This window comes from Natrialba swarupiae (assembly GCF_008245225.1).
Taxonomy (GTDB): Archaea; Halobacteriota; Halobacteria; order Halobacteriales; family Natrialbaceae; genus Natrarchaeobius; species Natrarchaeobius swarupiae.
The window spans coordinates 57,000-114,670 of the sequence record NZ_VTAW01000009.1 but is presented as its reverse complement, the minus strand read 5'-3'; the positions used below and the strand labels follow the sequence as shown (position 1 = coordinate 114,670).

Genomic DNA, 57,671 nt, shown 5'->3' with positions numbered 1-57,671 from the left:
TCTCCCCGGAGTCTTTCTTTCCTAACTCTTCGGCGAGCTTGATTCGCTGGGCCTCGCCACCGGAGAGCGTCGTCGAGGGCTGTCCGAGGGTCATGTAGTCCAGCCCGACGTCTTTCAGCAGTTTGAGCCGCCGTCGGATCTGGGAGTTCGACTCGAAGAAGTCGTAGGCTTCGCCGACTTCCATCTCGAGGACGTCCGAGATCGTTTTCCCCTTGTAGGTGACGTCGAGCGTTGCGTCGTTGTACCGTGCGCCGTCACACTCCTCGCAGGGGACGTAGACGTCCGAGAGGAAGTTCATCTCGATTTTCACCGTACCCTGCCCGCCACACTCCTCACAGCGCCCGCCCTTGACGTTGAACGAGAAGCGCCCCTTCTCGTAACCGCGCTGTTTCGAGAGCTTCGTCTGGGCGAACAGTTCCCGGACGTAATCGAAGACGTTGGTGTACGTCGCCGGGTTCGACCTGGGCGTGCGACCGATCGGCGACTGGTCGATCAGCCTGACCGTCTCGATCTCCTCTATGCTCTCGAGGGCATCGTGGTCGCCCGGAACGACGCTCGTGTTGTCGTTCATCTCGCGGGCCAGTCCCTTGTAGAGTACCTCGTGCATGAGCGTCGATTTTCCGGATCCCGAGACGCCCGTGATCGCGGTGAAACAGCCAAGCGGAATGTCGACGTCGACGTCGTCGAGGTTGTGCTGGCGAGCCCCGCGGATCGTCAGCGTGCCGTCGGACTCGATGCCCTCGTCCGACGTCGTCCCACTCGCTTCGCTCGCGGGACCGCCATCGGGGTCGCGTCGCTCGTCGGGGACCGGAATCTGTCGGCGTCCGGAGAGATAATCGCCCGTAATGGACTCCTCGCAGGCTTTGACCTCCTCGACGGGGCCGTTGACGACGACCTCGCCGCCACGCTTGCCGGGGCCGGGCCCCATGTCGATGACGTTGTCTGCACGGCGCATCGTCTCCTCGTCGTGTTCGACCACGAGGAGCGTGTTCCCGAGGTCGCGAAGCTCCTCCAAGGTGTCGAGCAGGCGATCGTTGTCCCGCTGGTGGAGCCCGATCGAGGGCTCGTCTAACACGTAGAGGACGCCGACGAGGCCGGAGCCGATCTGCGTCGCGAGCCGGATGCGCTGGCTCTCCCCACCCGAGAGGGTGGAGGCCTCGCGGTCGAGCGTGAGGTACTCGAGGCCGACCTCGACCATGAAGCTCAGGCGAGCGCGGATCTCTTTTAGGATCTCCTCGGCGATCACCTTCTCGCGTTCGGTGAAGTTCGCCTCGAGCGACTCGAAGTGTGCCAGCGCGTCGCCGATGCTCATCGCGTTGATCTCCGTAATGGAGGTGCCATCGACCAGCACCGCGCGGGAGGCGGGTTTGAGCCGAGTGCCGTCACAGGCGGGACACTCGGTCACGGACATGTAGTCCTCGATGTGTTCGCGCGTCGAGTCCGAGTCGGTCTCGAGGTAGCGCCGATCGAGATTCGGAACGATTCCCTCGAAGCGCTTGCGCTTGCGCCGGATTCCGTTCTTCGTGTTGCGCTTGAACAGCACCTGATCGCTGGTGCCATAGAGAAACGCCTCGCGGATCCCGTCGTCGACGTCCTCGAGTGGTGTCGACAGGGAGACGTCGAAGTGTTCGGCGACCGCATCGAGTCGCGTTTGGTAGTACGATCGGTTGTAGCTCCAGGGTTCGAAGACCTCCTTCAGCGGCTTGGATTCGTCCTGGACCACCAGGTTCTCGTCGACCTCTTTCGTCTCGCCTAACCCCTCACACTCGGGGCAGGCGCCGTGAGGCGAGTTGAACGAAAAGGAGCGTGTCTCGATCTCCGGGACGTCGATCCCACAGTGGGTACACGCCAGGTCCTTCGAGAACTCGACGACGAAGCGGTCGTCCGTCTCGACCTCGTCGCCCAGCGCACCCGTCCGGCGGGCCTCCTCGCCGAGATCTGTGACGGTTTCTTCCGGCGGATCCGGGAGGATGAGCTTCAGGACGCCGTCGGCCTCCTCGAGTGCGGTCTCGACGCTGTCGACGATCCGTGGGCGATCCTCAGTCGAGACGCGAATCCGGTCGACGACGACGTCGACGGTGTGATCGAAGTTCTCGTCTAAGTCGGGGTCATCGAGCGTGAGGTCGTACTCCTCGCCGTCGACCTCGACGCGGGAGTAGCCCTCGGAGACGAGTTCCTCGAAGAGGTCTTCGAAGGCTCCCTTCTGGTCGCGGACGACCGGGGCGGCGATTTTGGCACGTGTTCCCTCGGGTAACTCGAGGATGCGCTCGACCATGTTTTGGGCCGACTGCTCGCCGACCTCACGACCGCACTCTGGACAGTGGGGTGTGCCGACGCGGGCGTAGAGCAGTCGGAGGTAGTCGTGGAGTTCCGTGACGGTCCCGACCGTCGATCGGGGGTTGTTCGCGGCGTTTTTCTGGTCGATCGAGATCGCCGGGGAGAGACCCTCGACGGTCTCGACCTGCGGTTTGTCCATCTGGCCGAGGAAGTTCCGGGCGTACGCCGAGAGACTCTCGATGTACCGTCGCTGGCCCTCCGCGTACACCGTCTCGAACGCGAGCGAGGACTTGCCCGACCCCGAGAGTCCGGTGACGACGGTAAACGACTCGCGGGGGATAGTGACGTCGAGATCCTTCAGGTTGTGCTCTTGTGCACCCCGCACCTCGATGTACTCTTTCGTCATGGACTGGGTGTGACTGGAAACCGGCCTGTTTCGCGTCGCGGTACCCGATTCATCGTAATTGCGTCAGTGGCCGGAGGAACTTAACACGTCTGAAAGCGTAACAGTGTGTCGCGTGTTAGCGTGGCCGACAGGGCGGTCGACGACGAACGCGGGGCAATACGTCCAAAGTGACTTCGGTAAGGGACACCAACGCGAGGGTATGAGCGATGACGCCCCATCGCTGTCGGTCGACGAATTCGTCGACTACTGTCGGACGCAGGCGGGGCTTCTCTCCGGACAGGTACAGACGATGGGCGACGAGGCGGACGAGTTGCTCGACGAGATCGACGAGGAGATGGCCGAGATCCGGACCCGACTCGGGGAGCGCGGCGTCGGCCCGACGACGCCGTCCTCGACCGAGCGTCCAACCGGCGACGAAATCGACCTCGAGGCGATCGAGGAGTTACAGCGCGATTTAGAGGAGAAACAGCTCCTCGTCGAGGCGAAACAGGCGCGAATGCAGGCCTTCCAGGACCTCGCAGCGGGCTACACCGACCTCGCGACGGAGTTAGACGCCGTCGAGGACGGTCACGACGCGATGGAACGCGTGGTCCGCTTCGAGGCCGACCACGATGCGCCGGCGTACTTCGACGAGCGCCAGACGATGTACGAGGCGGCCGCGAAGTCAGACGACTCGAGCGGGCCGTCCCCGGACGTCGAGTGAGGAGTCAAACGGGTGGTAGAGCGTCTCATACGGGTTTCTGTGGCTGTTCACCGCCGATTGCCAGTAGTCGGGGTCGGCGGATTCCGATTCCCGTCGTGGTGACGGTCGACTGCGAACGGGCGAACCGCGGTGACCGGTAGCGTTTCTGCCACAAGAGCGATGAGGGACGTTCGAGAAGTGAGGATGTTGACCGGACATGCTCGAACAGTCACAGTCGCTGCCGGAGTTTGCCTATCTCCTCCTCTTCGGTATCTCCGCGCTGTGTTGTTTCGGAAGTCTACACCGGGTGAGGAGCATCGAACACGACGACACTCGACGCGGGCTCTACTGGCTGTTGCTCGCGAGTGGCGGATGGGCTGCGTCTCATGTCGGCTACCTCGCCGCTCCGACGACGGGGCTCCAGTACGCGTTTTTCGTGATAGGACTCTGCATCGGAATCGCGGCGGTCGGTCCCTGGTTGTACTTCTGTTCGGCGTACACCGGTCGGTCGCTACACCGAAACGGAACGGTGCGCCGAACCGCAGTCGCCGTCTTCCTCGTGATCGTCGCGCTGAAGGTAACGAATCCGGCTCACGGCTGGTACTTCACCGCCGAACCTGCCACGTTCCCGTTCCCCTACCTCGAGATCCACCACGAACCGTTACACTGGGTTGTGATGGCGTTCGCGTACGCACTCTCGTTCGTCGGGTTTTTCATGCTCCTGGAGCTGTTCGCTCGTGTCAGCTTCGATACGCGTATCCTCTTCGCCCTCGTCGCACTCACCGGATTGCCCGTCGTGTTCGACGTATTCGGTGCCGTCTCGACGGTCCTCGTCGACATCACGTACTCCCCGGTCGGAGTCGCCGCGTTCGCCGTCGGCGTCTGTTACGTCCATCTCGACCGGCTCCAACTCGTCAGGATGGCTGGTGAGACGGACGATCCAGTCATCATTCTCGACGATCGAGAGAGAATACGGGATTACAACGCGTCGGCGCTCGAGTCGTTCCCCTCACTCGCCGATAGCGTCGGGACGCCACTCGAGGAACAGCTCCCGACGGTCAGTTCGACGATCGAATCGTCGGACCCACTACTGGAGACAGCGGACGCCACGGAACCGAAGTTTTACCGAATTTCTGTAAACCCCTTCTCGGCGGATCGAACCCGGATCGGGCGGGCCATCTCGTTTACCGACGTCACGTCCCGAGAGCGCTACCGACGGAAACTGGAGGCAAAAAACGAGCGACTCGAGGAGTTCGCAGGCGTCGTCTCCCACGACCTGCGGAATCCGCTCACGGTCGCACAGGGTCGGACACAACTCGCCATCGCGGAAGCGGATACCGATCACCTCGAGGCCGTTGTCGACGCCCACGACCGAATGGAAGTCCTCATCGACGAGTTGCTCTCGCTCGCTCGAGAAGGGAACTCGATCGACGAACTGGAGCGACTCGATCTCTCGGCCGTCGCTCGCCGATCCTGGGAGATGATCGACGCGGAGAGGGCCGAGCTCGTTCTCGAAACCGATCGAGAGGTGGCGATCGAGGCCGACCCCGAGCGGCTCCAACAGCTGTTCGAGAACCTCTACCGGAACGCACTCGAGCACGGCGGACGGGATGTAACCGTCGTCGTCGGTGAGTTACCCGACGGCGCAGGATTCTTCGTCGAGGACGACGGTACCGGAATCGCGCCGGAGCGACGATCGGAGGTCTTCGACGCCGGCTACACGACCGCATCGAACGGAACGGGGTTCGGTCTCCCGATCGTCGAAGAGATCGCCACCGGCCACGGCTGGACCGTTCGAGCGACGGCGGGACGTGACGGCGGTGCCCGGTTCGAGGTGGCGGTTCCGCCCGATTCGAGACGTGTCGCCAGATCGACGTCGCCCCCGTCGGAGGGGACGTGATGCTGTCCGACCGGGAGAGACGTCCCGACGTAGAACAGACCCGATCGGTGTAGACGTCGATGAGTGGGGATCTGATCGGTGTAGTCGCGGGTCATCCGATCGATCGCCTGTCGGCTACCGACGCGGAACCTCGTGTCGACCGAAGCCGTACCGGAGTCGGCTGGCGAGTCGGCGCGAGAAGCGGCCGTCGTCGGCTCGTGAGCCGAACCGCTCCGCGAGCGAGGTGTAGATCAGTGGTAACGGCACCTCCTGTTCTAAGGCTTCCTGGACAGTCCAGGTACCGGTCGAGCCACCCTCGATGCGGTCGGCGACGTCGCCGAGGTCGGTGCCCTCCTCGCGGAACGCCTCCTCGCAGAGTTCGAGCAGCCACGAGCGGATGACGGCCCCGTTGTTCCAGACCGACGCGACCGACTCGAGGTCGAGATCGTATCGCCCCTCGTGGAGCAACTCGAACCCCTCGCCGTAGGCCTGCATCAGCGCGTACTCGACGCCGTTGTGAACCATCTTCACGTAGTGGCCCGACCCCGCCGGCCCCATCCGTTCGTGGCCGTCGGGGCCGGTGGCGACGGCGTCGAACGCCGGCTCGAGTTCCTCGTAGGCCCACTCGGGTCCGCCGACCATCAGGGAGAACCCGAGTTCCGCACCCGCCGGGCCGCCGGAGGTACCACAGTCGAGATACGCCGCAGAACAGGCCTCCGCCCGTCGAACCGAGTCCTCGAAGTAGGAGTTGCCGCCGTCGACGACCACGTCGTCACCGTCGAGGTGGGGCTCGAGTTCCTCGAGGGTCGCGTCGACCGCTTCGCCGGCGGGGACCATCAACCAGATTCGCTTCTCTTCGCCGAGTTCGTCGGCCAGATCGGGGACGGAGTCGGCCGGCTCCGCGCCGGCGTCGGCCGCCGTCGCGACGGCTTCCGGCTCCAGATCGAAGGCGACGACGTCGTGACCCGCCTCGAGAACGCGGTCGACGACGATCTGGCCCATCCGTCCGAGTCCGATTACGCCAAGATGCATGTCAGTAGCTCCGGGTCGGTGGGTGGTAGTAATTGTGATTCCCGTGTCTGTTCTGTCGTGGTACAAAAACGCCGACGGACGTGGCGAACGCTGTGTCTCACTGAACCGGGGTCGCTACCGAGGATTGTGATCAGTAGAGCGGATCCTCGAGACGGGCCCAGCCGATCGCGTCGAGGACGACGAACCGGTCGTCGTAGTGGACGTAGACGCCGTTGTACGAGCTGTTGTTCCCGTCGTAGTAGGGAAGCGAGCCGCGGATCGCGTCGACGACCGACCACGCGCCGTCGCGGTCGAGAGTGACGTGTTCCCACTCCTCGCGCGCGCTGTTTCGCACGGCTCGCTTGATCGCTCGCCGAGCGCCCGGGATCTCGTCGAGGCGTCGCGACGAGGCGTCGACGACGGTTGCGTCGACCGGAATCTCGTCGGGGCCGACGAGTCGAGCCCCGAGGTCCGCCTTCGAACGGGATCGTTCATCGCGGGATCGGCTCGAGCGCAGCGCGTAGCCGACGAGTGCGGCCGTCCCGACCGCGAGCAGCGGGACCGCCAGTCGTTTCCCCCTGTTTATCATGGGAGTACGTTACAGCAACCGACTAAGTATCTTTCGCAAGAATGTCCGGTTCTCGCCAGATTTCTGACGGAAACCGCTACGTTCGTCCCAAAACGCCGGATCGTCGCCGCTACCCGGTGAACCACCTCGAGTACGGTGGATCGGGGTTTTTCGGTCCTTCAATCGTGTGAAAACACTGTCACCCGCTCGGACTCCGCGGCTCGAACCTGAAGGCGAGAGCGACGTCTCGGATCGATCTGAACAGCGCTCCATCACAGGAACGGCCACGGACGCCACAGAGACTCTCTGTCAGATCGTGTCTCCAGCGATTGCGGCCGACCAACGGAACACGCTAACACGGGCCGTGCGGGAATGGACCACGACGTTGCCGCCAAACAGAACCACGACGATGTTTTGGCCCAGACGACGGGTAAACTGTCTCAGACGATGTCGAGCGCTTCCCGATCGACACCGGCGAGTTCGACCAGTGCATCGGCCTCGAGGAGGTGACACTCACCGGGGATCACGAGGAGGTGCAGCGGGTCGCCGAACGACCGCTCGGCGAGTTCGGTCATCGTGGCGGCGTCGACCAGGGGGTCGGGACTGCCGGCGCGTGCGACGACGACCCCCACGAGTTCGGGGTACTCCTCGGCGAGCAGGGCCGCTCCGACGTCGGCGGTCATGTACTGGTCGCCGTCGGCGCGGTCGTATCCGACCGTATCCTCAGGCCGGTTTGCGGTCTGACTGCTGGTTGGATCGTATCCAACCTTGATGTCGAGGTAGACGACCGTGTGCAGTCCGTCGGCGCGGTTGTCGTCGATCGTGTCGGTCACGCTCGCCGGCAGTCCGTCCGCGCCGTGGGCGTAGGGAAACGGGAGCGTTGTCGCCTTTCCGAACCGGTAGTTCTGGAGCCCGGTCAGGGAACTCGTCGCCGTCTGGGCGGTGACGCCGTGGATCACCCGCGTCTCGATCCCGCGTTCGTGGGCGCGAAGCCGCAGGTCGACGTGGGTCGTCGAGATCATCGTATCGCCGGCGGTCAGGAACGCGACGTCTTCGTTCTCGGCGGCCTCGAGTACGTCCTCGGGATGTTGCTCGACGCCGGCGCGGTCGCGTACCTCGATCTCGATGCCGTGGACGTCCTCGAGGTCCGGGACGGACGCTCCGATCAGCTTGCTGGTGTAAAACTCGGCGTACGCCCGATCCGCCTCTCGCAGGGCTCGCTGTCCCTCGACGGTAATCGATCGCTCGTCGTAGAGGCCGAGTCCGATGAACGTGAGCATACTCGCCGTAGTCGGTAGCGCGGTTATAACGTTACGTGTCGTCACGGACCGAGTCCATCGAGCGTGAGCGTGTTCGATCGTCGCTTGCGACCGACGGTGAGCGTCGATGGGGACACTGTCCGCCAGCAATCGCGACTAACCAAACATTAGCCAAAACAATATTAATAGTTAGCCCCATCTAACACCATGCCGAGTACCGTCATGGAGGATTATCTCAAGGCGATCTACGAGCTACAGACCGAGTACAACGGCGCTCGAGTACGAACGTCCCAGATTGCGGATTATCTCGGGGTGACCGCACCTACGGCGACGAGCATGTTTTCAACTCTCGAGTCGAACGATTACGTCGAATACGAGAAGTACAACGGTGCGGTGTTGACCGAGGCGGGTGAACAGGTCGCCCTCCGGCTCGTCCGGAACCACCGGTTGCTCGAGACGTATCTCACGGCCAAGTTTGGCTACCGGCTGAGCGACGTACACGACGAAGCGGATCGGCTCGAACACCACATTAGTGACAGACTCGTGGCGTGTCTCGCTGACGAACTGGACGACCCCACGACCGACCCTCACGGTGCACCGATCCCGACGGCGTCGCTCGACGTTCCCGACCGTCCGCGCGGTAACCAGCTGTCCGCGTTCGCGGAAGGCAAGACCGTCGTCGTCCTGGAGGTTGACGATCGCGACGACGGGGTTCTCGAGTACCTCTCGAACCGGCAGATCGTCCCGGAGACTGCACTCACCATCGAATCGGTCGCACCGTTTGGGATGGTCACGGTGTCCCCGGTCGGACGCGACGAGTCAGTACCGTTACCGGCCGACGTCGCCAATCTCGTCTGGGGAGCGTCGATAACGAACAGCGACCGAGAAGGTATTTAGACAAATCTAATTTATTTTGTTGTACCGTAAGGTACTTTATTTAGCTACTGCAAACTCCTCGTGATGATAGACGAAACGAGCGATACGAAGCGGTATGGGGTTACGAGACGGACGGCACTGGCCGGCGCAGGCGGACTCCTCGCTGGCATCGCCGGCTGTGTCGGCGACGACCCACAGGACGACTCGAACGGTACGGGCACCGGAACCGACGACGGGTCGGAGTCCGAGACGGACGACACCAGCGACCAGACGGAGTACACCGTTTCGACCGGATTTCTCGCCCTGTGGGATCTCACGCGCAACGTCACGGGAGACCAGATGGAGGTCGTCGATCTCGTCCCGATTGGTGAACACGGCCACGAGTTCGATCCCGGCCCAGGCGTCGTCTCGGACGTCGAGGAGTCGGACGTCTTCATCTACCTTCGCGATTTCGCCAGCTGGCAGGACGACGCCGCTTCGTCACTCGAGGAGGATGGTGACGTTCACGTGATCGAAGCCGCCGAGGGAATCGAGTTCTTCGATAGCCCCGCGGAGGACGACGACGAGCACGTCTGGATGGATCCCGTCGAGTGTCAGACCATGGTCGACAACATCGCGGACGAACTCGCGGCGTTCGACCCGGACAACGCCGACGAGTACGAGGCGAACGCGGACGCGTTCAACGACGAACTCCAGGCGGTCCACGAGGAGTTCGAAGCGATCGTCGACCGTGCGACCGTCGATCAGTTGATCGTCGGAACCCACGACTCGTTCCAGTGGTGGCACCGACGGTACGACCTCGATATCTTCTCGCCCGTTGGCACCTCCCCCGACGACGAGGCCTCGGCCCAGGACGTCGAGGAGATCGAGAGTGTCATGGACGAGTACGGTCTCGAGCACGTGCTCTACGACGTCGGCGAACCCAATAATCTGGCAGAGTCGATCGCCGCCGAAACCGACGCCGAAGTGCTCCCGATCTCGCCCGTCGAAACCCAGCTCCCGGAGTATCACGAACAGGACTGGGGGTACGTCGAGCACTATCGTGACGTAAACTTCCCGACGCTCGAGGAGGCACTCCAAACGGAGTGATTTAGCCGGATCGAATACAGGATATAGGCGATACAAAGATTGAATTACGTTCCGCTCATACTCATCACTATGACTACTGCAATCGCTCTCGAGAACGTGAGTTTCGGGTACGACCGCCAGCCGGTCGTGAGAGACGTCACGCTCTCGGTCGACGACGGGGAGTTTCTCGGGTTGATCGGGCCGAACGGCTCGGGAAAGACGACGCTGTTGAAGATCATGCTGGGTCTACGAACGCCCGATACCGGATCGGTCGAACTCTTCGGTACGCCGGCTTCGGCGTTTTCGGATGGTGCCCGTCTTGGCTACGTCTCACAGCAGTCTTCGGAATCCGACTCGATGATGCCCGTCACGGTTCGCGAAGTCGTCGAGATGGGCCGATACGCACACGCCGGGTTGCGACGGCTGAACGCCGACGACCACCGGATCGTCGACGACGCGCTCGCGCAAGTCGAGATGGATCACCTTGCGGGGCGACGGATCAGCCAACTCTCCGGCGGGCAGAAACAGCGTGCGTACATCGCGAGAGCGCTCGCCTCCGAGGCCGATCTGCTCGCACTCGACGAGCCGACGGTTGGCGTCGACGCCCACTCCGTCGATCGGTTCTACGACCTGCTGGACGACCTCAACGACGACGGCATCACGATCGTTCTGATCGAACACGACATCGGCGTCGTCGCCGAACACGCCGATACGATGGCCTGTCTCGACTGCGAACTGTACGAACACTCCGAGACAGAACAGTTCCTCGAGAGCGGCGTGCTCGAGGACGTGTACAGTTCCGCGCGGGTCGCCAGTTCGTGGGCACCAGCGGCGGGTGATTGACGATGGCCGCCGAGGGAGTCGCCCATCGTCTGGCCACCCGCGAGGAGTACGCCGTTCTGGGAAGCCTCGCGGTGATGATGGTCGTCTCCGCGGCGTTCATCCTCACGATATTCCCGGTCATATACGACGCCTTCTGGGGGAGTGCGTGTAACGCCGTCGACACGTGGCTCGTCTGTAGCGGCTTTCTCCAGCGGGGGTTCACCGCCGGTGTTCTCATCGGCATCACCGCTCCGGTCGTCGGTGCGTACCTCGTCAACCGCCAGATGGCGTTGATCGGCGAAGCGCTTGCACACACGGCGTTCGGCGGCGTCGCGATCGGGCTGTTCGTCGGCGCGGCGGCCCCCCGGTTCGACTACCCGCTGGCGTTCGCCCTGATCGTCGCGACGATCGCGGCGCTCGCGATACAGTACGTCGCAGTCAAAACCGACGGCTACGCCGACATCCCGATCGCCATCATGCTCACCGGCGGCTTCGCGCTCGGAATCGCCGTCATCTCCTACGGCGTGACCTTTCACGCCACGGTCGAGAGCTACCTGTTCGGCGACATCCTGTTTGTCCCGTTCGAGAACGTCCAGTTAATGGTCGCGCTGACGCTCGTCGTCGTCGGAACGATCGCGCTCACGCACAAGCAGTTACTGTTCATCACGTTCGATCGGGAGGCCGCACGCCTCGCACGGATCAACGTCGCGTTCTACGACACGCTGTTGATCGTCCTGACCGCGTTGGTCGTCGTCGCCGCGATGCAGATCCTCGGTGCGATTCTCGTCGCCGGGATGCTCGTTATTCCGGTCGCGGCCGCGATGGTGCTCACCAATAGCTTCGATCACGGCCTCCTCCTGTCGGTACTGCTCGGACAGACGGCCGTCTTCGGGGGTATCTTCCTCTCGTACTCGTGGGACATCGCGACCGGTGCGATGATTATCCTCGTCGCGATTGCCCTCTACGTACTGGCTCTTCTCTTCTCCGTTCTGTTATCGACCACGTAGAGCGTTCGACCACGTCGTCCGGTCGTTTCGATTCTCACGAACACGTGTTCGTTTGGCGATCGGGGCGTCGGTCGGACGACGCTCACTCGGAAGCACTCACTGTAACACCGCACCCACTAGTTGAGTTAGACTCATCTAAAATATATTCTAGGTTAGTCAATTTTAAGTATCGGTGTGTCGTAGCGTCGACTGCGCCCCGGGACGACCGGGGCGTGGAATCGTTCGTGTTCCCCCTCGGAACACTGAAAGCCCAGGTGAGTTCCTGCAAGACGGAACGAGAGCGTTCGTGGTCAGTTTCCGCTCTCGTGTCATGCCACCGACTGCGAGCACCGATCGTCCACACACCGTGTCGGCCGGCGGACGCCTCCTTTCCGAACGCGCGGACGTGACGACCGGACCACCACCGGTCGACGACACACGCAAGCGCCGACGTCCGAACCGGCCTCGAGCACTCACAGCCATCGAGACGAATCGGTGTGTGAGAAACGCAGTCCGCTGTCACCTTCTCGTGGCGCGAGTCGGTCGCGCCTCGTCTACTACCGTAAACGATATACTAACAACTGCAACGATTTGCACACTGACCGCCGATCTGTCTGGCGATCAGGTGCGCAATGACTTGCAGTGGCTACTATAGGTTGGTCAGCGACGACCGCAACGCCGTCGACTCGATTCGAGACGGCCGTTCGACGGACCTCGATGCGAGTGAATCGAGCACGTTCGTCACTCGCCGTTATCGTCGACGACCGCGACCGCCTCGAGTTCGACCAGATGATCGGGATCGATCAGGCGTTCGACCTCGACCATGCTCGCCGCCGGTCGTACCTCGCCGACGACCTCGCCGTGTGCTCGCCCGATCTCCTCCCAGTGGTCGATGTTCGTCACGTAGAGGCGAGTTCTGACGACGTCATCGACCGTGGCTCCGGCCGCTTCGAGCGCCTCGCGAACGATCTCGAGTGCCCGCTCGGTCTGGCGGTACGGATCGTCGACGCCGACGACGTCCCCGTTTTCGTCGGTCGCGGTCGTGCCGGCGACGTGGACCTGTGACCCGGCACGGACGGCCCGCGAGTAGCCGACTCTCGGTTCCCACTCGGTTCCACTCGAGACGGTTCGTCGTTCCATGTGGCGACCAGTCAGTGAAGGGCCATAAAGCCGCTCAAAACGAGAGGTGGGAGGTCGAGGCGGGGCCATCGTCCTCGTCCTCGTTCTCGTCGATGCCCCCGTCGTGGAGGTAGTTGACGTCGTCGTCGGTCAGGTAGACCGTCCCGTCGTCGACCGCCACGTCGACCGAGGGTAGCGTCGTCTCTGCGGCCTCGCCGTTGTCGCAGTAGCCGCTACAGGAGTCGAACATCGAGCCGTGTTTCGGGCAGATGATTTGCCCCTCTCGCATTGCCGCCCCGTTGCCGGTGTCGAAGCGCTGAGACTCGTGCGTACAGCGGTTGATCCACGCTTCGACGCCGTCCTCGCAGGGAACGAGGAGTATCTCTTCGAGTTCGCCGTGGCGGTCGCGAACCGTGAACAGCCACGATCCCTCGTCGTGGACCGTCTCGACGGCCGTCAGCCGCATTCGAACGCCCATACCGATCGCTCTCACCGGAACGCCGAAAGCGCTTCGACCCTCGATGAATGCGGTCGAGCCGTCGTACGTTCGTGCCTACCATCGCTGCGGGCCGACGAAAACGCCAGCGTTAGGACACCCCGTCGGCGAGTACGTGTATGGACGTCCCGTTCGTGCGCGTGTCCCGCGAGCAGGGTGAGACGACGCGTCGGGAACTCGCGGAGGCTGATCTGATCGACGACGCCTACGAGATCGACGTCGAGGGGGAAGATCTCTACATCCCCGTCGTCGACCCCGACGCCGTGAGTGGCGACCTCGAGGTGTGCACCCGGAGCGCCGTCGAGCGCGACACCCAGACGACGCCGGCCGACCTCCTGGGATTCGATCCGTCCTACGAGCGATTGGGGCGGGCGGTGTTGCTCGACGAAGACGACGAGGAACGCGCAGACGAGATCGCCGCGGCGGTCATCGAGTCCGATCTCCCCGTCGATACGGTGTTGAACAAGGCCTCCAAGGTCAAAGGCGAGACGCGAGTCCGCGACTGGGAGGTCCTCGCGGGCGAGAACACCGAGGTCGTCCACCGGGAGTACGGCTGCGAGTTCGCCCTCGACCTCGCCGCCGTCTATTTCTCCCCGCGACTCGCGACGGAGCGCCACCGCGTCGCCAGTCAGGTTGCAGACGGCGAGCACGCGTTCGACATGTTCGCGGGCGTCGGTCCGTTCGTGATCCCGTTCACGAAACGCGGTGGGACGTGCGTCGGTGTCGACGTCAACGGCGAGGCGATCGAGTATCTCCGCGAGAACGCGGATCGAAACGGCGTCGCCGACCGGGTGACCGCAGTCCACGACGACGTGCGAGCAGTCGCACCCGAGTACGAGGACTGGGCCGACCGCATCGTGATGAATCTCCCACACAGCGCCGACGAGTTCCTCGAGTCGGCCGTGACGATCGCGGGCGAGGACTGCGTCGTTCACTACTACGACATCCAACACGAAGACGACCCGTTCGGGCCGGGTGAACGCGCGATTCGTGAGGCCGCACAACCGGGCTACGACGTCACCGTCAAGACCCGCCGAACCGTCCGCTCATACGCCCCTCACGAACTCAACGTCTGTCTCGACGTCCGCCTCGAGCGGGCGTGACCGGACACCGGTTGTCTGGGGGGTCGAAGGAACTGTCTTTCCGAATCCGAACGAGCCGTCTGCGGAGACCGCACAACTCCTCTCACGATCGGAACGATTCGCAACCCTTATGCCCGGTATCGAGCGTATGAATGAGTACACTCGCTCCACATCCCAACCGGGGTGTGGGTGCGCGCCGGTGTAGCTCAGACTGGCAGAGCGAATCCTTCGTAAGGATTAGGTCGAGGGTTCAAATCCCTCCACCGGCTTGCCTTCTGCGACGAACGTCACGTGAGGAGCGAAGCAAGCCGTCGAGGGATTTGAACCAGAGAGCAGCTTCGCTGCGACCGTGGTTCACAATCCCTTCCACCGGCTTTTTGCTGCGAACAATACGTAAGCAGCAACAGCCGTCGAGGGATTTGAAATAGACGAGGCGTGCAGCGAAGTGAGCGTCTCGGCGTCGTTCCCAACCCTTCCATTGGCTCTTTCTACGACGGATATCCGTGAGTAGAACGAGTAATACCGCGCTGGTTGGCTCCCGAGGAGACCGAGACGAAACACGAGATCCGGACAATTATACGACAGGATCTCCGCTCTGCCAAGCGCTAAAGGCTTCACCCAGATCCTGAGAACTGATCTCTCCTGACTGCCAGTCGCTGAAGGCGTTACCGAGACCGCTGGAATCAACCTCTCCGTCGTCGTTGGCGTAGTCCGCGAGCGTCGACTCGTCACTACCGTTGCTCGTGTCCGCCCGTTCGTGGTGGTGGCCGAGTGTCCCCAACTTGACCCTCGAGTCGACGCTGTGCCCGTTCTCGGGATCGGCTACCACTGTCGGTGACGATCGAACGGTGTATCCGAGACCATCCGCAGACCACTGATCGTCCCCCGTTGCAGCGTCCAGTGCGTACAGAGATGCTCCCTGTAGACTCACGTAGACAGTTCCGTCGTACACGGTAGGGGACGACCAGATCGGGTTACTCTCCGGGTTCGTAAACGTCCACTCGAGATCTCCTGTCTCCGCGTCGACGGCGTACAGATCACCGTCTCTGCTGTGGTATCCTTCGCCGACGTAGACAATTCCATCGGCTACCGTCGGGGACGACGTGACTGGCGCGTTCGGTTCGGTGAACGACCACTCGAGATCGCCCGTGGCTGCGTCGACAGCATGCAGACTTCCGGAGTGTAACCCGGAGTTCCCCTCGCCGAAGTAGACCACACCGTCGACCACTGTGGGCGACGATGCAACACCCGAAATACCGGTGGTGACCGACCACTCGGGATCACCCGTGTCGGCGTCTACCGCGTGCAACCCTGCCCACTCCTCACCGACGTAGACGGTGCCATCGACGACAGTTGGTGAGGAGGTGATCCTTCCCCTATCGGGGTCGAACGACCACTCTTCGTCTCCCGTTTCGTCGTCGATCGCGTAGAGACTCCCATCGTGTGACCCAACGTACACGGTTCCATCGGAGACGTACGGTGAAGACTGTACTTGGTCGTCGACACCCTCGAACTCCCAGATCCCGTCCCCTGTCTCTGCGTCGACTGCAAACACCGAATAATCCCAGTCGTCGGTCGCAGTTCCACCGCCTTCACCGACGTAGACCGTCCCGTCGACGACAGTCGGGGAGGAGAATACCCAGTCACCGGGATCGGTAAAACGCCAGATTTCGTCTCCGGTTGTTGCGTCGACCGCATAGAGGGTCGCGTCGGATTCTTCGTCTCCGTTACACCCGAAATAGACGGTTCCATCGACGACAGTTGGTGAAGACCACGCACTGCCTTCGGTCGGGAACGTCCACTCGTGCTCCCCGGTCACCGCGTCGAACGCGTCGACGCTAAGTCCGCTTCCCACACACACGATCGGACCGCTCGCGCCGCCCGCCGCTTCGTCAGCAGCCATCGCCGTCCCCGACATCGTCACGATCCCTGCAAGGGCAGCAGCGCTCGTCCGTAATAGTGATCGTCGACCGAGGTGTGATCTGTATTCAGATACTCGATCGTTTCTGCTCTCCATTCCACATTGATCGGGATTTTGTCTCGTGGTCTCGTCGTCTCTGGTCTCCTCACGTTCAGTATCACACGGCAACATACCCCCACACGGACAGAGGGCCGCAATAATTGTTAGCTAACTTCACGATCATATGGTGGTTACTTCGGACTCACCTGCCGAGTTAAGTGATAACGATCTTTGAGGGAGACAGCGTTTTGGGGTGCGAACGAAAGACGATCGGATCGAAACCGTGAGCGATACGTTGTTGGAGCGCTGTGATCTCTGGCACCACGAGACTGGTTCGTCACAGATGGTCGGTTCATCCGTCAGCCAATCCCGTACAGTGTTCACTCGACCAAACTAACTCCAGAGAAAACCTCTATCCCAAACCATTATTAGCAATCACCATGAACTATCGAATGCCCATCCAGACGGTTCGTCTGGAGGCAGTTCCCCAGCCGTGTGCCATTCCCCTCCCCCCCAGAATCGCCCGCGGCCGGGGAAGCAGTCACCGAGGGATCTGTTCCCCCCTCTCGATCCCACTTTCTCCGCGGGTTCGTTCACAGAGCCGGCATAGGGGTGGCTTATTCGCCGTCGACCGCGCGTCAGTCTCGAGTACTCCGTCCCTGTAACCGGTCGGATTCGGCGAGTGTTCACCGCCAGTCGATGAGCTATATGTGGGGTGATGTCGACGGTGGAGTACAGTGACCCTCGCTACCGTCCTGGATCGTTCGCTTTCGATCCTCGGATACCCGCCCGTAGCGTGTGAACTCGTCGGTCGGATCTCGGGCCCGATGTCGTTCTCGATCGCGTCGACGGCTCGAATCTCCAAAGGGTGTTTGTTGCGGGGTACGGTGGATCTCGGACCACGAACGAGACTGAGCCGCGGCTGCGTGCTCAACGGTGACGTCACGATCGGCCGGCGAACGAACCTCGAGCCCAACTGCGATCTGGTCGGCGAGATCGAGATCGGAAACTACTGCGCGATCGCCAGGCGAGCGACGTTCCAGGAGACCAACCACGAGACTGGAAAGCCGGCGATGCAGATCCGCCTCTACGACGAGGTCCTCGAGAGCGACCTCCCGCCGACGTCGTCAGGCCCGATCACGATCGGGAACGACGTCTGGATCGGAACCCGAGCGACGATCCTCTCGGGGGTGACGATCGGCGACGGGGCAGTCGTCGGCGCGGGTGCCATCGTCACCGACGACGTCGAACCGTACTCGATCGTCGCAGGCGTTCCCGCCGAACACATCAAGTGGCGCTTCCCACGAGAGATACGGGAGAAACTCCTCGCACTCGAGTGGTGGGAGTGGGACGAGGAGACGATACGCGCCAACCGGGAGTTCTTCGAGCGAGAGATACGTGACGCCGCGGACGTGCCATCGGTCGTCGTCCGCGACGGGAGTGACAACGCTGGTCCCGACGCGCACCCGTCGGTCACGCTGTCGGCTTCGTCCCGCGACTAACGCCGTGGACGGTCGCCTCGGAACCTGTCCCGTCGCCCCTCGTTTCGAATCCGACGAACGGGTGTGGTCGCTACACGAACGCCGACAGGAGCAAGGCGACTGCGACGCCGAAGGCGGGGAGATCGGCTCTCGAGAACGAGAGTGGTGGGAGCGTCGGATTCCAGGCGAAACACCGCGCCTGGAGGGCGAGACTGAGGCGGTCGGCCCGGTCGAACGCCCGCGTCAGCGCCAGCACGCCGACGAGGTGGATGCGTTCGGCTGCGTTGCGCTCGGTTCCGAGTCGGGCCGCCATCGCCTCGCGAATGGTCTGGAGGTCTCCCCGGAGGACGGGGAGGAACCTGAAGACGAGTGCGACGCCGACGCCGAGTACCTGTCCCGGTTTTCCGGGGATCGTTCGCTGTATCGCGGCTCGCGAGTGACGAACGGGCGTCGATCTGACGTAGGCCGCGCTGACGAGCAAGATGAGGAGGACGCGGTAACTTGCGCGCGCGGAGGTAGTTCCGCGCTCGACGTCGATCCAGGGTGGGCCGAGCGTCGCCGCGGCGACCAGTGGCGCGATCGCCAGGATGACGAGCGCGAACCGGTAGGCGTAAAGCGTCTCGAGTGGCGGTACCCGCGTCGCGGCGAGGACGACGCCGGCGACGACGGTGAGTGCGATCAGCGCACGCGGACTCGTGTGTGCAAGCGCGGTGGCGGCGAAGCCGATCTGGACCGCCAGCTTCGACCGTGGATCGAGCCGGTGGGCGATCGTCTCGTCCGGTTCGTAGGTGAGCATCAGGGAACACGAACTGCGACGTTCTCGAGTCGGTCACGCGCCCGTTCTGGCGGATCGTCGGCGACGATTCGACCGTCGTCCATCGCGATCACGCGATCCGCAAGAGAGAGAACGTCCCGAAGGTCGTGTGTGGCGAGGACGACGCCGGTGCCGTCGGCCGACAGCGACTCGAGGCGGGAGAGCACCGACCGACGGGCGGGATCGTCGAGTCCGGTGAACGGCTCGTCGAGGACGAGGTGGGTCGGCTCCATCGCGAGCGCGCCGGCGATCGCGACGCGGGCCTGCTCGCCGCCCGAGAGCGCGTCGATCCGATCGTCGGCCCGTCCGGTCATGTTCACGGCCTCGAGTGCGGCGTCGACCCGGTGGTCGATCTCCTCTCGCGGGAGTCCGAGGTTCTCAGGACCGAAGGCGACGTCGGCCCCGACGGTGGCGGCGACGAACTGATCGCGGGGATGTTGAAAGACCATTCCGACGCTCGAGCGGGCGGCGATCAGGTCGTCACAGACCGGACGGTCGTCGACGAGAACCGTTCCCTCGTCGGGCGAGAGCAGCCCGTTGCAGTGGCGAATGAGGGTCGTCTTCCCGCTCCCGTTGGCACCGGCGAGGACGACGAACTCGCCGTCGCCGATCGACAGCGACAGCTCCTCGAGAACCGGAACGTCCTCGAAGGCGTACGAGACGGAACGAAACTCGATCATCGGCAGGACTATCGGATCTGTGTGATCCGTTTGCTCTTGACGATAGCGATCGCGGCGACGAGCTTGAACACTCCACCGGGAATGAACGGGAGGACGCCCACGGCGATGGCTTCTCCGAGTTCGAGTTCGAGCAGCCAGGCCATGTAGCCGGTTCCGATCGCGTAGATGAGCAACGTGGCGACGACCAGACTCCCGACGAGAATCGGGAGTGGTTCCTCGGCCGGGTCGCGGAGCTCCCTCCCCCGATGAACTATGAGACCGACCACGCCCGCCGCGATCGCGTACGCCCAGAGGTAGCCGCCCGTTTCGCCGACCAGAACGCCGAGCCCGCCAGTCATCCCGGAGAAGACGGGGAGACCGATCGCTCCCGCGGCGAGATAGAGCAGGATCGAAACGGTTCCCCAGACGGGCCCCAGGTACAGTCCCGCCAGGAAGACGAACAGGGTCTGAAGCGTAACCGGGACCGGTGAGAACGGAATCGGAATGGAGACGAACGCCGTCGCCCCCAGCAACGCCGCGAGCACCGCGGCTCGAGCGAACGATTTGATCACGTCGTCGGCGACAGGATCGACCGACTCTCGGTGGGTTTCCATACCTCCACTCTCTCGTAAACCAGAATTAAAATTTTGGTTTACGACGTACGGTCTGTGGTCGTCCCGCTCGAGCGATAATCGTTCGAAACCGCGGGTTCCTCTCGGTGCCGGTGACGGTCGCCTAAACTGATGTGTTCACCGAAGTGGTCCAGAATACTCGAGACGTCGACGACTGGGGGTTGCTCTCGACGGCGAGGAGTAACGGACGATTGTCTCACGCGAGCAACTGGAACGACCGAGGCGTTTATCATCGGATTCGGTTCGTCCACGTTGGACGGATGTACTTCGCCAGCGTGTGGTTCGAATCGAGGGGGAATCGATCGACGGGAGTGACTCGACCGGGTGACACCGCCGGTGCGGGCGGTTGGACTCGTGATCTCGGAGCGAGAGAGTGGCGCTTCGCCCATCCGGACCCTCTGGGGTTCGCCGGCGTCCCGGAGGTGGCGTAGATGGGGCGTCGCTCGGCTCTCGCCGTCGTCGCGGTGACGGTTCTGATGACGACGAGCGTCGTCGCCGTGCCGTTGCTCGGCGGCGGCCTCGGCGGTCTTCTCGAGGAGGGCACCACGGTAGAGGGTGCGTCGCCGGCTGGAGACGTCGACCTCGAGTCGACCGCGGCGGGCAGTTCGGGGAACGAGCCGACTGCGTCGAGTGCTCCCGCCGATGGCATTGGACCAGACGGTTCACAGACCGGCGACGTTCGACCGCTCTCGATGGAGACGCCGGAGCCGGCGAGCGATCTATCGATCAGTCAAGAACACGAAGACGCCGTCGCCGAGGGCGTCGACGACGGGATCGAACTCGCCCAGTCACAGGGCGTCGAGGTGAGCCAGGAGCAACGAACGGCGGCCCTCGAGGGCGCGACCGACGCCGTCGCCCAGCACCAGGAGGCCGACGTCGAACAGGTCCAGCAGGCGACCGCGGGCGCGGTCCACGGTTCGTTGATGCAGGCCCAGGCGGTCGAGGTGGAGCAGGTCCAGTCCGCGGTCGGTGGTGCGGCCGGCGGTGCGCTCTCCCAGCACCAGACCGTCGAGGCGAGCCAGTTGCAGAGTGCGGCCTGGGGCGGTGCCCACGGCGCGCTCGCTCAGGAACAGCGCGTCACCGTCGAACAGGTCCAGGTCGCGACGTTCGGTGCCGCGGCGGGTGCCGCAAGCGAGGCCGGCGAGAAGGAAATCGACCGGAAACCGAAGATCCAAGAGGCCGCCCAGGGTGCGGCGTACGGCGTTCTCGATCAGTACCAGCGGATCACCGTCGAGCAGCGCCAGCAGGTGACCCTCGAGCACGTCCAACATGCCGCGGCCGGGGCGGCCGGGGGCGCACTCGAGGGGGCAAGCGAGGAGGTCCTCGAGCAGGAACTCGATCTCGAGGTCGAACAGCACCAGCGGGTCGACATCAAGCAGGTCCAGAAGGCGGCCACGGGGGCGGCGAAGGGGGCGCTCGTCCAGAAACAGGAGGTGACGGTCGAACAGACCCAGTTCGCCGCACGCGGGGCCGGAAAAGGTGCGCTGAAACAGGCCCAGTCGGTTCGAATCGAGCAGGTTCAGCGGATCTCGATTACGATGATCCAGGAGGCTTCCTTCGGCGCGGCGAAGGGATCGATCGAGGGGAGCCAGGAGGCGACCGTCGAACAGATTCAGGCCGCCGCCGACGGCGCCGCACAGGGGACGCTCGTCCAGCGCCAGGAGGTGTCGATCACCCAGATCCAGTACGCGGCGACCGGGGCCTCGAAGGGAGCGGTCGAGTCGGCGATCCAGTACCAGATCGTCGAGGTCGAACAGATCCAGGCGGCCGCCCGCGGGGCCGGCGAGGGAGCGGTGCTCCAGAAGCAGGTCGTCGACGTCACGCAGGTTCAACGCCTCGCCACCGGCGCCTCGAGCGGCGCGCTCGTCCAGCACCAGGAGGCGACGATCACACAGATCCAGATCGGCGCACAGAGCGCGGCCCAGGAGACTGCTCGCGCGATCCAGTACCAGCGGATCAGTGTCACGCAACTGCAGGTCTTGACACAGGAGACCGCAGCCGACGCGACCGCCTACGCGGTGGCGGAGGATACCGACGCCGAAGCCCAACTCGTCCAGTTCGTCGAGGTCGAGGTCGTCCAGAAGATCGAAGCGATCGACGAACTCGAGGGAACGGCGACGATCACGTTCTCCGACCAGGAGTCGGACGGCGAGACAGTCGTCGTCGACGCCGTCGATCTCTCCCAGGGTGGATTCGTGGCGGTCTACGACGGGATGGACGTCGATGCAGATCCCGAGGGTGTTATCGGCGTTTCCGAGTACCTCGAGTCGGGCGAACACGAGGATCTCGAAATTGCCCTCGACGATCCGCTGACCGAGAGCGGACCGCTGGTGGCGGTCGTCCACCACGATACGACGGGCGACGAGACGTTCCAGTACGCCGAGACCGACGGCGAGGAAGACGAGCCGTACGTCGCCGACGGCGGTGGACCGGTGCTCGACGCGGCGTTCGTAACGATAGAAGAGCCGACGGAGCCCGAGGCGACTCTGGTGGTGAGCGACCAGGAGGGTGACGGCGAGACGCTCGTCGTCGACGAGGCGAACGCGTCGGTCGACTACGTCGTCACGGCCGAGTACGACGGCGAACGGGTCGACAGCGACCCCTTCGAGGCGGGCGACGCCGTCGACTCGCTCGAACTCGACCTCGAACCGCCGATCGAGGAGAACACGACCGTCGACGTTTCCGTGCGGGCGCTCGCGGACGACGACGAGCTGGCGAACGAGTCGATCGAGTACACGATCGTCGACGCGCCGCCGGACGATCCCGAGGCGACTCTGGTGGTGGGCGACCAGGAGGGTGATGGCGAGTCGGTCGTCGTCGAGGAGGCGAGCGCCGACGTCCGGTTCGCCATCGTCGTCATCGACGAAGACGGCGAGCAACGGGGCGAGAGCGTCCCGTTCGACGCCGGCGAGACGGTCGAGAACGAGAGCATCGGGATCGACCCGCCACTCGAGGACGACGAGACGGTCGAGGTGACGATCGTGTCGCTGGAGGATGTCGACGAGGGCAACGGTGGATCGGCGGACGACGGCGACGAAGGTGGCCAGGAATCGGTCGGTAACGATGCCTTCGAGACGGTCTCTGCCGACGCGACTGCCGAGGATCGGCCGACGGATCTCGAGACCCTCGACCTAGACGACGCGCCGGTTCTCGAGAGCGAGACGATCGAGTACTCCGTCGTGGACGTCCCACCCGAGTACGACGTCGAGTTCGTCGACTGCCAGCGCGCGGAGATAACCGGCACCTTCGAGGACGGCGAGACGGTCATCGTCGCGACCAGTTTCTACGAGTCGAGTGGCTTTGGCAACACGATGGGCGAGTACGCGATCACCCTCGGTGACGACGTCGAGGCACCTCTCGAGGGAACGATCGTCTTCGAAATCGGCGAGGAGTTCGACGTCCTCGAAACGGACGAGGGGGCGACGGTCGAGGTACCGCCGGGTGAGTTCGGTGCGGCCATCGCCGGGATCAGTTCGCCGGCGGCGATTCCCGGCGAGATCGACCATCCGAATCCGGACGCTGCGGACTGTCTCGAGGAGGTCCGACCCGAGGTGCCCGATCTCGACGTCGCCGAGACAGCTCCCACGGAGGACGGGATCGACGTGACGTTCACCTACGAGAATCCGAACGACGCCGACCTGTTCGTCGACAGCGAGTTCCTCGAGGGGACGACCGAGGACGAACCGATCGACGAACTCTCGGCCGACGGCGGCGAGTTCACCGTCGAGTGGACACCGGAAGACGACGACGAACGGCTCGTCTGGCGGGCCGGCATGGACCGCTACGATTACGACGAGGACGAGTGGCCCATCGCCGAAACGGAGACTGCCGGCGAGATCGATCCCGGCGCACCGTTCTTCGCCGTTTCGATCCTCGAGACGAACTCGCCCGTCGAGGTGGGTGAGACACTCGAGATCGTCGCGGCGATCGAAAACGACGGCGACGCGGACGGCAGTCAGGAGATCGAACTGTCGATCGCCGACGACGTCGTCGACGCCGCGACGGTCGATCTCGAACCCGGCGAGACGACGACGATCGACCTCGAGTACGAGACGGAGGGCGTCGAGTCCGGCGAGTACACGGCTGTCGTCTCGAGTGAGAACGAGACCGCCGAGACGATCGTGACGATCGACGCTCCAGCCGAGTTCGTCGTCACCGATCTGTTCGCGCCCGACACCGGAGAAGCGGGTCAGGAGGTAGAGGTCGTCGCGACGATCGCTAACGACGGCGACCTCGGGGGAACGGAGACGGCGACGTACACCGTCGACGGACAGACTATCGCGGATCAGACCGTCCAACTCGAGGGCGGTGAGTCGACGGACGTGACGTTCACGTCGACGCTACCCGAAGGCGAGTCGACGCACACGGTCGCGATCGGCGACAGTGAACTCTCGACGACCGTTTCGGCGGACGCGCCGGAAACGGACGAGCCCACCGGTGACGAGCCGACTGACGACGAGCCGTTCGAAGAGGATCCCACCGGTGACGGCGAAACTAACGCCGACCCCACAGCGGACGACTCGGCGAATGGAATCGAAACCGAAGACGACACCGCTGGCGAAACTGGGCCGGGGCCTGAAGCAGAAAACGACGCTGACGCGGATACCCAACCGGAAACCGGGCCCGATCCGAGTGGCGAATCCGAACAGGATACCGTCACCGGTAACGGGCCCGACGCGAGTGGCGACGATCTCGAGATGAACGATGGGACTGATACGAGCGATGCCGCTGTCGGCGACGATGCGGATTCGGACGACAGCGCTGTCGATAACGGGACTGATTCAAACGACGCCGCTGCCGGTAGTGGGGAGGATGCGGGCGGGGACGGCGCTCCGCAAGGATCGATTTCCGTCGCCAGCTAACAGGTTCGCTATCGCACTCGCGTCGCGACTCGAGGTCCGAGAGAGAGCGCGATCAGTGCTGGTGACCGGTCGCTTCGCCGAACGTGACGCCGAAGCGCTCCTCGAAGAGGTCCATCACGCGTTCTTCCTGGGCCTCGAGTTCTTCGTCGGCACCCTGGCCGTGGTGGACGAGGTGGTGAGCGCGACTCGCAAACGAGAGCAAGACGACGTCGCCGACGGTCTCGACGTCGCTCTGTTCGCCTTCGGCGACGAGGTCGACGAGACCCGCTGGTACCGTGACTTCGTCGGCGTCGTCTTCGGATTCGATCGAGAACGTCATCGTCTCTACGTCGTCGGACATACCCCTACGGTCGGGGAGCGCGCGTAAAGATGCTGTGGCTTGCGACGGCGGCCCACTCGTGTGTGGACCGACTCCCCGGCCGATCACGGCTTCGTGTTTGTACCGTTTCTCCGGTCGAGCCGTTACTCCTGGTCGACGACCGACTCCCGGACGGAGTCCCAGCGTCCCTTCGCCTCGAGGTGTGATTGTAACTCCTCGGCGTACTCCTGGGTGAGCCGTTCGGCCGCTGCCAGTTGGTCTGCGTGATCGTCGCCGCCACCGCCGAGGCCGAGCGACCCTTTGATGGAGTCGATGAGCCCGCTCGACGAGCCGGATCCGGAGCCGCCGGCTCCAGCCGCGCCCATTCGGGCGTCGACGTTCTCGAGTTCGGGGATGATCTGATCGACGTTGTCGGTGTTGGCGACGATCTGAGCCCGTTCCGGATCGCCGGGGTGTTCGATCTCGAACTCGGTGGCGGTCATGATCAGGCTCCACTGCTGATTCGAGAACTCAGAGCCCTGGATTCGCGAGGAGAACTCCTGGTCGACCGTCATTCGCTCTCCGACGATCCGGTCGGTCCACGACGATTCGCTCATGGCGAGCGATTGGATCGGTGACCGTATCAGGGTTTCCCTCGTCGGGCGACGAGCGGTTCGCTCCCTCGAAATTGACAGCAAGATATATTTTCTCCCCGAACTGTTTCGTCAGTTGGGAGTGGATCATGGACCGAGACGTCGAGGCGGCGATCGACCGTGAACCGTCGACGGAGGCCGCTCCGACGAGACACCTGTACTACGCTCGCATCCACTTCGATTCCGACGAGGCGTACGACGACCGGAAACGGCGGCTGTTTCGCGAACTGGGAAACGCCCTCGACGTCCGGGACAGTTACCCACCTCTCGCGGACGCCGATCCGTCCGTCTCGCTCGTCGAACTCGCGTTCGAGACGGCCGTTCCCGCCTCGGCGATCGTGGGCGCACTCGATCACGAGTTCATTCGCGGCGTCGACTACTGGAAGATCGAGACGGACGGTCTCGAGTCGACGGAGTCGACGCCCTGGCCGGAACCCCCGATCGACGCGCTCGTGGCGGAACTCGAGTCGAGACGCGAATCACGAACCGATTCGATCCCTCGAGAGTCGGTGGACGACACTCGGCCCGACGCTCGCACCGATCCGCGGGTCGCACGGGTTAGATCCCGAATACACAGCCTCGAGACGGCCATCGGGGCCCTCGAGGAGCGCCTGGGTGAGGAACAGACGGCGCGATACGTCCTCGAGGAGATGCGCATCGACGTCGACGAGGTGCGCTCGGAGTTGTCCCCCGCACCCGACGGGGGAGTCGATCCCCGGACCGACCCTGCCGGCGTCGACCCCGCTGACAGCTCTTCGGACGAGCTTCGACGTACGATCGAGGGCCTCGAAAACCGCCTCGAGACGGTCGAAGCGGAACTCGAGCAACAACGCGAGTGGCGGCGACGCCTCTCGAGGGTGATCGCCGGCGCGAGCGGATCGGAGAGCATACCCGCGAAACGAGAGGAATCATCCGCGAAACGGCGAGGGGAATCATCCGCGGAACGCTGAACCGGAGCGGTGGAATGCCGCAGTTGTCCGGTTCCCTCCGAATCGATGGCGCTTATCCGCCTCACTCGATCCGTTCGGCGGATCGGACATGCCGCTTTGCTAGCTCGGCGTACCGATCGGCCGTCTCCTCGAGACGCGGATCGTCGACGTCGCCTTTCTCCTCGGCAGGTGTGCCGGCGACGAGCGTCGAGGCCGGAATCTCGGTTCCCTCGGTGACGACGCTGCCGGCCGCGACGACCGCATTTTCGCCGACGTGTGCACCGTCCAGAACGACCGCGTTCATCCCGACCAGCGCGCCCTCGGCGACGGTCGCGTCGTGGACGATCGCGCTGTGGCCGACCGTCGCTCCGGTCTCGAGCGTGGCGTCCTCGTGTAACACCGCGTTGTCCTGGACGTTCGCGCGCGCCCCGACGACGATCGGTCCGTGATCGCCGCGAAGCGTGGTGTTCGGCCAGATGCTCGCTTCGTCTTCGACGATTACGTCGCCGATGACGACCGCTGTCTCGTCGATGTACGCCGAGTCGGCGATCCGTGGTTCCGTTCCGTCGAACGAACGTAACATATCAACCGGTGGCTCGAGGAGGGTCTTGAACGTACCCCTCGAGGCGAACCGTCCACGGTCGACTCCGGTCCGACCCGATGGGCCGCGAGTGGGAACCGACTTGGGTCTTCTCGAGACGACCCGAGCGAACGCTCCGCCGAGAGCTGATCGTATTTCCCTGCGTACAACGCCTTACTCACGTGATGAAAGATGATTGTGGCAATTTCCCAGGTTTGCTCAACCTTGGTCACTCGAAACGAACGAGAGCGGCCTGTTAGAAGCCACTCAGAGTCCGGCCACAGTCTGCTGAATCGAAGCTGCGAATGTGATACGAAACCTGATCGGGTTGTAAAGGAGTGATCGGGTAGTTTAGGGAGAGGGGATGTCATGGGATTGAACACGCGGAGAGGTTGATAATCGCTGTTTCGGCGGTACCAGTCCCGATGTGGTGAAAAATATTACCAAAATCAATCGCCGAGTAGAATCGGCGAGATTGTGGCTTACAGCCTTCGCCGCTCGCCACAATTCGATGACTCGGGTTTAATAATATCTCCAAAATAGATAGTAACTACTATTAACCTCTTAGATCAGTTTATTAGAATGTGGTGAAGCAAGCGCATTCAGTGAGAAGAAATCGCATAGCGATCCCTGGACCAAGCGAATCTAATCGGCTCATGGCTACGGAGACCAACCAATGAGTCAGACGGATTCGACGGTAGCTCCGGTTTCAACCAGCAATCCGATGGCGTTGAACGAACGGTGGGAAGAGATCGTCACTGACGAACGAAACCGGTGGACTGACTCTGATGGCGACGAGGAGTTCTGGGCTGAGCACGTCGACACGTACGAAGAGCGCTTCGTCAACAAACCGGCTGGGTCGTCCAGAATCCGTTCTCTGGTTGGACCGTCTGATACAGTTCTAGAAATTGGCCCTGGAACTGGACGGTACACGAGACTCTTAGCACAGCGTGCCGATGTGGTTACCGCCCTCGAGGCATCGTCGTCAATGGCGAACAGGCTCGATCGCAATTTGACTGCCGCGAACTGCAGGAAACACGTGGAGATCATCGAACGAGAGTGGCCATCGACTGATATCGCCACTCACGATTGGGTCGTCGCAGGGTGGTCACTCTACCGACAGCCCGACCTCCATGAGTGTCTGGATCGGATTCTCGAGACAGCCACTCAGGGCTTCGTGATTATCGATAGTCCAGGATGTCTCCCGCCACATCGGCGGGTCGCTGTACGGGCGGGTGATACACTCGCCTCGCCACCGCCACGACAAGCATTCTACTGCGGCCTCCTGGCTGATCGCGGTTGCTATCCGAGCGTGGAAACCGTACCGAAGACCCGCGAGCGACGGGCGGACTCGAAAGCCACACTTCTCGAGACCGTGCTGGGTGACGCCGTCGAGGACCCGCTCGCCCACGCGGACGCACTCGACACGTGGCTCCACGAAGAGCCTGACGCGACAGACGGGACCTGGTGCTATCGGTACACGTTACCCGCAGCGGTCATCTCGTACGTCGACGGTGCCCCCAATCAGCCACCTGGCGAGGGCGAAAATGGAACACAGGCCGCACCTGCGGAGGTGGACCGATGAGTGAGCATACGGATAATCGTCAGCAAGGCTTACTCACTCGACGAGCGCTGTTGGGTGCTGGGACAGCAGCCGGCATCTCGGCATACGCTGGCTGTCTCGGTGCCGGGAGCGAGGATGGCGACCTCACAGTAGCACTCTCCTGGGACGTGACGGCGGAGTGGACGCTGGAACCATACGGTGGCGTCGCTCCGTACTTCACGAACGTCTTCGAGACGCTCACCAGGCCGACGCCAGATCTCGAGATCGAGCCCGGGTTGGCGACAGAGTGGGAGCTCGTCGACGACCTGACCTGGGAGTTTTCCCTCCGAGAAGACGTTCTCTTCCACGACGGGACGCCGTTTGAGGCCAGCCACGTCGTTGATCGCTTCCAGCCGGAGTTCGAGGACAGTGCACCTGAGTGGCTCCCGCTTTCAGGAGGCACAGAGGTAACGGCATTAGACGACCATACGGTCGAATTTGCCAGCCCGAATCCGATCCCTGCGCTGCCAGAGGCGATCTCACACCCCAATACGGGAATTCCACACAGCGATGCGGCGGACAATGAAGAGCCGATCGGCACTGGACAACTGAGAGTTACCGATATCGACCGTGGTGAGCAACTCGATACGGAACCATTCGACGACTACTGGGGTGAGACGACAGAGTACGACACAGTTACGTTCAACGTCGTACTGGACAACTCTACCCGAGTACTCGAACTCGAGTCGGGGGGAGCAGACATCGCATTCGAGCTCCCGCCAGAACAGATAGAACTAGTCGAAGAAAGCGATGGGATCGATGTCGATTATGCAGTCGAGCCGATCATCATCTACGGCGGTATCAATCGGTACCTCGAACCCACGAACGATCGAGATCTGCGCCATGCGCTCAACTACGCGGTCTCACAGTCCGATCTAATCGACAGCGTGTTTCAGGGGCTCGGCGAACCGGCTAGATCTCCGATCGCGCCAGCAATCCCGTGGAGCGCAACTGACGAGGTCAGAACGTACGACTACGATCCAGAGCGAGCGAGCGAACTCGTCGAACAATCCTCGTATGATGGCGAACCGCTCGAGCTTCTGGTCAGCAACGACGTAGTGGTTGGCGGTGGACAGCTGGCAGAGTCGCTCCAAGCAGCCTTCGACGAAATCGGCGTCGATGTCGACATCCGGCTCACAGAGCGATCAGCATTCTTCAGCGAGAATGACCACGCCCACATCTCGCTGTACAACTACGGGTCGCTCAGTGCTGGTGCCGACTACCGAATGTATGCCAGTTGGCATCGAAAGGGGATCGTCAATGTAACCAACTACGAGCGTGACGGCACTGGACTCCACAACGTTGGTGAGGAAGTCGACGAACTAATTGAGGATGGATTTACGACACCAGAGGAGGATCGCACGGATGACTACATTGAAGCACAAAAACAGATCATCGAAGACGCCCCCATCATTCCAATCGCGTACAAGGAATACGCACTCGGGATTAGGTCTGATGTATCCGGCGTAGACGCTCACCCAATCATGCAGGCAACCGATCTCACTGAGGCATCACCGGACTGAATCCCAGTAGATGAATCTCGGGAACTATCTGCTCTACCGCCTTTCGACTGCCCTGACGGTCCTGTTCGGAGCATCTGCTCTCTCGTTCGGACTAGTGTTCCTTACACCAGGAGATCCGGCCGAGACAATCCTCGACCAGCGGGAAGACACGCACCCGACGCCGGAGGCGGTCGAGGCGTTCCGTGAGGCCGAAGGACTTAATGATCCAATCCCGATCCAGTACGTCGATTGGGTCGTCGGAATTAGTAACGGTGACCTCGGTGAATCCTATTACAGCAGTCAGTCAGTGACCACGTTGCTTGTCGAACACGCACCGACGACGATCGAGTTGGCCCTCGCGTCGATGGTGGTCGCGCTTTGCATCGCGGTTCCGGCTGGAATCGTAAGCGCCGTTCACCGCGGTGACCGCATCGACATCGGTAGCCAACTAGCTGCGCTAATCGGTGTCTCGATGCCGAACTTCTGGCTTGGATACCTCCTGATAATCGTGTTCTCGCTCTATCTCGGACTCTTTCCAGTTTCTGGTAGTGGATCACTTTCCCAACTCGTGTTGCCAGCGGTGACTCTAGGATCCGGCATGGCTGCAATCATCACCCGCCTTGTTCGGACGGCGATGCTGGATGAACTCGAGTCAGAGTACGTGACTGCTGCCCGCGCAAAGGGGCTTCGAGAGCGTCTCGTTCTGTATAAGCATGTCCTCAGAAACGCGTTGATCCCGGTTATCACTATCGTCGGGCTCCAGTTTGGGTTCGTTCTCAACGGTGCACTAGTCGTTGAGGTCGTCTTCCAACGACCGGGTCTTGGAATGCTACTCGTTGATTCGATTTTTGCTCGGAATTACCCTGTTGTCCAAGGGATCGTATTACTAACCGCCGTGATCTTCGTCGTGACGAATCTCCTCGTGGATCTTTCCTACTATCGGCTGGACCCACGGATTCGGCTCGGAGGAACTAATTCGTGACAATAACGGATACTGCCTCAGATTCGACCACTGGTGATGGTGACCAACCACTAACAGATGGCTCAGATATCGATCGGCCCCAGGACCGAATCCGGTCGGTCTTAGATTCTCGACTTCGAGCGACTGCACGGTTTCTCCGTCGGAACCCGCTGACGCTGGCTGGTGCAGTGATTGTCGCCACGCTCTCTGTGACCGCCACGCTTGGACCTGTCGTTGTCCCCTACGATCCGACTGCAACCAACGTCGGCCCACAAATCCAGTCACCAACACTGGCTCACCCATTGGGGACGGACCAACTCGGACGGGATGTCTTGTCACGGGTCGTCCACGGCGCACGCTACTCTCTGGGCATCGCGTTGCTGGTTACAGGGATCAGGGTTGTACTCGGAACGATAGTTGGACTGGCTGCAGGCTATGCCGGTGGCTGGATCGACGAAGCGTTGATGCGCTTAGTCGATATTCAACTCGCCTTTCCCGGATTAGTCCTGGCGTTGGTCGTTGCAGGCATCCTTGGACCCAGTTTGCGCAACGTAATGATCGCCTTGGCGGTGGTCGGCTGGGCGACCTACGCTCGCATCGTGAGAGGGACGGTCCTTTCGGCTAAGGAACGTGAATATGTAGCCGCTGGTCGGCTCTTTGGTGCTCCTCGCTGGCGAATCGCTCGCCGGCACCTGTTGCCATCTGTGATGAATCCAGTGATGGTGATTGGGACACTGAATATCGGAACGGTCGTCCTCGCAACCGCGGGACTTTCTTTTATCGGGCTAGGGGCACAGCCACCGACGCCCGAGTGGGGCACCATGCTCGCAGGGGGTCGACACTACCTCAGGACCGCCTGGTGGCTCGTCAACGTCCCTGGGATCGCAATCGCGCTTACCGTCCTCGGGTTCAATTTACTCGGTGATGGGCTCCGTGATGCACTTGATCCGCACCTCCAGACGCGGGTCGAGGAGGTGTGAGATGGATCCGTTACTCAGAGTAGACAATCTACAAACCGAATTTCGTTTGCCGGAGAAAACGGTTCGTGCGGTCAACGGTGTCACGTTCGAGGTCGGTCGTGGAGAGATCGTCGGAATCGTCGGCGAGAGTGGCTCCGGGAAGTCAGTTACAGCCCGTTCGATCGTTGGCCTCGAGGAGCCGGGTGAGATCGTCGGCGGGACCGTCACCTTCGATGGGACCGAGCTTACCGAAGCGGATCGGACGACGAAACGGCGCATCCGTGGTTCAGGAATCTCGATGTTATTCCAGGACCCGGGGGCCTCGTTGAATCCCGTGTTGACTGTTGGTGAGCAGATTTTAGAGGCTGCGACACTGACACACGACGGTCCCGCGAAGTCCCTCCCAGCAGCCTTTGGATTCCAGTCGTTCCGGCGTCGCCCACTGTGGAGTGACGCGCGAAACGAGGCAATCGGACTCCTCGAACGCGTTGGTATCGCCGATGCCGAACGTCGAATCGACGACTATCCCCACGAGTTCTCTGGTGGGATGCGCCAGCGCGTGATGCTTGCTGTGGCGCTGGCGGCCAACCCGACGCTCTTGTTAGCCGACGAACCGACGACGGCGCTTGATACGACGACGCAAGCCCAGTTACTCGACCTCCTGGCCGATCTCAGCGAGATCGAGGAGATGTCTATCGTGCTAATAAGCCACGACCTCGGCGTCGTCTCCGAGATTTGTGACCGGGTTGTCGTCCTCTATGGTGGCGAGGTAATGGAATCGGGACCGACTGAGAGGGTCCTGAATAATCCACGACACCCATATACCCACGGATTGCTACGGTGCCGGATCGACGCCAACCATAGTGGGACAAAACTCCCAACGATTGATGGCACAGTCCCGGACCGCTTCGACAGCCGAGGCTGCCCCTTCGCATCGCGATGTTCCTACGCCACTACAGAATGCAACACAACTGAGCCACCCGTCACTACAGTCGAAAGTACCCACCATGTCAAGTGTAGCGAACTCGATTCAGTTCCTGATCTAGACGCACACCCCACTGGATCCAATGAGGATCAAGGGTTCGATTCGGGAACGAAGTCGCTCGTGAACGACGACTCGGTTACCGACCCAGTGGTGCGCTTCGAGAACGTCTCGAAAGAGTACGAAACTAACCAGTCCGTCCTGGAGAGCGTTTTATCGGGCCGCGAGCAACTGACAGCAGTCAACGACGTCAGTTTCGTAGTTCGACCGGGTGAAACGCTGGGCATAGTCGGCGAGAGCGGGAGTGGCAAGTCCACGATTGCCGAGTTGATGACCGGGCTATCAGGCCTAACGTCAGGGACAATTCGGCTCAACGGCCAGCCAGTTGGCATCGCCGAAGACAGAAGCCACGACCAACTCAACGACGTTGGAATGGTTTTTCAGGATGCCCGGTCGAGTTGTAATCCAAGACTTCGTGTCCGAGAACTGGTTGCTGAACCACTTATCGAGGCAGGCTGGGCACAGTCCGAACAGTGGGATCGCGTTCGGGAAGTTCTCGAGTGGGTAGAGCTGGGGCCAGAACACGCTGACCGCCGCCCACACCAACTCTCAGGCGGGCAACTACAACGAGTCGCGCTGGCACGGGCGATGGCACTTGAGCCGGAACTGGTCGTCCTTGACGAACCGGTCTCCGGACTTGACGTTTCCATCCAGGCGACCGTCTGTAATCTATTGTTGGAGTTACAAGAACAATCTGGACAAAGCTTCGTCATTATTTCACACGATCTGAAAGTCGTCTCGCATCTGGCCGATCGAATCCTCGTTACCTACCTTGGTGAAATCGTCGAACGGGGGGCTGCAGAGTCGTTACGGGACAGCCCAGCGCATCCGTATACCGCTGCCCTTTTCGATGCGGTTCCGACTATCGACGGCACGAGCGGGTTCGAACCACTTGAGGGAGCAGTTCCGAGCCCGATCGACCGACCTGACGGCTGTAGCTTCCACACTCGCTGTCCGATGGTTGAATCGAAGTGTCAAACCGAGTCACCAGACTGGCAGCAGGTGAAAGGAACCCAGTCGCGGTGTCACTTTGCAGAGTCGGTTGCTGGTGAGGCGTCACCGGACGTAGATGGGCTTGGAAACGACGTCGACGAGTAGCCACCTCAGAGCGCTTCACTAATTGTACACGTTATCTATCGGCAATGATAACCCGATACAGTACAACCCCCCTTGATACGGTTTACTGTCAGTCAGTGTCGGCGCAGCCGCGGCCCGGGTGGCGGGTGCGCCGGGACATCCGCACAGGAATCCGTATGAGACGCTTCCAGATCGACCGGTGGAGGTCGGCCTCGTCAACGTCTCGAACTGGCCGAAACGGAGCGAAACCGGAGTATCGGGTGCGGGGGGTTTGCACGATTCTCGAGGACAGGCCAAACCCTATATGGGTGTCGGGAAACTGGTCGCTGTCATGAACGTCACGGAAGCCGAACGGGTCTGCGGGGCGGTCTTCGAGGAGATTCGGACGGCGGTTATCGGCGATCCGACGCTGTTCGAGACGATCCTGACTGCCGTCGTCGGGGAGGGACACGTCTTACTCGAGGACGTCCCCGGCACCGGCAAGACGCTGACGGCGCGGACGCTGGCGCGGGTGCTTGACCTCGAGTTCAGCCGGATCCAGTTCACGCCGGACCTGTTGCCCGCGGACATCACGGGAACGCACGTCTACGACGAACAGGCGGGCCAGTTCGAGTTCGAGGCCGGCCCGATCTTCGCGAACGTCGTCCTCGCCGACGAGATCAACCGCGCGCCGCCGAAGACCCAGGCCGCCTTGCTCGAGGCGATGGGCGAAAAGCAGGTCTCGATCGGCGGCGAGACCCGTCCGCTGCCGGAGCCGTTTTTCGTGATTGCGACGCAAAACCCCGTCGAGCAGGAGGGGACCTTCCCCCTGCCGGAGGCTCAGGTCGACCGCTTCATGGTCAAGACCGCGATGGGGTATCCCGACCGCGACGGCGAACTCGAACTGGTCGACCGGCGTGCGAGCCGCGAGTCCCGGACGCCCGAAGCTTCCCGTATCGTCGACCGCGAGACCGTCCTGGCGCTGCAGTCGGTGCCGGAGACGGTGGCCGTCGACCCCGAGATCCGGGCGTACGTCGTCGACGTCTGTCGGGCGACCCGTGAGGACGAGCGCGTCGACGTCGGCGTCTCCCCGCGGGGCATCCAGCGGCTGTTCGAGGCGGCGCGAGCCCGCGCGGCGATCGTCGGTCGCGACTACGTCGCTCCGGAGGACGTCCACGTGGTCGTCCACCCGGTGCTCGACCACCGGATCGTCCTCACCACGGAGGCCGACGTCCGTGACGTCGATCCCTACGCCGTCGTCGAGAGCGCGCTGAACGGCGTGCCGGTGCCGTCGATGGGTGACTGATCGCGACGGCCTCGCCTGTCCGTCGGCTATCGTCCGATCGTCCACGGACCATCGTCCGGCGATCGACCGACGATCAGCAAATTCGATCCCGCCTCGAGTCGATCGTCAGCCTCGAAGCGACCACGCCACGAACACGACCGCGAGCAGGCCGGTTGCGAGTGCGATCGCCGCCGAGATTGGATCGGAGATCGGCGTGTCGGTTCCGATCCAGCGGTAGAGCACTACCGTCGCGCCCGCGACGACGGCCCCCGTCAACAGGGTCCCGCCGACGTGGACGAGTTCGGCGCGCAGCGTCTCTGCGTCCCGACCCAGTTCGGCCCGAACGCCGTCGGCGTACTCGCCGATGTCCCAGAGGACGAACGCGCCGGCACCGGTCACGATCGCGAGTTCCGCTCGGCCGACGACGGCGAGCCCAACCGCGAGGAGGAATATCGAGCCAGCCGCGAGCGCGCCGCCGATCGCCCGCCCCGGAAGGATTCTGAGCGAACGGAGGAGCGTCACGCTGTAGAGCACCAGCGAGAGAACGCTCAACGCGACCACGACGATCGACGCCGCGAGCGCGAACGGCGGCAACGACTCGACCAGTTCCACGACCGACGGTGGGGCGCTGCCCTCGAGTACCGCCGCGGGATCGAGACCGGGTGCAAGCGCCGAGAGCGCGACGGCGGCGACGACGGCGATCAACGCCGCCCCGACGCCGGGAGCGACGATGCGTGCGAACGCCAGCGCGGCGTTGTGACGCAGGGTCCGGCGCGTCCACTCGAGGACGACGAGCGCGACGCCAGCGACGAGACCCGAGACGAACAGGAGTCGAAGCCCGGAGGCGGTCACTATCAGTGCTGGCACGTATCCGATCGACCACGGAAGCTGGGTCGCGACCTCGAGCGGCGTCGTCGGAATCTCCTCGAGGCGGTCGCTGACGGCCGGCGTGACGAACGCGAGGACCGCGAGGAGGACGGCGAACCGCAGACCGTACGAACACGCACGCTGGATCGCGTCGGTGACCGCCGAGAGTCGAGGCTCGCGGTCCGGCGGGACGAGCCGTTCGAACGGGACAGCGGCAATCGCGCGGCTCACGGCGAAGGCGGTCGCGAACAGGAGGACGGCAAACGAGACGATCGCCCACGAGCCGTCGGCGACGACGAAGACGTTCCAGAGCGTTCCGGCGACGTCCGCGGCGGCCGCGCCGGCCCGTTCCCGGACCGTCGATTCGGGGAGGATCCGGACGACGACGAGGGCGATCACGCCCATCGCGGCGAGCATCGATCCCGTCGCGCCACGTGCGGCGCCGCCGTCTCCGAGCCGTTTCCAGGAGACGAGCCCGGCGGACAGCCCCGCGACGACGAGCGCCCAGACGGTGACGCCGGCGAAGCGTCCGGCGCTGCTCGAGGCGACCAGCGCCGCGGCGAGGACGGCCGGTAGAACGACGACGAGCGCCGCGGGAATCGCGACGGCCCCCCCGACCGCCCGAACGAGCGGCCGGTCGCTCGCGAGCAGGACCGTCGCCAACGCAGCGACGAGTCCCGCGACCGTCGCGAACAGCGCGAGACCGACGCCGACGAGCGCCGAGCCGACGACGACGGCGACCAGAAGCGTACAGCCGATCGTCGCGACGTCGCTCGCCGTCGGCCGAGATAACGCCCGGCGAACCTCGACGAACGCAGACGAGAACGCCGAGCTGCCGACATCCGCGATCCCCTGTCTCATCGGCTGGCACCTCCCGTCACCGTTTGTCGGCCGTCCGGTTCGCTGGTCGCCGACCGGTCGGGGTCCGCCGTGTCGGCTCCCGGCGTCGCCGCTGTCCCCGTCCCCGAGGAGCGACGCGCCGGCGAGGACCGGCCGGATCGGGAGCCGCGAAACGCCCGCGCGAGGTCGACCGAGATCGGATCCTCGAGGTGCCAGTCGACGACCGTCGCGCCGACGCCCCGGAGGGCGTCGATCCGATTCGTCCGCCGGAGCCCGGCGATCCGTGCACCCGTCGGAATCGACGCCGACGCGACGCCGGTCGTCAGATCCGGCGTGACGACCGTGACGTCGCGTCCGCGGCTTCGCAACGTCTCGACCAGATCGACCGCGCCGCGGTCCGAAAGCGGCGTACAGAGGACGACCTGTGCTCGGCGCGGGAGCCGGCGCTCGAGGTCGGCCGCGAGCGACGCGCCCGGCGATCCCCCCTCGGTGACCGGCCGGTCGGCAGTCGCGTCGCCGAGTTCGTCGTCCATCCGCGTCCGGACGTCGGTCTCGGCCGACGGTTCGATCCAGGTTCGTCCCGAGAGGGTCGCCACGCCGGTTCGGTTGCCGTCCTCGAGGGAGGCGACGACGCCTCGCGAGGCGGCGTACAGCGTGAGGTCGTACGAGTCGGGACCGCCCTCGAGTGGTTCACGGTGGACGCCGTCGCGGTCGTCGACGACGAAGACGACCGTCACTGCCCGCTCCTCGCGGTACTCGACGGTCGCGAGTTCACCGGTCCGGGCGAAGCGGTGCCAGTCGATCCGGTTTATCGGATCGCCGCGGCGGTACTCCCGGGTCGAGAAGAATTCGATACCGCTCCCGCCGTCGTCGGTGGGCGTCCGACCGACGAACTGGATCGTCTGATCCAGGACGGGGAAGGTATCGAGCAGCGTCTCACAGCTGAGTTCGGCGTCGCCGTCGGGGTCGCGTTCGTCGGTCGCGACGCTCGTCGCCGCGAGCGAGCGGGTCCGGAGCCGCGTCGGGCCGAACGAGAACTCCCCCCGCGGCGGCGTCAGTTCGTACTCGTGACTGACCGTCTCCTCCGGCCTGACGGCCGTCGCAAACGCCGGCGAGCCGTCCGTGACGGGGGCGTCCGCCGGCGGCTCGTCCGCGAGTCGGACGTCGGAGACGACGCGGTCGCCCTCGTTCGTCACCGACAGCGTCACCGTCACCGGCTTCCCCGGTCGCACCCGCGTCTCCTCGAGGTGGCGTTCGACGCGAAGGTTGGCGTCGGGTTCGGCGCTCAACTGGCCGACGAGGACGAACCCGAGCGCGACCACGGCGAGAAAGAACAGTTCGGAGACGCCGACTGCGACACCCAGAAGCGCCGAGATCGCCGCGACCACGAGCGCGCCCTGCCATCGGGCGCGGCGACTCCTCCGCGTCATCGCGTACCCTCGAGGTCGGCGCGAGCGTCGCCGTCGGTTCGGCTCCCGTCGCTGCTGTCGTTTTCGTCGGTTCCGTTCTCGCTGGTGGCCTCTTCGTCTGCGAGATCGATCGTCGTCGCCGCCTGTATCGATTCGATCTCGTCGATCGTCCGCTCGAGGCTCCGAGAGAAGGGGTCGGTCGCGGTGACGAGATCGAACAGCCAGAGCCAGACCGGCGTCGACGGGCCCGATTCGCCCGCGAGAAACGCCGCCGCGCGGTCGTCGTCGGTCCAGCTTCCGCGTTCGATCACTCGCGTGGCGGCAGAGCGAGCGACGCCGGCGCGGTTCGCGTACGCCCGTGTCGCGATCGGCCGGAGCGTATCGACGACCTCCTCGCGCGCCGCCGAGCGAACCTCGCGGTCGCCGTCGTAGTCGGTCGCGCGCTCGACGTCCCGCTCGAACGAGTCGCCGACGACGTCCCATCCCCGCCTGCCCGGTGACCGACTGCGAGCGTTCGCTTCACCGTCGGGTCGGTCGGCTGCGGTTCGCTCCCCAGAACCGACGAGTGGGTCCACCGGGCGCGAACGGAGTTTGCCCGCGATACCGAGCGCCGGAGCGAACACCACGAGCAACAGGGTCGCGACGAGGACGATCAGACCGGGATCGAGCGACGCGAGTACCGCCTCGAGTGCCGGTACGGCCCCGGTTGCCACCGTCGGGTCGAGTGCGAAGACGAGACCGACAGCGAGGAACGTACCCGCGAGCAGCGTCGCGACGGAGAGTCCGCGACGGGACGGCGTCCGACTCATTCGTCGTCCTCCGAGGCCGTGTCGTCACCGGTCGACTCGAGTTCGTTTCGAAGCCGTTCGCGAGCCGCGTCGGCCGAATCGACGTAGGGTTCGGGATCGCGCTCGCCGTACTCGACGTCGCGGAACGCGTCGGTGATCGTCTCGACCGGGCCGGTGGGTGCACCCGCATGCTTCGCGCTTCGGGCGACGTCGGTGGGGGTCGCGGTCGCGACCCGCGCCCGATAGAAGGTCGATGCCGAGATCACCGTCTCGAAGGCGCGTTCGATCCGCTCTCGAGCGCTCGCGTGCTCGTCGTCCCGCCGAGTGTCGGCGGGCTCGGGCTCCGGCTCGTCGAACAGCCCGATCGAGGATCCCACGTTCCGGGTCCGCGTCCGCGCCGACTCGAGTAGCCCGCCGATCGTCGCGCGCACGAGCGCCGGAAGCTCGCGGATCGAGCCGACTCTCCGAAGCGCAGCGACCGCCCGCTCGAGGGCCTGCGAGCAGGCGACGACGCCAGCCACGACGAACGACGCGATCCGACTGGGAATCGACAGCACGGTCCCGATCGGATCGTCCGACCGATAGAGGAGATAGCCGACGATCGCCACCGCGAGCGCGAGCCCGACGAGGAGGAGCACCGTTCCCGATACGTCGGGCGTTCCGTCCTCGAGCGTCGAGTCTCCGTCACTGCCCCCGTCGCCGCTCGAGTCACCCGCCGCAGTCGAGTCCTCGTCGCCGTCACCGGGTTCTTCTCCCTCGACGTCCCCGTCACTCCGTTCCTCGTCGCCGAGGTCGCCGTCGTGCTCGAGCCTGTCAGGGTCGTCCGCATCGACCGTCTCGGCGGAATCGATCGCGTCACTCGAGTCGATGTCGTCACCCGCGTCTCCGTTGGATTCGAGGTCGTCGGGAGATTCGAGTCCGTCAGTGGACTCGGGGTCCGTGTCGTCGCCAACCGACTCGAGCCCGTCTTCACCTTCGATTTCCGACTCGAGTCCGTCTTCGCCTTCGATTTCCGACTCGAGCCCGTCTGCGTGTTCGCCATCCACTGTGGTGACGTCGTCGTTGATCGACGTCTCATCTTCACGGTCGGCGTCCGTGGCGATCTCGTCGCCAGCCGCGAGGTCGTCGCTCGAGTCGAGATCGACGTCGTCCGCCGGAACCGCCTCGTCGCCGGCGTCTTCGATCGTTGACTCCGCACCGTCCGCGCTCGCGGCTGGCCCGTCGGGCTCGTCCCCGCCGGTCAGTAGCTCGCCGAACTCGCCACCCATCCCGCTGTCGGCGGGGGTTGGGTCCTCGGCGGACTCGTCTGTGTCGACGTCGGGTGACTCCGCGGCCGCGCTGTCGGCGTCTGTGTCGGCGACGGCACCGTCCTCGAGCGACTCGTCTCCACCGGTTAGATCGTCGGCTCCGTCGTCACCGCCGAGTGCGGAAAACAGCGTTCCGAGTCCGTACAGAATACCGCCGGCGACCGTCTCGGCCGGACCGAGATCTCGATCGTCGAGTTGCGGTCCGTCGATTTGCGATCCATCGGTCGGCGTCTCCGAAACGGCGTCAGCGTGGGCACCGCCAGCCTCCGTGCCGCCGGAGCCCGGGTATGCGGTCTGGCCGTCAGCAGCGCCAGCGCCGGGACCGTGGCGGTCGTCGATGGCACCCCCTTCCGTCGTCAGCCCGCTCACAGGAGCGTCCGCCGCGAGCATCGGCATCGCACTCGCCGCCAGTACGAGCCCACCGACGGCACAGATCACCGCGATCACCGCGAGAAGACGCCGTCCGGCGTTCGATCCGCCTGCCATTAATCGCGTTATACTAGACGAAACACGCACTTACCTCTTGTTGCACCGTCGATGACCGTCACGACCACACGTCGGTTCGACTGTCCACCGTCGACTGTTCGAGCGGATTACGATTCCTCGATTCGAGGGGGTGTTCAGGAGCCCCAGAAGTTCTCTCGACTGCCCAACTGTTCTCGCTGGTCCGACTGGGTGTCATCGTCCGTCTCGCCCCCCGCGTCGACACCGGAGTCCGTCTCCTCGTCGTCCTCGTCGTCGGGCATCGGAAGGATCTCGAGTTCTTCTGCGCGTGCGTGATTGCTGTGGACGCGGGTGATCTCGACGCGGGCTCTGGCCTCCGGGAGGACACCGTCGACCATGACGATGAATCCGTCCTCGGTGCGACCGACGCCGGCACCGCTTTCGTGCATGTCGACGACGTCGATAACGACCTCCTCGCCGGATTTGACGGGCTGGGTCTTCAGATCCTCGATCGGCTGGCTGTAGTGGTTACACCACTCCTTGCCACCCCGGTCTCCGTAGTGGTTACACCCCATTCCGGAGATCCGTTCGGAAAAGCTCGGACAGTCGTCGGCGAGTGGACAGTCTGCCATACCCGTAGTACCGGAGGCGTCGTTAAACCGTTTCCGTCTCGGTACGGGCCTCGAGCGTGCCGGATGGATCCGAATGGCGGACACGAGACTGACCGTCGTCAACACGGACAGCAGATGGTATGACCGGCGACGATACTCCCCACCCACCGGCGGTCACGGTTCCACTGAAACTGATCGACCACAGACCGGAGAATGAACGGCAAACGAGGGACTCGAGGTTTCGAAAACGTTTACGGCCCGGACGTTGCAGTGATACCGATGAAGATCCTCGTTACGGTTTCCGAAGTCGCCACCGTCGAAGACGCTTTCGAGATCGACGGGACAACAATCGCTGACCAGTATCTCGGTGCTGACCTGAACGAGTGGGACGACTACGCCGTCGAGGAGGCCGTCCAGCTCCAGGAGGCCGACCTCGCCGACGAGGTCGTCACGGTCACTATCGGCCCCGAGGACGCCGACCAGACCATCCGTCAGGCCCTCGCGAAAGGTGCCGACCGGGCCCTCCGCGTCTGGGACGACGATCTCGCCGATGTCGGACTTCTCGACCCCGGTACCAAAGCCGACCTCCTCGCCGCCGTCGTCGACGACGAGCAGCCGGATCTCGTCCTCTCGGGCGTCCAGACCGGCGACGACAGCTTCGGTGCCACCGGCGTCGCCCTCGCCGACCGCGTCGGCTACCAGTGGGCCGCCGTGGTCAACCACCTCGAGCACGAGTTCGCGGACGATACGGCCTCGGTTCGCCGCGAACTCGAGGGTGGCGTCGAGGAGCTCACCGACGTCGACCTCCCCGCCGTCCTCACCATCCAGACCGGTATCAACGAACCGCGCTACGCCAGCCTCCGAGGCATCCGGCAGGCTCAGCGCAAACCCCTCGAGGTGCAGACGCTCGACGACCTCGGCATCGAGGGTGTCGACTCCGCGCTCGCGTTGACGGAGATGTACGAACCCGAAAGCGAGACCGACGTCACCGTCTGGGAGGGTGGTGCCGACGACACCGCCGGCGATCTCGCTTCGTTGCTCCGCGAGAAGGGGGTGGCACAATGACCGACGTGCTCGCGATTGCCGACCACCGCCGCGGTAAGCTTCGCGACGTCAGCTACGAGATCGCCACCGCCGGTCGCGGACTCGCCGACGACCTCGGCGGCGACCTCCATCTCGTCGTTATCAGCGGCACCGTCGACGACTTCGCCGCGAAACTCGACCGCGACGGCGTCGACGTCGTCCACACCGTTAGCGATGGCGAGGAGTACAACCACGATATCTACATCCAGGCGATCGAACAGCTCACCGCCGACATCGACCCCCAGTACGTCCTCGTCCCGAACAGCGTCAACGGCCTCGACTACGCCCCTGCCCTCGCCGGACGCCTCGAGCGCCCCATCGTCACCGACACAATCGGCCTCGAGAGCGACGGCGAGACGCTCGTCGCCACCCGCGAGATGTACGGCGGCAAGGTCGAGACCACCGTCGAACTCGAGGGGCCGGCGGTCGTCACGATCCGCGGAGCCGAGTGGCCCAAAGCCGAGGGGACCGGTGACGCCGAGATCAGGTCGTTCGACGTCGAGATCGACGACGCGGCGCTCGGTTCGACCGTCAACGGCTTCGAGGAGGTCGCCGGCGGCGACGTCGACATCGCGGACGCCGACGTTCTCGTCTCGGTCGGCCGCGGTATCGACGAAGAGGAGAATCTCGAGATCATCCACGACCTCGCGGACGCACTCGACGCCACCGTCTCCTCGTCGCGTCCGATCGTCGACAACGGCTGGCTCCCCAAAAACCGGCAGGTCGGCCAGTCCGGAAAGGTCGTCACGCCGGACGTCTACATCGCGATCGGGATTTCGGGCGCGGTCCAGCACGTCGCCGGGATGAAGGGCTCGGAGACGATCGTCGCCATCAACACCGATCCGAACGCGCCGATCATGGACATCGCCGACTACGCCATCCACGACGACCTCTTCGACGTCGTTCCGGCGCTGACCGAGCAGTTCCAGTAACGGGAACGCCCCGTCGGCTCCTCCGACGATCGATCCTCGACTCGAGGAAACCGTTCACGTGGGCAGTCATAGGATTCCGCCACTCGTTTCACGCATTTTTATAATACTCTCATATAATTACTTAGTAACGTAGCAATATAATTATACGCCAGTACTGAGAGGAAACGCGTATGCCGTATCGAATGAAACGACGGGAACTCCTCTCAGGTGGCGTCGCCGCTGGTGTCGGCGGCCTCGCAGGGTGTCTCGAGGAGGATCCCGGGTCGGAGACGGGCGACGTCGAAAGCGAGGTGGAGACCCGTCCGACCGACCGGACGATCAGACTCGGGGTCATGCATCCGCTCACCGGCGATCTCGGGTCGGTGGGCGAACCGATCAAGGACGGTGCACTGTTACCGATCGAACAGGTCGCAGACGAGGTCGACCCCGAAATCGAGTACGAAGTGGTGGATACGGAAACCTCTCCGTCGGTGGGCGTTCAAGCTGCCTCAGGGCTGGTCGACGCCGGCTACCCGATGGTCAACGGGGCGTCAGCCTCGGACGTCACGTTACAGGTCGCCCAGCAGGTGCTCGTCCCCCACCGAACGGTCTGTTGCTCGCCGGCGTCGACGACGCCGACGATTTCGACGGTGAACGACGCCGGATTGCTGTTCCGAACCGCGGTATCGGACTCGCTGCAGGCGGTCGTTCTCGCGGAACGGGCGGCGACCGAACGTAACGCCCAGCGTGCGGCGACGTTGTACGTGAACAACGACTACGGCTGGCAGCTGAGCCGGGCGTTCGCCCGCGCGTTCCGTGGCAATCACGACGGGACGGTGACCGAACAGGTCTCGTTCGACGAGGGGGGAGCCGACGACGAGGAGGTGATCGAGGCGGTGACTGCTGGCGATCCCGATCTCGTCGTCGTGATCGGCTATCCCGAGACGAGCGCGGGGCTGTTCGACGGGCTGATCGACCACGATCCGGGCATCTACATTCTGGCGACGGATGGGTTGCGTGATAGCTCCCTCCACGAGATGACCGAGAACACGATCAACCACATCCGTGGAACCGCACCGCTCGTCGGCGGACCGGGCGAAGACGTCTTCGCCGAATTGTACGAGGAACAGTACGACGCCGAGCCGGGAGTGTTTACCGCCCACGCGTACGACGCGACGGCGGTCATGTTGCTCGCGAACGCCTTCGCCGGCGAGAACGACGGAGCGGCGGTCGGCAACGCGATGCGGATCGTCACCGAGGGGCCGGGCGAACTGATCGGACCGGAGACGCTCGCGGAGGGGATCGATCTCGCGGCTCGAGGCGAGCACGTCGAGTATCAGGGTGCCTCGAGTCCGCTCGGATTCGACGAGAACGGAGACGTGACGGATGCGACGTTCGAGTACTGGCGGTTCGACGACACGGCGGGAAGCGGTATAACCGAAATCGACAGGGTGAGTACGTAATATGTTCGCAAAACTAGTTCCATCGGTTATCAGACGGCGATATCTGGTGAAGTTCGTGATCTCGATTCTGGCGGTAGTTCTCGTTATCGGCGCTGTCGGCGCCGTGAGCTACGCCGAGATCGACGAAACGGTCCGAACCGATTCGGACGAACAGATCGAATCGACGGCAGAACTGCAGGCGGATGCGATCGGCGACTGGATCGAAAACATGCGTATCCAGACGCGGACGGTGTCGTCGTCACCGACGCTCCAGGAGGATAACCCGCCGGCCATTCAGGGCCAACTCGTCGAAGAGCAAGCCAGGATGAGCGCGGACGTTCGGGCGATACACTACGTCGACACCGCGGAGGGAACGGTCGTCACGAGCACCGACGCACAACACCGGGAGACGGACCTCGGGAATCTCGACGAGCCGTGGACGGAGACCGATTTCGACGAGGAGTTCCCGTTCAGTGAAGCGGTCTGGTACTCCGAGCAGGCCTACGAGTCGTCGACGCTCGACGATCAGGTGATGGCGTTTGCCAGTCCGGTTACCGAACGCGACGATCGGGTCGTCGTCGTCGTCACGACGCTCGAACACCGCGTCGATCAGCTCCACCAGGAGGAAGCGGCGATGTCGACGACGATCGTCGACGGTGACGGAACCCAGGTGTTGCAGGCGGATGGCCTCACGCTCGAGGACGGTTCGCTCGAGGACGATGCGGTCGACGCCGCACTCGGCGGTCGCGCGACGCAGGTCCACGGTGAGGAGTACGTTCAGGCGTACGTCGCGATCCCCGACACGCAGTGGGTCGCGGTGACGAGCGTGCCGACCGACCAGGCCTACGGGGTCGCAGACGACGTCAGATCGAACGTCCTCCAGATGGTGCTTGCCAGTCTGATCGCACTCGGCGTCGTCGGCGTCGTCATCGGTCGACAGACCGTCGTCCCCCTCGGTCAACTCCGCGACCGGGTCGGCGAGATCGAAGCCGGAAACCTCGATGTCGACCTCGAGACGTCTCGAACGGACGAGATCGGCCGGCTGTACAATGGTCTCGACAGCATGCGCGAGTCGTTGAAGATGCAGATCCACCAGGCCGAGTCGGCGCGAACGGAGGCCGAACAGGCTCGCACCGAATCCGAGGCGATGAACGAACATCTCGAGACGAAAGCCGACGAGTACAGCGAGGTGATGCAAGTGTGTGCGGAGGGTGATCTGACCGCGCGGATGGACCCCGAAAGCGAGAGCGAGGCGATGGCGTCGATCGCGACCGAGTTCAACGAGATGATCACCGAACTCGAGGCGACGACGGCGACGGTCAAATCGTTCGCGACCGAAGTCGCCACCGCCTCCGAGCAGGTCACCGCCTCGAGCGAGGAAGTCCGATCGGCCTCCGAGCAGGTCACCGAGTCGGTCCAGGAGATCTCCGAAGGTGCTGACCGCCAGAACGAGAACCTCCAGTCGGTCACCCACGAGATGAACGGCCTCTCGACGACGACCGAAGAGATCGCCGCTTCCTCGAACGAGGTCGCCGACCTCGCGGCGCGAACAGCTGAGACCGGCGAACGCGGCCGGGAGGCGGCCCAGGAAGCTCTCGAGGGGATGACCGAGATCGAGACAGAATCCGAAGCCGCTGTCGAGGAGATCGCCCGCCTCGAACGCGAGATGGAACAGATCGACGAGCTCCTCGAGTTCATCAGCGAGGTCGCCGAGCAGACGAACATGCTGGCGCTGAACGCCAACATCGAAGCCTCCCGATCCGCCGACTCGAGTGAGGGCTTTTCGGTCGTCGCCGGGGAGGTCAAGGATCTCGCCGAGGAGACCAAGAACGCGGCCGCCGACATCGAGCGCCGCCTCGAGCGGATCAAATCCCAGACCGATCGGGCCGCCGAGGAAGTCCAGCAGACCAGCGATCGAGTCACGGAACACACCGACTCGGTCGAACGGGCCGCCGACGCCTTAGAGGAGATCGCGGATTACGCCGAGGAGACGAACGGCGGGATTCAGGAGATTTCCGAGGCCAGCGACGAACAGGCGAGTTCGACCCAGGAGGTCGTCGCGATGGTCGACGACGTCGCGGCGATCGCCGAAGAGACCAGCGCCGAAAGCGAGACCGTCGCGGCCGCCGCCGAGGAACAGACGACCGCACTCACCGAAGTCTCACAGAGCGCCGACGACCTCGCCGGCCGTGCTGGACATCTCTCGGCCACCCTCGAGAGCTTCGACACCGACGAGACGGTTGACGAGGAACCCGTCCCTGCGCTCGAGGTCGGCGGTGGAGCGGATGCCGGCGACGTCGACGAAGGCGCCAACCCGAACGGTGACGACGGCGAGGTCGACGATCACTCCACGAGCGACGGTCCCGACGACGCGAGAAGTGACGACGCGGGAAGCGACGGTAGCGACACCGCGGACTCGAGCGATCGATCCGACGGAGACGATCCATTCGACGAGACGTTCACGTTCGAGCAGGTCGACGACGAAACGTAAGGCTCGACGAACCGTCACCTACTTTTTGACCCCCTCCTAAAGACCGTCAATGGAACTTCTGGAGCGCCGTCGGGCGCTGATTGAGGAGCGTCTCGTCGACGTCGTCGACGGAGTCGACCCCGAGACGCTCAACGAGGAAGTTCGCCACGTTGCCCTCTCGGGGGGAAAACGCGTGCGACCGATGATTACCGTGCTGGCCTGCGAGACCGTCGGGGGGACCCCCGAAGACGCGGTTGATTTCGGTGTCGGAATCGAACTCGTCCACAACGCCTCGCTGGTCATCGACGACATCATCGATCGATCGGAGCTCCGGCGAGGCACGGAAAGCGCCTGGGCCGAGTTCGGCCACGGGCCGGCGATCGTCACCAGTGACGGGTTACTCGGGGAAGCGTTCGCGCTCTTTTCGGCTGATCCGGACGCGACCCGCGTCGTCGCCGAGGCAATGGTCGAACTCGGCGTCGGCGAGGCGACCGAACTCGCCGCCAAACCGGCGAACGAAGCGGAGTACATGACCCTTGCCAGACGAAAGACCGGGGCACTCTTCCGGGCAGCGGCCGAACTCGGTGCGATCGCTGCCGACTCCGATCCGTTCACCGTCGAAGCGCTCGGGGAGTACGCCGAACGGGTCGGGGTCGCCTTCCAGATCAGAGACGACGTGCTCGACGCGGTCGCCGACCCCGAGGAACTCGGCAAGCCCACCGGACACGACGCCGCGCTCAAACGTCCGTCGGTCGTCCAGGTAACCGACCTCACGCCCGAGGAAGCGAACCGGCGTGCCCGAACCGAAGCCGACCGAGCCATCGACGCGCTCGAACGGGTCGATGTCGCTGACCCCGAGACGAGATCGTATCTCCTCGATCTGGCGGAGTTCGTCGTCGAACGCGAGCGATAGACGCTACGCGCTCTCGGACGGACGCGCTTCACGGTTCTCCGGCTCCGAGAACCGGGATTCGACGACGGCGAACGTCAGCGTGCTCACGATCCCGAGTAACGTCCCGGCGGTCAGCGCCGTCGCGAGGTAGGTGACGTCGACGCGATCGAGGAAGAAAGCGCTCACTGCGTGGAGGACGATCGCCATCGAGAGCACGTAGAAAGGGGCGTTGAGATAGCGCCACTCGAGGGTATCGGCGATGTACTCGTCGGTGATCTGCCCGAGGCTCGTCGTCACGCCGGCTGCGGCGACCCACTGGACCGAGCCGTAGACGATCGCGGCCGCCACGGCGAGTGCGCCGACGTCGGCGGTCGTCGTCTCTCGGACGGCCTCGAGTTCGTTCAGCCCGTGGACGCCGCCGAGAACGACCAGCGCGGCGGCGACGACGTACGCGAGCAGGGTCGTCCTGCCGGCGTACAGCAGCCGTCGGCCGCGCTCGACGGCGGTATCGAGGCGGTTGCCCAGTCCGAGTCCTCGAGAGATGAGATAGAGCCCGAGCAACGCGGAGGTCGTCCCCAGAACGAAGCCGGGCATCTCGAGTGCGCTCCCGATCAGCGCGAGCGGGTAGATCAACAGCAAGATGCCAAGCGGGATGAGCACCGTCCCGCGGGTTTCGGGGTCGTCGAGTACCTGCTTGATCGTGTAGTACATCGACTCGAGATTCTGGGCTTGCCGGACGACGACCCGGCGGACGCCGTCGATCGGGACTCGCGATCTGATGATCGGGATGACGGACTCGTCCTGTGCACCGTCGGTGATGACCAGCGCGGTGACGTCCTCGCTGGTCGAGAGGCTCGCGAGGACGGTGTCGACCTCGTCGCCGACCTCGCGGTTGGCGCTGACGTCGTCTTCCTCGTTGCCGGTGACGACCGCGACCTCGACGCTCTCGTCGCGGGCCGAGAGGTCGTCGTAGACGTGCAAGCCCTGGAAGATGACGTTGACGTCGGAGTCCTCGGGGTCGGCGGTCGCGAGCGCGACCGCGGCCTCCTCGACCGGCTCGCGACCGATGACCGGGGTCGAGAAGCCGGTCTTCCGGCCGAGGTCGTCGTCGAGGTCGACACAGAGGACCAGCAGCATCGGTTCGTGGTTGCACTCGACGGTATTTCCGTCTTCTGGAGACCGCAAGTCGATGCCGCGGTCGATCGATTTCGCGTGATCGACCGATCGGTCCGAACGGACGGCCATCCTCGTTTCGCACGGCTTTTGAGGCTCGGCTGGCTACGTGTAATCGAATGATCTCCAGGGGCTGTGAGCAGTGTGCGAAAGGAGGGAAGATGGTCCTGTTCGTCTACGGCTACTGCGACCAGCGCGACTGCTTCTACTGCCCGCTCGGTGAGAACCGCAAGAACGTCACCGACGTCTACGCGAACGAACGTCTCGTCGAGGACGACGAGGACGTCCTCACCGAGGCGAGGCGGATGGACGCACTCGGCACCTCCATTACGGGCGGCGAGCCCCAGGAGGCCCTCGACCGGACCTGTCACTACCTCTCGCTGCTCAAAGACGAGTTCGGCGAGGACCACCACACGCACCTCTACACCGGGATCACCGGCGGTCGGGAGAACATGCGCCGGCTCTCGGAAGCCGGACTCGACGAAATCCGGTTCCACCCGCCGCTCGAGCAGTGGGGAGAGCTCCACGGCACCGAGTGGGAGGAGATCCTCTATATCGCCCGCGAGGAGGGGCTGACCCCCGCCTTCGAGATACCGGGTATCCGCGCCGAAGAGGAGTTTCTCGAGTTCTTAGACGAGGGTGCAGCGGAGTTCTGTAACGTCAACGAGTTCGAGATGTCCCAGGGGAACTACCGCCGGATGCAGGAAAACGGGTTCGAACTCAAAGAGGACCACATGAGCGCGGTCGGCGGCACCCGCGAGGAAATCCTCGAGGTGATGGGCGACCACGAGCGCGTCTACTTCTGTACCTCGGTCTTCAAAGACGCAGCCCAACACCGCCGCCGACTCAAACGCATGGCTCGCAACGTCCGCCGAGAGTTCGACGACGTCACCGACGACGGCACGCTCGTCTACGGGAAGACCTCTGTGGATCCCGAGCGATTCGCCGAACTCGGCGTCCCCGAGGAGTTCTACACCGTCAAGACGAACCACGTCGAGGTCGCCTGGTGGCTCTTAGAGGAGATGATCGATGAGGGCGACCTCGAGGAGGGCGAAATCGTCGAACAGTATCCGAGTTACGACGGGCAAGTGGTCGAGCGGACGCCACTAGCATAAGTGCCGCGAGCGAAGCGAGCGGCCTTTTTGGTGCAGATTTTTGCGCGAGGGGTGAGTGACCGGCGGGAACGAACCGGTGCAGAAAAAGGTGCACGTGGCAAGTGGTCGAGCGGACGCCGTTGGCCTAGTGGTTCGACCGCGAGCGAGCGAAGCGAGTGAGGGGTGTTTTGTCGTTCTGTCTCGAGTCAGCAGAGTCGATCGACGAGTGATCTATCGTTTGATAGAACCGATAAATTATTACCTTCTGTTGAAACATTAATGCCAGTGGGTGCGTATGGATGTCTGATACGAAACCGGTCAGGAGGTCTGTGTGAGTCTCGCTGAGGAAGTGGAAGTCGAGAGCGCGACGAGCGTTTCGTTCGTCTGCGAGGACTGCGGTCGGGTCCACAACCGGAACAATCCACCGTGTAACGACTGTGGCTCGATGCGTTTGTCGGCGGTCGAGGACGTCGCGGACAGCCAGGAGATCGACGAGCGAGAGTCGTGGCAGATCGTCCGCGATGCCAACCGCGGGATCACGGGGCTGGGCGTGCTCGCATATGTCGTGGGCACGCTCACGTTTCTCGGGGGGTCGTCGTTGCTGGTACTCGGTGGCTTCCACTACGGGACGTTGCTCCTCGGTGGGTGGATTATCGGAGTTTCGTGGACCGCGGCTGGCATCGTGGCGATTCCAGCAATCCGTCGACGACTCGAGAGGCGCTTCGATGTCTATCCGTCCTCGCGGACAGTTCTCGGTCTGTATCTGGTTCTCGTCGTCGGGAGTGTCGTCCTCGCGACGTTCACGTGATAGAGATACGAGCGCATACCCCCGCCTTCCCGTGAGTGACGATTGTTCCGACGCTCTGTCGGAACCGAGAAACGAACAGGCGGGGGTCGAGCAGACAGATAGTGTGATAATCCACAGTTCTATTGCAGGGCTGGATTTCCCACCGATTTCGCAATATATTTGCCATTACATGATCATAGTATGTAGCACGGATGAAGACCACACGGCACGCAACCTACAACCTCAATTACCACCTCGTGTGGCTCCCGAAGTCTCGCAGAACCGACGGTTCTGCGGATATCGCGGACCAAGGGTCCGCTCAATACCGCAACGCGGTACTGACGGGAGAGGTTGCCGACCGTGTGGAATCCATCCTCCACGAAATTGCCGACGAGAAGGGGTTAGAAATTCAAAACCTGACTGTTCAGCCCGACCACGTTCACCTGTTCGTCAGTAGCCCGCCCAAGCACAGTCCGGCACTGCTTACCAACTGGTTCAAGGGCATTTCCTCGCGGAAGTACAACCACCGCCATGCCGACCACGACGGCGAGAAAATCCGGTGGGCACGCGGCTACTACGCCGGAACAGCCGGGCACGTCTCCACCGAAACTGTCGAGAACTACATCGACCGTTGCCAGAACTCACGCCTTTCGAACGACCTCTTTGACCGGGCCGCAAGACAGCCACACCGATGCTGAAACCCAGCAAGAGACGTGTGGAACGTATGCGTCTTGAAACCAACAGGCCACAACGCTGGGCCTGAAATCCCATGGTGGGATTCCTCCGCGTTTACGCGGAGGAGGAGGTCAACGGATGTCGTGTGCTCCGGCGGCGACACACCGCCTTCCGACAGAACGGAGAGCTAATCGATCTCCGTCGGATCGACTTCCGGCAGAGTGATGAGATTCTCGCGACCGATTCGGAGTTTCTCGATCGATTCGTCGTCGTCCATCTGTGAGAGCAGTTGTGATACCTTGGCGTTCGACCAGCCGGTTTCTTTGACGATGTTCGCCTGTTTCATTCGGCCGCCGTTTTGTTTGAGCATCCTGAGGACCCGTTCCTCGTCGCTCAACAGTTCCGGATCGACGTCGTCGTCGATCTCTTCGTTGAACTCGATACTGGTGGACGACGGGCCCGCGAGATCTCCGTCCGCACGGTCGTCCGGGACCGTCTGTCCACCGCCCGAGTCCGTCGGTGTGGATGCAGACGAACTGCTCTCCGCGCTCGACGGAGCAGAGGCGGGAAGCCAGTCCGGGAGCCGCTCCTCGTCGGCGGACTGCCAGACGCGATAGAGGACGAATCCGCCGACGAGTACGATGATCAGACCGGCCAGCAGGTACTCGAGCGAGAGTCCAGCTGGGCCCGAGCCCTGGACGAAGATGATGTCGAGTTCGCCTTCCTCGAACTCGTGTGGCCCGTCCCACTCGAGGTCGGTGGGCGTCTCGAGGAAGTAGCCTGACGGAGACTCGATGACGAGCCGTTGGCCGTCGCCGAGATCCAGCCAGGAGCCATTGTCCGCCTGGAGCGTATCATCGAAGTAGATTCGATTTTCGTCGACCCGGCTGAACTCCGTCCAGGTGAACGAGTAGGAGATGACGCCGATGCGGACATCGTCGTCGTACTCGTCTTCGGGCTCTTCGATTCGTGGCTGATCCCAGCCGTCGTCTTCGATCCTCATCTCGCGTCCGCTCGAGGCGGCGACGTCGGCGACGACGGCGTCGAACTGTGTACTCTCGTAGCCGACGTCACGGTTGCCGGCGGCAACCTCGGCGGCGTACTCCTCGAAGACGGTTTCGTCTTCGTCGTCGGTGATGAGAAACCGCGTTTCGATCGACCAGCGGGCGTCGCCGTCGTCGGTGAGGTTGATCCGGATCACCTGGTAGGGATCCGCGGGTGAGAGCGGCGACCCGTCGGCGGTGGTCGACGCGGGAGAGTGCTGGACGCTCACGCGGTCACCTGGTTCGGCGACGGACGCCGTCGCTGGATCGACAGCGACCGCCGGGTCGGGCTCGGACTCGAGTGCGGCCGACGGCGAGACGGCCGCCATCCCGAGCATCGAGGTGACGAGGAGGGCTGTGAGGGCGACTGTGACAGCGGTGGATAACCGCATACCTAACAACGGGTGGTTTCCCGGGGGAAAAAACACTTTCCATACAAAAATACGGCGTTACTGCGCGTCGTAGCCGGTCTCGCCGTCCGAGAATCGTTCGGTAGCGCCCGTCTCGAGTGCGACCCGCTTTTGTATCAGGAACGCGTACCGTGGCCCGATGAACAGCGCGACTGCCGCCCTCCTCGCGTTGCTTCTCGTCTGCTCGCTTCCCGCCATGACGCTCGTCGCCGCGGATTCGAGCGGTCTCGCGGAATTCGAGTCGTCGGGAAGCGTACAGGACCAGTCCCCACAACAAACGCCGGTCGAGGTGGATGGAACGACAAACCGCCTGCCGATCGGCGACGCTGGCACCAGCTACACACACGTCGGAACCGATCTCGGCACAGTTCTCGCGAGCAGCGACGACGAGTTGCGAATCGACCACGAACAGTACGTGATCGCTGAACGCGAGTTCGATACTGCCTCTCCGGACGAGCAGGCGGCGATGATCGAGGACGCACACGATAGAATCGAAGAGCGCGCACTCGAACTCGAGGAGCGCGAAGAGGAGATCATCCGCGGCCACGCGAACGGCGAGCGATCGGACGGGGAAGCCGTCCGGATGTTGTTGCGAAACTACAACGAAGCAGTCGCGTTGCAAAACGCACTCGACGACCTGAATCAGCACGCGGATATGGTACCGGGGTACTCGTTGTCGAACCAGCAACGGGATGCAACCGAGGCGACGCTCGGATTCCACAGGACGCCGATACGGACGAATCTCGCTCTGGCGAGCGAGCGAGTGGATCCGAACACCGAGTACGACATTCGCCTGCAAACGTCCCAGCACGGATATCGAGTCTCGATCCTCGACGGATCGACCTACGTTTCCGAGACGACACGGTTCGACAATCGCGAACCGCACTCGTCGGATCAGTTCGCGGAGATCGAAGACCAGACGAACCCCGCCTTCGAGCGCGGTCAGGAACTGTATCCGTGGGCAAGTGATAGCGGCAGTCCGAGTTATCCGCTCGGGTCAGGTCCCCACCTCGTCCGCCTCGTCCTCGACGACCACCACCTCGAGATCTACCTCGACGGCGGCTCCGGCGAAGTCCACCGTGAACTTCAGGAGCTATCGGTCAGCTCGTTGCCGGTCGATTCCTCTCAGAGCTGGACCAACGACGGACTCGAGATGACGCTCAACGAGACGCCGGCGAACGGGCCGGCCGAAGTCGTCGTCACGGACGAGTCGACGGGCGATCCGGTCCCGGCGACGATCTCGATCGACGACCACGAGGTCGGACAGACCGGCGTGGACGGGAGCCGCTGGATTCTCCCGCCGGACGACAACTACGAACTGATCGCGGAGACCGACTCGGGAACCGTCGAAGCGACGGTCGACGGCAACTGGCAGTACTGACGGACGACAGACGCCGCGGCTCCCGTCTCGCTTATTACTCGTTTCCGAAAAGGACAGCGACAGACGTAACGCGGGGGCGAGAAGCCGGGCGTTTATATTGGAAGGCGCGGCCAGGGAGGTGCGTGACTGGGACCGACCGAGGATCGGTGACGCCGACCGACGGGTCGTCGTTGTTCGGCGGCAGTCGGAGCCGCGAGAGCGGGCGCGCTCTCAGTCCACTCGTCGGCGTCGTCGCGTTGCTCGCGATTACCGTCTGTCTGGCCGGTGTCGTCGCAGTTGGCGTGGCCACGTGGTCGCTCGAGTCGACGGGGCCGAACGCCGCGTTCGATCTCTCGGTCGACACGGACGCCGAAGACGTCGAAATCGCGATCGACCACGTGGCGGGCGATCCGATCGACGTTCGGGAGCTCTCGGTCGTCGTCGCGGTCGACGGCGAGGGGCTAGCCGAACAGCCGCCCGTTCCGGTCGCAGGCGCGAGCGGATTCAACGGGACGCCGACGGGGCCGTTCAACGAGCAGGCCGATCCGGAGTGGCGAAGCGGCGAGCGGGCGAGCGTTTTCGTCGCCGAGACGAACGACCCAGTGCCGACTGCGGGCGACACGGTGACGGTCCGACTCGCGGTCGACGACCGGACGATTGCGACCCTCGAGACGATTGCGACCTGAGTTTGGACGACCTCGCCTGACGATTCGAGACGATCACAGTCTGACGGACGGGGATGGTCGCCGAACGCCTCGAGACGGTGGTCGTTCGATCGGGACCGTCACGCGCCCGAGGTCACTCCGGCGCGCGGCCGATCGTCGTGATCGCAACGTCCGGATCGTAGGCGGGGCCCAGAAAGGCGTGTTTGACCTCCTCGAAGCCGGCGCGTTTGAACATCCGATCGGCCTCGTACTCGTCGTAAAAGAGCATTATCGAGTCCGCGAGTTTGCGGGCGAGGAAGCTGTCGGGATAGTTGGGGCCGACGACGAGTACCTGGCCGCCGGGTTTCAACACGCGGCGAAACTCCCGCAAGGCGAGAATCGGGTTCGGCCAGTACTCGATCGAACCGGAGGACCAGACGACGTCGAACGTGTCGGTCGCGAACGGCAGTCGTTCGGCGTCACCACGGTGGAAGGTCACCGGCGGCGCTCGCTTGCCGAACTTCGCGTAGGCTTGCTCGAGTTGGTGTTCGCTCTGGTCGAGTGCGTACACCTCGTCGACGTGTTCGAGTAGCCCATCCGTGGCGAATCCGGTGCCACAGCCGACGTCGAGGACGGTCATCTCCGGCTCGAGGTCGAGCAGGCCGAGCGCGTCCGTTCGCATCTCTTCGGTCCAAATAAACGGGTTGACTCGATCGTAGACCCTGGAGAGATACTTGTAGAACAGCCGGGCACGGGCCTTGTGTTCCAGAACTCCCATTGAACGCACGTTTCGCGCCGACCGGGATATGTCTACTGTTCTGTTCGACGATCCGTGCTAATCCGGGACTACTGCGTTCGCAAAGCGTCTGTGTCGTGGCGGACTTTCGCAACTACCATATACGCGCTGTCGCAAACGTTCGTTTGCTTAGAGTATGCCGAGGCCAGAGGTTCTCGAACGAATTCAGTCGGCGGAGCACGATGCCGACGACATCGTCGCAGAGGCAGAAGATGACCGCGACGAGCGAATAGCCGAGGCCCGGAAACGTGCCGAGGAGATTCGCACGGACGCGGAAGAGGAAGCGCGCGATCTCAAAGAGCGACGCCTCGAGGAGGCCCGCGACGAGATCGATGAGGAGTGTGAGCGCGTCCTCGAAGAGGGCGAACAGGAGCGTGCGGCGCTCGCCGAGCGCGCCGAAAAACGGGTCGAGGAAGTAACCGACCACGTCGTCGACCTGTTCCAGGAGGACGTTCATGCTCAGACCTGAGCAGATGAGCAAGGTCTCGATGGCCGGTTCGAAGGGCGTCATGCCCACGGTCATCGAGACGATCCACGAGTTGAACCTGGTTCATCTCTCGGATTACGACGGCTCCTGGGAGGGGTTCGACAACGGTAACCCGATCGAGGGGGCCGACGACGCCTCCGAGAAGCTGGTGACCGTCCGCGCCCTCGAGAGCACGCTCGATATCTCCGGTGAGGAGACGGCCGCCGGAACGGTCGACGACAACTGGGAGCAGCGACTCGAGGAGATCCGGACGCGGGTAAACGAACTCGACGACCAACACTCCGAGGCCCGCGAGGAGCTACGTCTGGTCGAGGAGAAGATCGATCGCGTC

Annotated in this window: 49 protein-coding genes, 1 tRNA gene and 1 pseudogene (2 of these 51 cut by a window edge); 30 read left to right on the top strand and 21 right to left on the bottom strand. The window is 63.5% G+C overall.

Going from position 1 to position 57,671, the window contains the following annotated elements; all coding sequences use genetic code 11:
• Positions 1-2,683, bottom strand: the 5' portion of a protein-coding gene (uvrA, locus tag FYC77_RS09085) for an excinuclease ABC subunit UvrA (RefSeq protein WP_149081181.1). It extends 338 nt beyond the left edge of the window; 2,683 of the gene's 3,021 nt are visible here — the first part of the coding sequence; it begins with the start codon at positions 2,681-2,683; its stop codon lies beyond the left edge, outside the window.
• A 199-nt stretch (positions 2,684-2,882) separates the two neighbouring features.
• Here uvrA and FYC77_RS09080 point away from each other — a divergent pair, with 199 nt between their 5' ends.
• Together FYC77_RS09080 and FYC77_RS09075 are read left to right on the top strand one after the other, a co-directional pair.
• Positions 2,883-3,386: a hypothetical protein gene (locus FYC77_RS09080; RefSeq protein WP_149081180.1), complete on the top strand. Its 504-nt coding sequence runs from the start codon at positions 2,883-2,885 to the stop codon at positions 3,384-3,386.
• A 196-nt stretch (positions 3,387-3,582) separates the two neighbouring features.
• Positions 3,583-5,265: a sensor histidine kinase gene (locus tag FYC77_RS09075; protein WP_149081179.1), complete on the top strand. Its 1,683-nt coding sequence runs from the start codon at positions 3,583-3,585 to the stop codon at positions 5,263-5,265.
• Positions 5,266-5,379: 114 nt separating this feature from the next.
• Here FYC77_RS09075 and gnd read toward each other — a convergent pair whose 3' ends face one another.
• The 3 genes from gnd to dph5 all read right to left on the bottom strand — a co-directional run bounded on the left by gnd (position 5,380) and on the right by dph5 (position 8,103).
• Positions 5,380-6,276 (bottom strand): phosphogluconate dehydrogenase (NAD(+)-dependent, decarboxylating), encoded by an 897-nt coding sequence (gnd, locus tag FYC77_RS09070; protein ID WP_149081178.1) that lies wholly within the window; start codon positions 6,274-6,276, stop codon positions 5,380-5,382.
• Positions 6,277-6,406: 130 nt separating this feature from the next.
• The gene (locus FYC77_RS09065) at positions 6,407-6,844 is read right to left on the bottom strand and encodes a hypothetical protein (protein WP_149081177.1); all 438 of its coding nucleotides are present in this window, start codon (positions 6,842-6,844) and stop codon (positions 6,407-6,409) included.
• Between the two features lie 419 nt (positions 6,845-7,263).
• Entirely contained in the window at positions 7,264-8,103 is an 840-nt protein-coding gene (gene dph5 / locus FYC77_RS09060; RefSeq protein WP_149081176.1) for a diphthine synthase, read from the bottom strand.
• 186 nt (positions 8,104-8,289) lie between these two features.
• On the opposite strand from dph5, the gene FYC77_RS09055 reads away from it, so the two are divergent.
• The 4 genes from FYC77_RS09055 (at position 8,290) to FYC77_RS09040 (ending at position 11,855) form a co-directional block, all read left to right on the top strand.
• A complete protein-coding gene (locus FYC77_RS09055; RefSeq protein WP_149081175.1) occupies positions 8,290-8,979 on the top strand; it encodes a metal-dependent transcriptional regulator in 690 nt (229 codons plus the stop codon).
• 63 nt (positions 8,980-9,042) lie between these two features.
• A complete protein-coding gene (locus FYC77_RS09050; RefSeq protein ID WP_149081174.1) occupies positions 9,043-10,047 on the top strand; it encodes a metal ABC transporter substrate-binding protein in 1,005 nt (334 codons plus the stop codon).
• A gap of 69 nt (positions 10,048-10,116) precedes the next feature.
• A complete protein-coding gene (locus tag FYC77_RS09045; RefSeq protein ID WP_149081173.1) occupies positions 10,117-10,869 on the top strand; it encodes a metal ABC transporter ATP-binding protein in 753 nt (250 codons plus the stop codon).
• A gap of 2 nt (positions 10,870-10,871) precedes the next feature.
• Complete coding sequence (locus FYC77_RS09040; protein WP_149081172.1) at positions 10,872-11,855, top strand: metal ABC transporter permease; 984 nt, start codon at positions 10,872-10,874, stop codon at positions 11,853-11,855.
• A 720-nt stretch (positions 11,856-12,575) separates the two neighbouring features.
• Here the strand turns inward: FYC77_RS09040 and FYC77_RS09035 are convergent.
• Together FYC77_RS09035 and FYC77_RS09030 are read right to left on the bottom strand one after the other, a co-directional pair.
• Positions 12,576-12,974 (bottom strand): RidA family protein, encoded by a 399-nt coding sequence (locus FYC77_RS09035; protein WP_149081171.1) that lies wholly within the window; start codon positions 12,972-12,974, stop codon positions 12,576-12,578.
• A 34-nt stretch (positions 12,975-13,008) separates the two neighbouring features.
• Positions 13,009-13,431 carry a Rieske (2Fe-2S) protein gene (locus FYC77_RS09030; protein WP_149081170.1) on the bottom strand — a complete coding sequence of 141 codons (423 nt, stop codon included), beginning with the start codon at positions 13,429-13,431 and terminating at the stop codon, positions 13,009-13,011.
• Between the two features lie 137 nt (positions 13,432-13,568).
• Here FYC77_RS09030 and FYC77_RS09025 point away from each other — a divergent pair, with 137 nt between their 5' ends.
• On the top strand, positions 13,569-14,552 hold the full coding sequence (locus FYC77_RS09025; RefSeq protein ID WP_149081169.1) for a class I SAM-dependent methyltransferase: 984 nt from the start codon (positions 13,569-13,571) through the stop codon (positions 14,550-14,552).
• A 174-nt stretch (positions 14,553-14,726) separates the two neighbouring features.
• Positions 14,727-14,800: transfer RNA gene (locus tag FYC77_RS09020), tRNA-Thr, on the top strand.
• Between the two features lie 305 nt (positions 14,801-15,105).
• On the opposite strand, the gene FYC77_RS09015 is transcribed toward FYC77_RS09020, so the two are convergent.
• Complete coding sequence (locus tag FYC77_RS09015) at positions 15,106-16,434, bottom strand: PQQ-binding-like beta-propeller repeat protein (protein ID WP_149081168.1); 1,329 nt, start codon at positions 16,432-16,434, stop codon at positions 15,106-15,108.
• 794 nt (positions 16,435-17,228) lie between these two features.
• Between FYC77_RS09015 and FYC77_RS09010 the strand changes: the two genes are divergently transcribed.
• Positions 17,229-17,993 carry a xenobiotic acyltransferase family protein gene (locus FYC77_RS09010; protein WP_149081167.1) on the top strand — a complete coding sequence of 255 codons (765 nt, stop codon included), beginning with the start codon at positions 17,229-17,231 and terminating at the stop codon, positions 17,991-17,993.
• Between the two features lie 70 nt (positions 17,994-18,063).
• Here the strand turns inward: FYC77_RS09010 and FYC77_RS09005 are convergent, their stop codons facing one another.
• From FYC77_RS09005 to FYC77_RS08995, 3 genes are read right to left on the bottom strand one after another with little or no spacing between them, the layout of a single operon-like run.
• On the bottom strand, positions 18,064-18,768 hold the full coding sequence (locus FYC77_RS09005; protein WP_149081166.1) for an energy-coupling factor transporter transmembrane component T family protein: 705 nt from the start codon (positions 18,766-18,768) through the stop codon (positions 18,064-18,066).
• Positions 18,768-19,466: an energy-coupling factor ABC transporter ATP-binding protein gene (locus FYC77_RS09000; RefSeq protein WP_149081165.1), complete on the bottom strand. Its 699-nt coding sequence runs from the start codon at positions 19,464-19,466 to the stop codon at positions 18,768-18,770. The genes FYC77_RS09005 and FYC77_RS09000 overlap by 1 nt, the downstream gene beginning before the upstream one ends.
• An 8-nt stretch (positions 19,467-19,474) precedes the next feature.
• Positions 19,475-20,059, bottom strand: coding sequence for a biotin transporter BioY (locus FYC77_RS08995; RefSeq protein ID WP_149081164.1), 585 nt, complete (start codon positions 20,057-20,059; stop codon positions 19,475-19,477).
• A 449-nt stretch (positions 20,060-20,508) separates the two neighbouring features.
• Between FYC77_RS08995 and FYC77_RS08990 the strand changes: the two genes are divergently transcribed.
• Positions 20,509-24,939 (top strand): DUF7282 domain-containing protein, encoded by a 4,431-nt coding sequence (locus tag FYC77_RS08990; RefSeq protein WP_149081163.1) that lies wholly within the window; start codon positions 20,509-20,511, stop codon positions 24,937-24,939.
• A 52-nt stretch (positions 24,940-24,991) separates the two neighbouring features.
• On the opposite strand, the gene FYC77_RS08985 is transcribed toward FYC77_RS08990, so the two are convergent.
• Positions 24,992-25,279, bottom strand: coding sequence for a DUF7545 family protein (locus FYC77_RS08985; protein WP_149081162.1), 288 nt, complete (start codon positions 25,277-25,279; stop codon positions 24,992-24,994).
• A 122-nt stretch (positions 25,280-25,401) separates the two neighbouring features.
• Positions 25,402-25,854 carry a DUF5799 family protein gene (locus FYC77_RS08980; protein ID WP_149081161.1) on the bottom strand — a complete coding sequence of 151 codons (453 nt, stop codon included), beginning with the start codon at positions 25,852-25,854 and terminating at the stop codon, positions 25,402-25,404.
• Between the two features lie 125 nt (positions 25,855-25,979).
• On the opposite strand from FYC77_RS08980, the gene FYC77_RS08975 reads away from it, so the two are divergent.
• Positions 25,980-26,840, top strand: coding sequence for a sigma-70 family RNA polymerase sigma factor (locus FYC77_RS08975; RefSeq protein WP_149081160.1), 861 nt, complete (start codon positions 25,980-25,982; stop codon positions 26,838-26,840).
• Positions 26,841-26,901: 61 nt separating this feature from the next.
• Here FYC77_RS08975 and FYC77_RS08970 read toward each other — a convergent pair whose 3' ends face one another.
• A complete protein-coding gene (locus FYC77_RS08970; protein WP_149081159.1) occupies positions 26,902-27,402 on the bottom strand; it encodes a gamma carbonic anhydrase family protein in 501 nt (166 codons plus the stop codon).
• A 673-nt stretch (positions 27,403-28,075) separates the two neighbouring features.
• Between FYC77_RS08970 and FYC77_RS21025 the strand changes: the two are divergent.
• The 7 genes and pseudogenes from FYC77_RS21025 to FYC77_RS08940 all read left to right on the top strand — a co-directional run.
• Positions 28,076-28,546: pseudogene (locus tag FYC77_RS21025) on the top strand (class I SAM-dependent methyltransferase); the annotation flags it as partial.
• 165 nt (positions 28,547-28,711) lie between these two features.
• The gene (locus tag FYC77_RS20670) at positions 28,712-28,984 is read left to right on the top strand and encodes a hypothetical protein (RefSeq protein WP_238386865.1); all 273 of its coding nucleotides are present in this window, start codon (positions 28,712-28,714) and stop codon (positions 28,982-28,984) included.
• Positions 28,981-30,525, top strand: coding sequence for an ABC transporter substrate-binding protein (locus FYC77_RS08960; RefSeq protein WP_149081157.1), 1,545 nt, complete (start codon positions 28,981-28,983; stop codon positions 30,523-30,525). The genes FYC77_RS20670 and FYC77_RS08960 overlap by 4 nt, the downstream gene beginning before the upstream one ends.
• A gap of 10 nt (positions 30,526-30,535) precedes the next feature.
• Complete coding sequence (gene nikB / locus FYC77_RS08955) at positions 30,536-31,486, top strand: nickel ABC transporter permease (RefSeq protein WP_149081156.1); 951 nt, start codon at positions 30,536-30,538, stop codon at positions 31,484-31,486.
• 68 nt (positions 31,487-31,554) lie between these two features.
• Entirely contained in the window at positions 31,555-32,445 is an 891-nt protein-coding gene (gene nikC, locus FYC77_RS08950; RefSeq protein ID WP_149081214.1) for a nickel transporter permease, read from the top strand.
• Position 32,446: 1 nt separating this feature from the next.
• Entirely contained in the window at positions 32,447-34,564 is a 2,118-nt protein-coding gene (locus FYC77_RS08945) for a dipeptide ABC transporter ATP-binding protein (protein WP_149081155.1), read from the top strand.
• A gap of 310 nt (positions 34,565-34,874) precedes the next feature.
• A complete protein-coding gene (locus FYC77_RS08940; RefSeq protein WP_149081154.1) occupies positions 34,875-35,828 on the top strand; it encodes an AAA family ATPase in 954 nt (317 codons plus the stop codon).
• A 105-nt stretch (positions 35,829-35,933) separates the two neighbouring features.
• Here FYC77_RS08940 and FYC77_RS08935 read toward each other — a convergent pair whose 3' ends face one another.
• The 5 genes from FYC77_RS08935 to FYC77_RS08915 all read right to left on the bottom strand — a co-directional run bounded on the left by FYC77_RS08935 (position 35,934) and on the right by FYC77_RS08915 (position 42,094).
• Complete coding sequence (locus FYC77_RS08935) at positions 35,934-37,535, bottom strand: DUF7519 family protein (protein WP_149081153.1); 1,602 nt, start codon at positions 37,533-37,535, stop codon at positions 35,934-35,936.
• Positions 37,532-38,944, bottom strand: coding sequence for a DUF58 domain-containing protein (locus FYC77_RS08930; RefSeq protein ID WP_149081152.1), 1,413 nt, complete (start codon positions 38,942-38,944; stop codon positions 37,532-37,534). The genes FYC77_RS08935 and FYC77_RS08930 overlap by 4 nt, the downstream gene beginning before the upstream one ends.
• Complete coding sequence (locus tag FYC77_RS08925) at positions 38,941-39,732, bottom strand: DUF7269 family protein (protein WP_149081151.1); 792 nt, start codon at positions 39,730-39,732, stop codon at positions 38,941-38,943. Before FYC77_RS08925 ends, FYC77_RS08930 begins: the two co-directional genes overlap by 4 nt.
• Positions 39,729-41,504, bottom strand: a complete 1,776-nt coding sequence (locus FYC77_RS08920) for a DUF4129 domain-containing protein (protein ID WP_149081150.1) — start codon at positions 41,502-41,504, stop codon at positions 39,729-39,731. The genes FYC77_RS08925 and FYC77_RS08920 overlap by 4 nt, the downstream gene beginning before the upstream one ends.
• Positions 41,505-41,638: 134 nt before the next feature.
• Positions 41,639-42,094, bottom strand: coding sequence for a TRAM domain-containing protein (locus tag FYC77_RS08915; protein ID WP_149081149.1), 456 nt, complete (start codon positions 42,092-42,094; stop codon positions 41,639-41,641).
• 258 nt (positions 42,095-42,352) lie between these two features.
• Here FYC77_RS08915 and FYC77_RS08910 point away from each other — a divergent pair, with 258 nt between their 5' ends.
• The 5 genes from FYC77_RS08910 to FYC77_RS08890 all read left to right on the top strand — a co-directional run bounded on the left by FYC77_RS08910 (position 42,353) and on the right by FYC77_RS08890 (position 48,892).
• Positions 42,353-43,138 carry an electron transfer flavoprotein subunit beta/FixA family protein gene (locus tag FYC77_RS08910; RefSeq protein WP_149081148.1) on the top strand — a complete coding sequence of 262 codons (786 nt, stop codon included), beginning with the start codon at positions 42,353-42,355 and terminating at the stop codon, positions 43,136-43,138.
• Positions 43,135-44,088, top strand: coding sequence for an electron transfer flavoprotein subunit alpha/FixB family protein (locus tag FYC77_RS08905; protein ID WP_149081147.1), 954 nt, complete (start codon positions 43,135-43,137; stop codon positions 44,086-44,088). Before FYC77_RS08910 ends, FYC77_RS08905 begins: the two co-directional genes overlap by 4 nt.
• A gap of 170 nt (positions 44,089-44,258) precedes the next feature.
• Positions 44,259-45,530, top strand: a complete 1,272-nt coding sequence (locus FYC77_RS08900; protein WP_149081146.1) for an ABC transporter substrate-binding protein — start codon at positions 44,259-44,261, stop codon at positions 45,528-45,530.
• A 1-nt stretch (position 45,531) separates the two neighbouring features.
• Positions 45,532-48,000, top strand: coding sequence for a methyl-accepting chemotaxis protein (locus tag FYC77_RS08895; RefSeq protein ID WP_149081145.1), 2,469 nt, complete (start codon positions 45,532-45,534; stop codon positions 47,998-48,000).
• 49 nt (positions 48,001-48,049) lie between these two features.
• Positions 48,050-48,892, top strand: coding sequence for a polyprenyl synthetase family protein (locus tag FYC77_RS08890; protein WP_149081144.1), 843 nt, complete (start codon positions 48,050-48,052; stop codon positions 48,890-48,892).
• Between the two features lie 3 nt (positions 48,893-48,895).
• On the opposite strand, the gene FYC77_RS08885 is transcribed toward FYC77_RS08890, so the two are convergent.
• Entirely contained in the window at positions 48,896-50,008 is a 1,113-nt protein-coding gene (locus FYC77_RS08885) for a DUF373 family protein (RefSeq protein WP_149081213.1), read from the bottom strand.
• Between the two features lie 155 nt (positions 50,009-50,163).
• Here FYC77_RS08885 and FYC77_RS08880 point away from each other — a divergent pair, with 155 nt between their 5' ends.
• The 3 genes from FYC77_RS08880 to tnpA all read left to right on the top strand — a co-directional run bounded on the left by FYC77_RS08880 (position 50,164) and on the right by tnpA (position 52,623).
• On the top strand, positions 50,164-51,159 hold the full coding sequence (locus tag FYC77_RS08880) for a radical SAM protein (protein WP_149081143.1): 996 nt from the start codon (positions 50,164-50,166) through the stop codon (positions 51,157-51,159).
• A 310-nt stretch (positions 51,160-51,469) separates the two neighbouring features.
• Positions 51,470-51,946: a hypothetical protein gene (locus FYC77_RS08875; RefSeq protein ID WP_149081142.1), complete on the top strand. Its 477-nt coding sequence runs from the start codon at positions 51,470-51,472 to the stop codon at positions 51,944-51,946.
• Positions 51,947-52,137: 191 nt separating this feature from the next.
• Positions 52,138-52,623: an IS200/IS605 family transposase gene (gene tnpA / locus FYC77_RS08870; RefSeq protein ID WP_149081141.1), complete on the top strand. Its 486-nt coding sequence runs from the start codon at positions 52,138-52,140 to the stop codon at positions 52,621-52,623.
• Between the two features lie 164 nt (positions 52,624-52,787).
• Here the strand turns inward: tnpA and FYC77_RS08865 are convergent, their stop codons facing one another.
• Positions 52,788-54,035 carry a helix-turn-helix transcriptional regulator gene (locus FYC77_RS08865; RefSeq protein WP_202911799.1) on the bottom strand — a complete coding sequence of 416 codons (1,248 nt, stop codon included), beginning with the start codon at positions 54,033-54,035 and terminating at the stop codon, positions 52,788-52,790.
• Between the two features lie 157 nt (positions 54,036-54,192).
• Here FYC77_RS08865 and FYC77_RS08860 point away from each other — a divergent pair, with 157 nt between their 5' ends.
• Positions 54,193-55,434, top strand: coding sequence for a DUF7096 domain-containing protein (locus tag FYC77_RS08860; RefSeq protein WP_149081140.1), 1,242 nt, complete (start codon positions 54,193-54,195; stop codon positions 55,432-55,434).
• Positions 55,435-55,604: 170 nt separating this feature from the next.
• Positions 55,605-56,099, top strand: coding sequence for a type IV pilin N-terminal domain-containing protein (locus tag FYC77_RS08855; protein WP_149081211.1), 495 nt, complete (start codon positions 55,605-55,607; stop codon positions 56,097-56,099).
• A 112-nt stretch (positions 56,100-56,211) separates the two neighbouring features.
• On the opposite strand, the gene FYC77_RS08850 is transcribed toward FYC77_RS08855, so the two are convergent.
• The gene (locus FYC77_RS08850) at positions 56,212-56,835 is read right to left on the bottom strand and encodes a methyltransferase domain-containing protein (RefSeq protein WP_149081139.1); all 624 of its coding nucleotides are present in this window, start codon (positions 56,833-56,835) and stop codon (positions 56,212-56,214) included.
• Between the two features lie 154 nt (positions 56,836-56,989).
• Between FYC77_RS08850 and ahaH the strand changes: the two genes are divergently transcribed.
• Both ahaH and FYC77_RS08840 read left to right on the top strand, forming a co-directional pair.
• A complete protein-coding gene (gene ahaH / locus FYC77_RS08845) occupies positions 56,990-57,322 on the top strand; it encodes an ATP synthase archaeal subunit H (RefSeq protein WP_149081138.1) in 333 nt (110 codons plus the stop codon).
• Positions 57,309-57,671 carry the beginning of a V-type ATP synthase subunit I gene (locus FYC77_RS08840; protein ID WP_238386863.1) on the top strand. The gene runs 1,950 nt beyond the window's last position, so the window shows 363 of its 2,313 coding nt (coding positions 1-363); it begins with the start codon at positions 57,309-57,311; the stop codon falls past the right edge of the window. The genes ahaH and FYC77_RS08840 overlap by 14 nt, the downstream gene beginning before the upstream one ends.

Excerpts from the sequence above, each read along its gene's own strand:
- FYC77_RS09080 (WP_149081180.1), top strand. The coding sequence starts at position 2,883 with ATGAGCGATGACGCCCCATCGCTGTCGGTCGACGAATTCGTCGACTAC.
- FYC77_RS09075 (WP_149081179.1), top strand. The coding sequence starts at position 3,583 with ATGCTCGAACAGTCACAGTCGCTGCCGGAGTTTGCCTATCTCCTCCTC.
- gnd (WP_149081178.1), bottom strand. The coding sequence starts at position 6,276 with ATGCATCTTGGCGTAATCGGACTCGGACGGATGGGCCAGATCGTCGTC.
- FYC77_RS09065 (WP_149081177.1), bottom strand. The coding sequence starts at position 6,844 with ATGATAAACAGGGGGAAACGACTGGCGGTCCCGCTGCTCGCGGTCGGG.
- dph5 (WP_149081176.1), bottom strand. The coding sequence starts at position 8,103 with ATGCTCACGTTCATCGGACTCGGCCTCTACGACGAGCGATCGATTACC.
- FYC77_RS09055 (WP_149081175.1), top strand. The coding sequence starts at position 8,290 with ATGCCGAGTACCGTCATGGAGGATTATCTCAAGGCGATCTACGAGCTA.
- FYC77_RS09050 (WP_149081174.1), top strand. The coding sequence starts at position 9,043 with ATGATAGACGAAACGAGCGATACGAAGCGGTATGGGGTTACGAGACGG.
- FYC77_RS09045 (WP_149081173.1), top strand. The coding sequence starts at position 10,117 with ATGACTACTGCAATCGCTCTCGAGAACGTGAGTTTCGGGTACGACCGC.
- FYC77_RS09040 (WP_149081172.1), top strand. The coding sequence starts at position 10,872 with ATGGCCGCCGAGGGAGTCGCCCATCGTCTGGCCACCCGCGAGGAGTAC.
- FYC77_RS09035 (WP_149081171.1), bottom strand. The coding sequence starts at position 12,974 with ATGGAACGACGAACCGTCTCGAGTGGAACCGAGTGGGAACCGAGAGTC.
- FYC77_RS09030 (WP_149081170.1), bottom strand. The coding sequence starts at position 13,431 with ATGGGCGTTCGAATGCGGCTGACGGCCGTCGAGACGGTCCACGACGAG.
- FYC77_RS09025 (WP_149081169.1), top strand. The coding sequence starts at position 13,569 with ATGGACGTCCCGTTCGTGCGCGTGTCCCGCGAGCAGGGTGAGACGACG.
- FYC77_RS09015 (WP_149081168.1), bottom strand. The coding sequence starts at position 16,434 with ATGGCTGCTGACGAAGCGGCGGGCGGCGCGAGCGGTCCGATCGTGTGT.
- FYC77_RS09005 (WP_149081166.1), bottom strand. The coding sequence starts at position 18,768 with ATGCTCACCTACGAACCGGACGAGACGATCGCCCACCGGCTCGATCCA.
- FYC77_RS09000 (WP_149081165.1), bottom strand. The coding sequence starts at position 19,466 with ATGATCGAGTTTCGTTCCGTCTCGTACGCCTTCGAGGACGTTCCGGTT.
- FYC77_RS08995 (WP_149081164.1), bottom strand. The coding sequence starts at position 20,059 with ATGGAAACCCACCGAGAGTCGGTCGATCCTGTCGCCGACGACGTGATC.
- FYC77_RS08990 (WP_149081163.1), top strand. The coding sequence starts at position 20,509 with ATGGGGCGTCGCTCGGCTCTCGCCGTCGTCGCGGTGACGGTTCTGATG.
- FYC77_RS08985 (WP_149081162.1), bottom strand. The coding sequence starts at position 25,279 with ATGTCCGACGACGTAGAGACGATGACGTTCTCGATCGAATCCGAAGAC.
- FYC77_RS08980 (WP_149081161.1), bottom strand. The coding sequence starts at position 25,854 with ATGAGCGAATCGTCGTGGACCGACCGGATCGTCGGAGAGCGAATGACG.
- FYC77_RS08975 (WP_149081160.1), top strand. The coding sequence starts at position 25,980 with ATGGACCGAGACGTCGAGGCGGCGATCGACCGTGAACCGTCGACGGAG.
- FYC77_RS08970 (WP_149081159.1), bottom strand. The coding sequence starts at position 27,402 with ATGTTACGTTCGTTCGACGGAACGGAACCACGGATCGCCGACTCGGCG.
- FYC77_RS08960 (WP_149081157.1), top strand. The coding sequence starts at position 28,981 with ATGAGTGAGCATACGGATAATCGTCAGCAAGGCTTACTCACTCGACGA.
- nikB (WP_149081156.1), top strand. The coding sequence starts at position 30,536 with ATGAATCTCGGGAACTATCTGCTCTACCGCCTTTCGACTGCCCTGACG.
- FYC77_RS08945 (WP_149081155.1), top strand. The coding sequence starts at position 32,447 with ATGGATCCGTTACTCAGAGTAGACAATCTACAAACCGAATTTCGTTTG.
- FYC77_RS08940 (WP_149081154.1), top strand. The coding sequence starts at position 34,875 with ATGAACGTCACGGAAGCCGAACGGGTCTGCGGGGCGGTCTTCGAGGAG.
- FYC77_RS08935 (WP_149081153.1), bottom strand. The coding sequence starts at position 37,535 with ATGAGACAGGGGATCGCGGATGTCGGCAGCTCGGCGTTCTCGTCTGCG.
- FYC77_RS08930 (WP_149081152.1), bottom strand. The coding sequence starts at position 38,944 with ATGACGCGGAGGAGTCGCCGCGCCCGATGGCAGGGCGCGCTCGTGGTC.
- FYC77_RS08925 (WP_149081151.1), bottom strand. The coding sequence starts at position 39,732 with ATGAGTCGGACGCCGTCCCGTCGCGGACTCTCCGTCGCGACGCTGCTC.
- FYC77_RS08920 (WP_149081150.1), bottom strand. The coding sequence starts at position 41,504 with ATGGCAGGCGGATCGAACGCCGGACGGCGTCTTCTCGCGGTGATCGCG.
- FYC77_RS08915 (WP_149081149.1), bottom strand. The coding sequence starts at position 42,094 with ATGGCAGACTGTCCACTCGCCGACGACTGTCCGAGCTTTTCCGAACGG.
- FYC77_RS08910 (WP_149081148.1), top strand. The coding sequence starts at position 42,353 with ATGAAGATCCTCGTTACGGTTTCCGAAGTCGCCACCGTCGAAGACGCT.
- FYC77_RS08905 (WP_149081147.1), top strand. The coding sequence starts at position 43,135 with ATGACCGACGTGCTCGCGATTGCCGACCACCGCCGCGGTAAGCTTCGC.
- FYC77_RS08900 (WP_149081146.1), top strand. The coding sequence starts at position 44,259 with ATGCCGTATCGAATGAAACGACGGGAACTCCTCTCAGGTGGCGTCGCC.
- FYC77_RS08895 (WP_149081145.1), top strand. The coding sequence starts at position 45,532 with ATGTTCGCAAAACTAGTTCCATCGGTTATCAGACGGCGATATCTGGTG.
- FYC77_RS08890 (WP_149081144.1), top strand. The coding sequence starts at position 48,050 with ATGGAACTTCTGGAGCGCCGTCGGGCGCTGATTGAGGAGCGTCTCGTC.
- FYC77_RS08885 (WP_149081213.1), bottom strand. The coding sequence starts at position 50,008 with ATGCTGCTGGTCCTCTGTGTCGACCTCGACGACGACCTCGGCCGGAAG.
- FYC77_RS08880 (WP_149081143.1), top strand. The coding sequence starts at position 50,164 with ATGATCTCCAGGGGCTGTGAGCAGTGTGCGAAAGGAGGGAAGATGGTC.
- tnpA (WP_149081141.1), top strand. The coding sequence starts at position 52,138 with ATGAAGACCACACGGCACGCAACCTACAACCTCAATTACCACCTCGTG.
- FYC77_RS08865 (WP_202911799.1), bottom strand. The coding sequence starts at position 54,035 with ATGCGGTTATCCACCGCTGTCACAGTCGCCCTCACAGCCCTCCTCGTC.
- FYC77_RS08860 (WP_149081140.1), top strand. The coding sequence starts at position 54,193 with ATGAACAGCGCGACTGCCGCCCTCCTCGCGTTGCTTCTCGTCTGCTCG.
- FYC77_RS08850 (WP_149081139.1), bottom strand. The coding sequence starts at position 56,835 with ATGGGAGTTCTGGAACACAAGGCCCGTGCCCGGCTGTTCTACAAGTAT.
- ahaH (WP_149081138.1), top strand. The coding sequence starts at position 56,990 with ATGCCGAGGCCAGAGGTTCTCGAACGAATTCAGTCGGCGGAGCACGAT.